The sequence below is a fragment of the Streptomyces sp. NPDC040589 genome (assembly GCF_055594445.1).
Genome location: NZ_JBVIWP010000014.1, coordinates 114,550 through 171,110, shown reverse-complemented (window position 1 = coordinate 171,110; position 56,561 = coordinate 114,550). Strand labels below are relative to the sequence as shown.

The window sequence follows — 56,561 nt, the reverse complement described above, 5'->3', positions numbered from 1 at the left end:
CGAGCGTCGTGACGCCTCATCAGAAGCGAGGCAGAGCGTTCATCGCCCGCACCCCTCTGTTCGAAGCAGCAGGTGAGGCATGTGGCGCGAGCCTGCGACGCACTCCACGCGATGGACTGAGGGAAACAGGTCGGGCACACCTCAAAAGATGTCGACCTGGGCGCGAGTATGAAAACCGTCCGGGCCCAACTCGCCCGGTTCTACGAGCTCTTCGACCTCGGCGACGGTGATCCGGCCGGCCATCGCGGCGAGAGGATTGAAGTTGGCTGCCGACTTGCGGAAGATCAGGTTCCCGTGGCGGTCGCCGCGCCAGGCCCGTACGAGGGCGAAGTCGGTGGTGATGCCGTGCTCCAGGACGTACGCGCGGCCCGCGAAGTCGTGGGTCTCCTTGGGCGGGGAGGCCACCGCGACCGTGCCGTCGGGCCGGTAGCGCCAGGGCAGCCCTCCCCTGGCCACCTGGGTGCCCACCCCTGCCGGGGTGTAGAACGCGGGGATGCCCGCTCCTCCGGCGCGCAACCGTTCGGCCAGCGTGCCCTGCGGCACCAGCTCGCCCGACAGGTACTGACGGGCGAACTCCTTGTTCTCGCCGACGTAACTGCCCGTGACACGGGCGATCCGGCCGTCGGCCAGCAGCACTCCCAGTCCGCGCCCGTCCACACCGCAGTTGTTAGACACGACCTCCAGGCCGGTGGTGCCCTGGGCGTGGAGTGCCTGGATGAGCACCCCGGGAATGCCGCTGAGGCCGAAGCCGCCGACGGCCAGCGACGCGCCGTCGGGGATGTCGGCGACCGCCTCGGCGGCGCACGCGCGGACCTTGTCCATGAGAGGGAGGGCCTTTCTGTCGTGGCTGTCCTGCGTGGTCGCCGGTTCAGGCGTCCGCGCGCAGCGCGTCAGAGATCGACTTGGCGCCGCCGTGCGCGGTGAGGCCGCCGTCGACCGGGATCTCGGCCCCCGTGATGAAGGACGCCTCGTCGGAGAGAAGGAAGACGACGAGGGGGGTGATCTCGTCGACGGTTCCGGTGCGGCCGAGCGGTGTCTCGCGGACGTTCGCCTCTCGGAACGCGGGCGCCGCGGAGGCGGTCATGTCCGTTTCGATGAAGCCGGGATGGACGATGTTCACGCGGATGCCGACGGGCCCCAGTTCCATGGCGGCGGTCCGCGACAGGCCGCGCAGCGCCCACTTGCTGGCTGTGTAGGCGACCGGGTAGTGGCCGGTGAGCGCGGCGGACGAGCCGACGTTCACGATCGAGGAGCCGGGTGGCATCAGCGGGGCAAGGTGCTGGATGCCCTGCAGCGGGCCGGTGACGTTGACCGCGTGGACCCGGGCCATGTCCTCGGGGCGCACGTCGTCGATCCGGGCCCGCCAGGTGACGCCCGCGTTGTTGACCAGGCCGTGCACCTGCCCGTACGCCTCACGCAGGTCGGCGGCGAGTTCCGCCCAGTCCTTCTCGCTCGTGACGTCGAGACGGCGGCAGCCGGGTGACTCCGTGACGTCGGTGGCGATCACCCGGGCGCCCTCGCGGGTCAGCGCCTCGGCCTCCGCGGCGCCCTGGCCACCGGCCGCGCCCGTGACCACGACGACCCTGCCGATGAGCCTGCCCCTGCCTTCGGCCGGGAGGTGCCCCCAGGGATGGAGATCGGTCACGGCCGTTCCCTCGTGCGGCGTCGGGCGACGGGAACGGTCATGGGGTCCGGGCCGGCCACCACGGTGTTGGAGACGGAGCCGATGCCCTCGACGGTGAGGGTGACCGTGTCGCCGGGCTTCAGGGGAGGCGGGGACTGCTCACTCCGTACACCCCACAGCTCGGCGAGGCAGCCGCCGTTGCCGCAGGTCCCGGAACCGAGGACGTCGCCGGGGCGGACGACGGTGCCGCGTGAGGCGTAGGCGACCATCTCCTCGAAGGTCCAGCTCATGTTGGACAGCAGGTCCTTGCCCACGACCTCGCCGTTGATCTCGGCTGTGAGCACCAGGCGCAGGAAGCCGTCCGCGTCGCGGTACTTCCCCAGCTCATCGGCGGTGACCAGGTAAGGGCCCAGCGTGGTGGCGGTGTCCTTGCCCTTGCAGGGGCCGAGGCCGACCTTCATCTCGGCGGACTGCAGGTCGCGGGCCGACCAGTCGTTGAAGACGGTGTAGCCGACGATGTGGTCGCGGGCCTGCTCGGGGGTGAGGTCGCGGCCCTCCTTTCCGATCACGGCGGCGACCTCCAGCTCGAAGTCGAGCACGCTCGACCCCGGCGGCATGGGGATGTCGTCGTGCGGCCCGTACATCGCGTAGGGGTTGCCGAAGTAGAACGTTGGGGCCGCGTACCACCGCTCGGGTACCCCGGCAGCCCCGTCCACGGACCGCCGTACGCCCTCGACGTGTTCCTCGAAGGTGACGAAGTCCCGCACGGTGGGCGGCTGGAGCGGCGCCAGCAGTCGTACGTCGGAGATGCGGGGGCCCGCCGGAACGTCGAGGGTCGCGGAGCCCGCGTCGAGCAGTGCGGGCAGGCCGCCGCCCTCGGCGAGCAGGCCGGTCAGTGAGCTGACGCCGGGCAGGGGGTGGAGCGTGCCGTCCTCTGAGACGACGGCCACGTGGCGTCGGTTGCGGTACTCGTACGCGGCGAAACGCATGGCGGTTTCCTGTCGGCTGTCGGCATGAGGGGTGGCACGAAGGCCGGGGGCGCGGCATGGGAGTCAGGGCAGTTGACAGGGCAACCGCACCCCCGGGGACTGAAGGTTCCGCCGATCAGACTGGCGGAGCGACGAAGACGCCGCGGTCGACGTCGTTGAAGGACTCCTTGGTAACCAGTTCGTTCATGGGGTTGGCGGTGCCCCACTGGTCGGTGACCTCGGGCTTCGAGAAGTCGTAGACGTGCGGGTGCCAGGTGTCCTCGTCCAGCAGCTCCAACTCCGTCGTGTACTCCACCGTGTTGCCGTGCGGGTCGAGGAAGTAGGTGAAGGTGTTGTCGCCCGCCATGTGCCGGCCCGGCCCCCAGATCTTGCGGGCACCGGAACGGATGACACGGCCGGAGCCGCGCATGTACTCGTCGATTCCGCGCATCTCGAAGGAGATGTGGTGCAGCGAGGTGTGCGGGCCCTTGGCGATGGCCATGGAGTGGTGCTGGTCGCTGATCCGCATGAAGTGCATGACGTCGCCGATGTGCGGATGGCCGAGCGTGTCGGAGAGGCGGAAGCCGAGGTGCTCCTCGTACCACGCCTTGGTCTTGTCCAGATCCGGCGAGTTGAGGACGACGTGCGACAGCTTGACCGGGATCGACTCCTTCTCCTCGATCTTGCGGTGCTGCCGCATCTCGACGTCGGCGGAGACCTCGATGGTGCGGCCGTCGACGTCGAAGAAGCGGAAGCCGTAACCGCCGCCGGGTGTTTCCACCTTGCCCGGCTGGGTGACCAGCTCAACACCCTCGGCGAGGAGTTGTTCGGCGAGCGTGTCCACGTCGGCCGGGCTCGCGGCACCGTAGGAGACGAGGTCGAGGCGCTTCTCCTCGGCCTTGCGCAGCCGGACGACGTACTGCTCGGGGCTGCCCTCGGCGGCGAGGAAGGAGATGCCGGAGTCCTCGGCGACCTTGGTCAGGCCCCAGACGCCGGCGTAGAAGTCGAGTTGCTTGTCGTAGTCCGGCACGGCGAGGTCGACGTGGCGGAGGTGGGTGAGCAGGCGGTTACCCATGGGGGGTTCTCCTCAGACGAGGTGGAGCAGAGCGGCGGCGTTTCCGCCACGGACGGACTGGAAGTCGGTGTCGGGCAGGTCCGCGGCGCGCAGCGCGCCGAGCGGGTCGTCGGTGCCCATGTCGAAGGGGAAGTCAGAGCCGAGCAGGACCCGTTCCTGGCCGACCGCTCGCAGCAGCTCCCGCAGCACCTGAGGGTCGTGAACGAGGGAGTCGAAGTACAGCTGCTTCAGATAGCTGCTCGGCTCCCGCTCACAGCCCCGGGCGTCGGGACGGGCCCGCCAGGCGTGGTCGGAGCGGCCGATGTGGGTGGGCAGGTAGCCGCCGCCGTGCGCCGCGATCAGCTTCAGGCCCGGATGACGGTCCAGGACGCCGGAGAAGATCAGGTGGGAGAGGGCGACCGCGTTCTCGGTGGGCTGGCCGACGGTGTTGGACAGGTACCACTGGTCCAGACGATGGTCGAGGGTGCAGCCGAACGGGTGCAGGAAGAGGAGCGCGCCCGTCTCCTCCGCACGGGACCAGAGCGGTTCATACGCCGGATCCGACAGCTCGCGGCCGGGCGCGTGCGAGGAGATCTCCACACCCCTCAGTCCCTGATCCAGAGCGTGGTCGAGCAGGCCGACCGCGAGGTCGGGATGCTGGAGCGGCACCAGGCCCAGGCCGTGCAGCCGGTCGGGAGCCTTCGCACAGTGTGCTGCGGTGCCCTCGTTGGCCAGTCGGCAGACCCTCTCGGCCAGTTGGGGCTCGGCCCAGTAGTGGTAGTGGGACGGCGAGGGGCTGACCAGCTGGATGTCCACGCCCTGCGCGTCCATGGCCGCCAGGCGCACCGCGGCGTCCGTCAGCTTCGGCACGCGCGCGCCGACCATCGGACCGTTCACGGACAGGGCCGCCGGGCCGTTGCGGCGGGCGTCGAGGGCGCGGGCCTCGACGAGACCGGGATGACCGGCGACGGTCTCCTCGACCTCCGGGAGCAGGAGGTGGGCGTGGACGTCGATGGTCGGCGCGGAGGATGCGGTGGTGGTCACGGGCGCTCCTTGAGGAGGTTCATGGTGCGGCCGACCAGCCCGGCCATGTCGGCGTCGCGCACACCGTCCAGCTGCCACTGGCCGATCTGCATGGACGCCGCGACGACGGTGCGCACCCGGGGAATGCGGCGGTCGTGGTAGGTCTGGAACAGCTCGTCGTCCCAGTCCCGTCCACTGGTGAGCAGCTCGGCGAGGACGAGGGCGTCCTCCAGGGACATCGCCGCGCCCTGGGCCAGCGTGGGCGGGCAGCAGTGGGCGGCGTCGCCGATCAGCACGACCCGGCCCTGGTGCCAGGAGCCCTCGACCAGCAGGCGGTCGAACCAGGTGTAGTTGACCTTCTTCGGGTCGGTGATGTGCTTGGTGATCTCCGGCCAGACCCCGCCGTAGCTCTGCGCCAGGCGGCGCATCTCGTCGGCGTAGGTGGCCGGGTCGATGGAGGCGCGGTCGCGGCACCCTTCGACGACGTACGCGTAGATGGTGTTCTCGCTGGTGGGGCAGTATCCGGCGATGTAGGCGGGGCCGCCGTAGGCGAGGTCGGTGCGCGTCACGCTCTCGGGCCGCGGGGCGGCGATGCGCCAGATGGCCATGCCGGTCGGCTCGGGTTTGTCCGTGATGCCGATCGCGGCGCGGGTGGCGGAGTTGAGTCCGTCGGCGCCGATCACCAGGTCGTAGCGGCTCTCGCTGCCGTCGCTGAAGCGCACCGACACGCCGTCGGCGTCCTCCTCCAGCGTTTCGGCGGTGGTGCCGAGGCGAACGTCGGCGCCGGAGGCGCGGACCGTGTCGATGAGGATCTGCTGGAGCTGGGGGCGCTGCATGCCGAGGGTGGCGGGCAGGTCCTCCCCGCCGGTCTGGATGTCCTCGGCGACGAACAGGACGGTGCCGTCGGGGGCGGTCACGCCCAGCGAGCCGAAGGCGTATCCGGAGGCTTTCACCTGTTCCCACACGCCCAGTTCGCGCAGGACCCGCAGGGCGTTGCCCTGGAGGGTGATGCCGGAGCCGGTGGTGGCGTTCCAGTCCGGCTTGGCCTCGATCAGGTCGACGGCGATGCCGGCGCGGCGCAGCAGGATGGTGACGGCGTTGCCTGAGGCGCCCCCGCCGATGACCAGGACGGTGGGTGTGCCCCCGGCTGGAGGCTGGGGGAGAGTGCGGCTGTCAGCCATGTCGGGGATTCCTCCCGGGGTTGGGCCGCGCGACTTCGGGCGGCGGGGGCTGCGGCTCGCCCGCTGGGAGCACGGGCCAGAGGTGGGGACGGGGGTGCGGGCCGGATGCGCCGCTGCTGTCCGGGAACGGCGCATCCGGCAGTAGTGCGGGTTACTTGACGGCGATCGGGTTGACCGGGGAGCCGACGGCTCCGGTGATGGGGAGGGGAGCGGCGGTGAGCCAGAATTCGTACACGCCGTCGTCGGCGCAGTCGGCGGCGAGTGCGTCGAGGTCCCACATCTCGCCGATCAGCAGGCCCATGTTGGGGATGACGACCTGGTGCAGCGGCTGGAAGGCGTTGTCGAACTCGTTGGGCCGTACCTCGAAACCCCAGGTGTCGGTGGCGATGGCGGCGATCTCGCTGCCGTGCAGCCAGCCGGCGGTGGTGAACGACAGGCCGGGCGCGGGACCGCCCGCGTAGTCGCCCCAGCCGTCCCGCCGGGCGCGAGCGAGATGTCCGGTGCGGACGAGGACGATGTCGCCGCGGCCGACGGTCACCCCGTGGGCCTCGGCCGTCCGCTCGAGGTGCTCCTCGGTGATGGCGAACCCGTCGGGCAGCTCGCCGTCCGTGCCGACGACCAGGCCCACGTCGAGCAGCGCACCGCGGCCGGCGACGTACGGTGCCATGTGCTCGATGCCGGTGACGAGGTCCCCGTCGGAGGTGACGACCTTCTCGGCGGCCCGTCCGTTCCACGCCTTGCCGTGGTCGAAGATGTGCCCGAGGCCGTCCCACTGGGTGGAGCACTGCAGCGGCATCGCGATCACGTCGTCGGCGCCGCCGATGCCGTGCGGGAAGCCCTGGTTGCCCAGGGCGGCGTCGGTGCCCGTGTCGAGCATGGTGTGCACGGGGTTGGTCCGCCGGCGCCAGCCCTTCTGCGGGCCGTTCATGTCGAACCGCTGCGACAGCGAGAAGCTGACGCCGCGGCGCACGAGCGCCGCGCCCCCGCGCCGCTTGGCCTCGTCGAGGAAGTTCAGCGTGCCGAGCACGTCGTCCTCACCCCAACGCCCCCAGTTGGAGTACGCCTTGGCTGCCTCGGCGATCGCGCCCTCCGGGTCGCGGCGGTCCAGGCTCATGCCGTTCCCTCCGCGACACAGCGGGTGCGCTGCACGCCCAGACCGGTGATGGAACCCTCCATGACGTCGCCGTCCCGCAGCAGGCGTCCCCAGTGGATGCCGTTGCCGGCCGGGCTGCCGGTCAACACCAGGTCACCGGGCAGAAGTCGAGCCGTCTGTGAGGCGTACGACACCAGGCGTGCGACCCCGAAGAGCATGTCCTTGGTGGACTCGTCCTGCATGGTCTCGCCGTTCAGCTTGAGCGTGACCCGCAGGTCACCGGTGTCCGCGATCGATTCGGCAGGTACGAGCCATGGGCCGAGCGGCGTGAAACCGGGAGCGTTCTTGCAGCGCAGCCAGTCGGTGCCGATGGCTTTCATGTCCCGGCGGAACACGGTGGCGCGGTCGGTGAGGTCGTTGGCGATGGTGTAGCCGGCGACGTACTCCAGGGCCTCCTCGACCGTCACCCGGTAGGCGGGCTTGGCGATGACGGCCGCCAACTCCAGCTCCCAGTCCGGCTTCTCGGCCCAGGCGGGCAGGACCACGTCGTCGTAGGGGCCCGTGATCGCGCTGGTCAGGCCGATGAACACATAGGGCAGGTCCTCGGCGGCCCGGCGGTCCATGACCGCGGCGATCTCCGCGCGCGCCTCCTCGACCGTGCGCGGGTCGTCCGGGGAGCGGTGGGCGACCTCCAGGTCGATCACGTGCTGCCGGTAGTTGGCGCCGGACTGGAAGATCTGCCGCGGCTCGATGGGGGCGTGCACCCGCAGACCCTCCAGCGGCCGCCCGCCGAGGGCGTCGTCGTCCGCCAGGGCGCGCAGGAGGGGGAGGGTCTCCTCCCACCGCTCCACCACGGCGCGCAGACCCGATGGCGCCCAGTCCAGGGCACTGCGCAGATCGAGTACCCGGTCTTCGGCCAGGAGGCCGGGAAAGGGCTCCCCGTCCTGAGCGGAGAAGGTGCCGAGCGCGAACGAGCCGGCAGGTTGCGCGAGCATTGCCATCAGATTTTCCTCCTGCTGGGTTGCGGTCTACTCTGGCCCCGATCGGCTGATCACGGAAATTGATCCTGTGGATATGCAGAATCCATGACATGGATGGCTCTCGCTGCTAGGTGGTTGCCCGGTGAACCTGTCCCGACTCGACCTCAATCTGGTCCTCGCCCTTCGCGCGCTGCTGGAGGAGCGCAATGTCACCCGGGCCGGCGAGCGCATCGGCCTCAGCCAGCCGGCGATGAGCGCTGCGTTGTCCCGGCTGCGCCGCCATTTCGACGACGAATTGCTCGCCCGGACGGGCAACGCCTACGAGCTGACACCGCTCGGCGCCGCCCTGCGCGACCGCAGCGCCACCGCGTGCGACCTGCTGGAGCGCGTCTTCGCCAGCCAGGCCGACTTCGACCCGGCGGCGGAGAGCCGAGAGTTCACCCTCCTCGCCTCCGACTACGGGGCGGCCGTGTTCGGTGCCGCACTCGCCCGCACCCTGCACGAGGAGGCGCCCGGCATCCGGCTCACCTTCCAGCACCCGGCACCGTCCGTCGTGGAGAACACCGCCGCGGTGCTGAGCACCGTCGACGGACTGCTGATGCCGCACGGCGTCATCGACGGCTTGCCCGCCGTCGACCTCCACCAGGACCGCTGGCTGTTCCTGGTCGCCGACGATCATCCCGACATCGGTGACGAACTCACCCTGGACCAGCTGGGGCGTCTGCCCTGGGCCGTCTACCAGCGTCCCTACGACGCCCCGGCCGCCCGCCAGCTCAGCATGATAGGGATCAGTCCCCAGGTGGAGGTGTCCGTGCAGACCTTCCAGTTGCTGCCCCTCATGGTCGAGGGCACCCGCCGGATCGCGATGATCCAGGAGCGCCTGGCCCGCAAGGCGGTCCGCTCCGCCGCGGTGCGCGTCCTGCCCTGCCCCTTCGAGGCGGTACCGGTGCGGGAGGCGATGTGGTGGCACCCGGTGCACGCTCAGGACGCGGGCCACATCTGGCTGCGGCAGAAGGCCGCGGAGGTGGGCGCGACGCTGGCGGGCAACGGCTTCAGCAAGGGCAAGAACCCGGGGAAGGCCGTGCCCGTCGACCAGAGCGCGGGGCTGCCGCCGGACCGGCTCTGACCGGACCCGGCGGCAGCCCGTGATCGACGCGCTCCCGGCGGTCGTCCTGCGCACCCTCAGGCCAACTGCTCCGGCAACGGCCGGGGATCGACGGCGCCCACCCGGCGGCGGGCCGCCCACAGCCCCGCCGCGACGAGGGCGGCGGCCAGCCCCAGCACGCCCACGGCACCGGCGAGACTGCCGACCGCGGCCTCCCCGGCGAGCAGCACCAGCGGGCAGACGAACTCACCGCCGAAGAAGGCCGCCGTCCACAGCCCCGTGCCGCGGCCGCGGTCCTCGAACGCCAGACGGGACATGGCACTGGTGAGAAGCGCGGGCAGCAGCATGCCGGTGCCCACGCAGTTGACGACCGCCCCGATGACCAGCAGCGGGGCGTTGCCCGCGAGGAACATCACCCCGAAGCCGACCGCGCAGACCGCGAGAACGACGGGCAGCATCGGGTCGGGAGAACGCTTGAGCCGGGCGAAGGTGACCGCTCCGCCCACGGTGGCGGCACTGGCGATCGCGGTGGCCAGTCCGATCACGCCGGGGTTCTCCACCCCGAGGTCGTCAAGCAGGTACGACATCTCCACCGGGACGGTGTAGAAGACCATCGCCCCGAAGAAGGTGAGGGCACAGATGCCCGCCAGCTGCCGCCAGGGGAACGAGCGGCGGGCCTCCGTCTCGGCCGGAGTCTCGACGTCGGCCGCGCGGGCCGCCGGGTTGGGCAGGGCGGTTGCCATCAGCGGGGCGAGCACCAGGCTCACGGCGTAGACCCAGAAGGGCACGCGCCAGCCCGCCGATCCGGCGGCGCCGCCCAGCACGAAGAAGACGGTGGCCGACGCGGAGGCGCACATGGTCTGCAGGGCGAGGTACTTCACCCGCTGATGACCGGAGTAGTAGTCACCGATCAGTGTCGTGCAGCACGTCATGATCGCGGCCTCGGCGACTCCGACCAGCGCGCGGCTGGCGATGATGCCGCCCAGCGAGTCCAGCCACAGCGGTGCCGTACCGAACAGCGCGTACAGGACGGTCGCCACGACCAGCAGTCGCTTGCGGCCCACCCGATCCACGATCACACCGGCGAACGGGGCCAGCAGCGCCAGCGCCAGCGCCGGGACGGTCAGCGCGAGCGGCACCAGCGCCTTGGCCCCCGGGACCGACGCGAAGTGGTCCTGCATCTTCGGCAGCACGGGGGCGATCAGTACCGCCCCCAGGATCGGCAGACAGCTGCCCGCCATCAGAAGGGTCACCCGCAGGAGGTGGGCCGGGCCCGACACGGCGACGGCTGACGGAGCGGTGGCATCGATAGCGGCGGGAGGCGGCGGGGGCACGGAACCGGGCATGGCGACTCCAGGGGACGGCGTAAGGGAGCGGGCATGCCTCACGGGCACCGACGGCGCCGGCATGCTGGGGAACTCGCCCGCCGGCAGCATCCGGACAGCGGCGTGCGGTAGCGACGACTATGGGGGCGCCAAGGCGCCGGTGCCATCCCCAGCGCAATCCGAATCCCGTATCCGGGTTATCCACGCGGTGGATGGGATGGGCAACCGTCACGCAACCGGAAGACGTGCACGGCCGTCCTCATGCCGTCCGGTATGCGTGACGCACACTTCGGCCGGCGCCGAAGCCTGTTCAGACCAGCGCCGGACGTCCCGAACACGGTCGCCCTCACCTGGGACCACCGGGATGTCGTCCCCCTGGCCCAGACCGAGCGCATCCTCACGGCCGACGACCGCCAGGAGGAGATCGACCGCCGGTTCTTCGCCATCGCCACCGACCTCGTCGGCACGCCGACCGAGCTCATCGACGAGACGGGCGACATCGCCTGGCGCACCCGGAGCACGCCCTGGGCCCGTGGCAGCAGCGCCTACACCCCACTCCGCTTCCCCGGCCAGTACTACGACCCCGAGACCGGGCTCCACTACAACTACTTCCGCCACTACGACCCCGAGACCGGCCGCTACACCTCCCCGGACCCCCTCGGCCTCGCTCCCGCCCCGAACCCCGTCGCGTACGTGGACAACCCGCACAGCGGGTGCGACCCGCTGGGCCTCATGCCCAAGTACACGAAGGAGGAGAAGGCCCAGAGTGGACGAGGTCCTCGCGAGGGCGCAGAACGGCGAGCTCAAGAAACACGCCGACTACCACGGGAACACGACGCACGGCTTCACCGACGAACGAGTCCTGGAGATCCTGAAGAATCCCGATGCCGTGTACCAGTCACAGGGCCAGTCAGGGAACTTCCTCTTCCGCAAGGACAATGACATCGCCGTGGTCTACGGGCCCGGCGCCAAGCAGGGCCAGGCCATCACGGCGTACGGAGAGTCGGGTATCAAGGGTGAATCCGGCGCGAAGGCGCTCGGCGGCAGTCCGTCGGACCCCGGCAAGCCGGTCGCCCACGAGGATGTCGTGGAGGGCAGGATTCCCGGCAAGTTCGGCAACCTGGTCCCAGGAGTGCAGATCAGATGAGGCAGGAATGACCACGAAACTGTCGTTCGACGGCGACTGGCGCGCAACAGTGACGGACGATCCGCAGCACATCACTCCCCGCTTCACCGGCGACTCCGTGGATCTCGCGCGGTACGCGGACGCGAGCGAGCGTGAGCGCTTCGTCTCGGACACCTTCGGCAGCCAGCACTGGCTGTGGGACACGCCGGACGTCTTCCGGTTCGCCCAGGACAGCCGGAAGCTGGTCGGGGCCGAACTCCAGCTGCCGTACGTGTACGCCGCCGCCGAGACCTCCACCCGCCTTCCCGTCATGCCCGTCGTACGCCGGGGCGGGCTCCGCGCGGACGAGGTCCGGGACTTCCGGCATGAGATGTGCACGGTGCTGTGCCGCGCTCCCGGGGACACCACGCTGATCTGCCTGCGTGACCTCGACGTCCTCGACGAGCCGCTGGAAGCCGGCATCGGCATCGCCCCCGACGTGGCACTCCTCGTCCAGCACGGCACCGTCGCCGGCTGGAGCCTCACGGACCCCGCACGCTATCTGACCACCAGCTTCGCCGCCCCCGACCCGGCTCCCCCCGTCCCGGCCACCCGCCGCCTGCTCACCGAATGCCTGGACCTGGTCACCACGCCGGTGGTCGACGACCTGGTCGACGGTGAACCGGCCGCCCTGGCCCACCTACAGGCCGCCGACAAGGCCCTGCGCGAGCAGCGCGAGGACCGGCACCGGGCCGACACCCTGCTCGAGCTGATCGCCACCTACGTGGAGGACTACGGGAACTGGTGAACGAGGACGAAGACCAAGGACCGGCGGCGCGACGCCGTCCGGATCCGCTGGGCATGCGCACGTGAACCTACTCCTGAAGACCTGAGCGCCCAGGTGACGGACACTCCGCTGCCCGTCACCCCACGCCTCGCTCTCCATCACCGTCGAGTTCAGGGTGCCGAGCGGCGGCGGGGTCGGCCGCATGCGCAGCGGCACCCACAACACCCCGGACGGCGACCGCACCGCGGACTGCGACCGGTGGACCTCGCCACGGCCCTACGCCCCAGAGACCGGCCTCCACTACAACCTCTTCCGTCACTACGCCTCGGAGACCGGCCGGTACACGTCTCTGGACCCTCTGGGGATCTCGCCGGCGCCGAACCCGGTCGCCTACGTGACCAACCCGCACACCGTTTGCGACCCCTTCGGCCTGTCGCCGTACCCGAACGGCGACGGCCCGGCCATCGGCGAGTACACCTCCAATGGCGAGGGGCAGGATCTCAAACGCTCCGCCATGGTGGGCGACGACCAGTGGCACTCGGACACCGGCCACGACTACGACCGAGCCCACACCGGCCCGGACGGAACCACGAACGGTCTGCGGACCACCAACTTGAAGCCCAACCAGATCGAACAGACAATCGTCTCCGACGTGTACGCGTACATGAGGGACGGCGGGGTCGTTCCCCGCGCCAGGACCCCCGAGTTCAGCGGCCCGACGGCACCTCGCGATGGGCTGCACCCCGCACAAACGCCTGCTCGACGGCGACACCTCCGAGGACGCCGAACTGATCGAGACGGCCCTGGACGCGGTGGACGCCGCCAACCTGGTCGATCGCCCCTTCGACCGACTCTCCGGCGGCGAACGCCAGCGTGTCCTCATCGCCCGCGTCCTCGCCCAGCGGCCCTCCCTCCTCGTCCTGGACGAGGAGACCAACCACCTCGACATCCGTCACCAGTTGGACGTCCTGAACACGCTGCGCCGCCTGCCGACCACGGTGCTCGTCGCCCTGCACGACCTGAACCTCGCCGCCTACCACTGCGACCGCCTCTACGTGCTCGACCACGGCCGGCTCGCCGCCAGCGGCCCGCCCGTGGAGATCCTCACGTCCAGGCTGCTGGCCGAGGTCTACGGCGTGACAAGCGAGGTGACCATTGATCCCCGCACGGGCGCGCCGCAGGTGACCTTCCTCCCCGGAGAGCCGCACCCGGCCGAAGCGGCAGAGCACCACCTCGCACCTCTTCGTCCTGCGACTGAACGCACAGAGGCGGGGCCGAGCGGGGCGACTGACCGTCCCCCTTTGACACATCATCAGGTGCAGCGTCAGCCGAGCGTCAAGACAATGCACCACGAGCTGCTCCTGGCGTGCCCGATCCAGGAGAGCCAACTGCCGGACGTGACGAAACCGCAGGTCACCGATGCCGCGAGCTGGAAGTGCCAGCTCCATGTGATGTATTCCGGGAAACAGGTCGAGCCCACCTGGCAGTGCCTGAGCAACTCAGAAGAACCGCAGGTCAGAGCCCTTTCTTAGCGGGCTCCAGAATCGCCACACACTCCACATGCGAGGTCATCGGAAACAGATCAAACGCCCGAAGCGTCCGCACCCGATACCCCCCATCCCGGAAATACCCCAAGTCCCGCGCCAACGCCGCCGGATCGCACGCCACATACGCAATCCGCCGAGCCCCCAGCGACGACAGATGCTCCACGGTCTTCCGCCCCGCCCCCGCCCGCGGCGGATCCAGGACGATCAGGTCGACGTCCGTGATGCCCGTGCGCGGCAACACGCTCTCGACCTTGCCCTGCTCGATGCGGACGCGGTCGAAGTCCGCGAGGTTGTGACGGGCATCCTCCACCGCCCGCTTGCCGGACTCGATCCCGAGGACCGCCCCGCTCTCTCCGACCCGGTCGGCGAGGGCGCCCGCGAAGAGGCCGACGCCGCAGTAGAGGTCGAGGGCCATGTCGCCCTTGCGTGGGAGCAGGCCCTGCATGACCGCCGTCACCAGGGTGTCGGCCGACTTCGGGTGGACCTGCCAGAAGCCGCCGTTGCCGACCCGGTGGGTCCGGCCGTCGGCGCGTTCGCGGACGAAGGGGCGGCCGTGGACGCGGTGGACGCCGCCGGTGCGTTCGTCCACCCGCAGGACGGACACGGGGCGGTCCAGTTCGACCAGCGGCAGGCGCGCGCCCGGCTTCGGCGTCAGGACCACCTGACGGTCCTGGGAACCCGTCGCCGCGATCGCCTCGACGGAGTCCATGCCGGTCCAGTCGCGCTTCTCGATGCCCAGCTCGCTGACCTCCTCGGCGGCGATCATGCAGTGGTCGATCGGCTCGACCTCGTGGGAACGGTGCCGGCGCAGGCCGGCCCGGCCGTCGGCGGTGACGGCGTACTGGACGCGGGTGCGCCAGGCGGGGACCTGGCCCGCGGGCAGCTTGTCGCCCTCGGCGGGCAGCACCGTGCCGTCCCAGCCGGCTTCCTCAGGCGTGAGCCCGGCGAGCCGCTGGAGCTGTTCGGCGATGACGTCGGCCTTCAGGCGCCGCTGCGCGCCCGGCTTGGCGTGCTGCCAGTCGCAGCCGCCGCAGCGGCCGGGGCCGGCGAACGGGCAGGGCACGTCGATCCGGTCCTTGGAGGCGTCCAGGACGTCCACCGCGTCCGCGCGCAGGAACCGGGCGCCCTCCTCGCCGTCCGTCACCCGCGCCACGACCCGCTCACCGGGCAGCGCGTGCCGGACGAACAGCACCTGGCCCTCGGACGTACGGGCGATGCAGTGGCCGCCGTGGGCGACGGGGCCGACCTCGACCTCGTACTCCTCCCCCACCAGCGACTTCCTCGGTTCTGCCTGCATGGCGGGGTGACTCCAAAAACGTGAGGGGAACGATCAAAGGGTGCGGCCGAACGGAAACGGCCGGACAACAGCCCACCAGTCTACGTGGCTGTCGCCCGGCCGATTCACGCCCGTTCGCACAGGCCTCAGGCCCGTCGAGGCCCTGGTCTCAGCCCTTCGGCTCCGAGGACTCCTTCGACCGCACCTGTGCGGGCCCCCGCCGCACCGAACCCGGCGCGTTCCACTCCTGCTGCCTGCGGGCCCGCTTCTTGGCCGCTTCGGAGGACTGGAGCTGGTACGGCACCGAGGTCACCATGATCCCCGGCGTGAACAGCAGCCGGCCCTTCAGCCGCAGTGCGCTCTGGTTGTGCAGCAGATGCTCGTACCAGTGGCCGACGACGTACTCGGGGATGATCACGGACACCGCGTCCCGCGGCGATTCCTTGCGCAGTCCCTTGACGTACTCGATGATCGGCCGCGTGATCTCGCGGTAGGGCGAGTCCAGGACCTTCAGCGGTACGTCGATGCCGCGCCGCTCCCACTCGGCCCGCAGCGCCTTGGTCTCCTCCGGGTCGACGTTGACGCTCAGCGCCTCCAAGCTGTCCGAGCGCATCAGCTTGGCGTAGGCCAGGGCGCGCAGCGTCGGGCGGTGGATCTTGGAGATCAGGACGACGGAGTGGATGCGGGAGGGCCGCACGCTGTCGTCGCTCGGGCCCTCGGGGGCGGCGATCTCCTCGGCGACACGGTCGTAGTGCTTCCGGATGGCCGTCATCGTCGCGTAGAAGATCACCATGCCGAGCAGGGCGACCCACGCGCCGTGCGTGAACTTGGTGACGAGGACGACGACCAGCACGAGGCCGGTGAAGAAGGCGCCGAAGGCGTTGATCGCGCGGGAGCGGATCATGTGGCGGCGCTTGGCCTGGTCCCGCTCGGTGGCCAGGTGGCGGTTCCAGTGGCGGACCATGCCGGTCTGGCTGAGCGTGAAGGACACGAACACACCGACGATGTACAGCTGGATCAGGCGTGTGGAGTCGGCGCCGTAGATCCCCACCAGGAGTCCGGCGGCGCCCGCGAGGAGCACGATGCCGTTGGAGAAGGCCAGGCGGTCTCCGCGGGTGTGCAATTGACGGGGCAGGTAGCGGTCCTGGGCGAGGATCGAGCCGAGCAGCGGGAAGCCGTTGTAGGCGGTGTTCGCGGCGAGGAACAGCACCAGCGCGGTGGCCGCGGCCAGGATGATGAAGAGGAAGCTGCCCTTGCCGAAGACGGCCTCGGCGACCTGGGAGATCACCGGGTTCTGGACGTAGTCCGCGCCGAGCGGGACGCCGTTGTGGATAAGGTCCTTGGCCGGGTTCTCGGCCATGCGGACGTCGGTCGCGGCGGCCAGCGCGATGATGCCGCAGAACATGGTGACGGCCAGCAGGCCCATCGCCGCGAGGGTGGTCGCGGCGTTCTTGGACTTGGGCTTGCGGAAGGCCGGGACGCCGTTGGAGATCGCCTCGACGCCGGTGAGGGCGGCGCAGCCGGAGGAGAAGGCGCGCAGCAGCAGGAAGACCAGGGCGAAGCCCGCCAGGCCCTGGTGCTCGGGTTTGATGACGTAGTCCGCCGTCGGGGCCCGCATGGTGTCGTCCAGGACCAGTCCGCGGAAGGCGCCCCAGGCGATCATGGTGAAGACGCCCGCGACGAAGATGTACGTCGGAATCGCGAACAGCGAGCCCGACTCCTTCACCCCGCGCAGGTTCATCAGCGTCAGCAGCACGATCACGCCTATCGCGCAGAGCACCTTGTGCTCGACCACGAACGGGATCGCCGAGCCCAGGTTCTCGATGCCGGAGGAGATCGACACCGCGACGGTGAGGACGTAGTCGACGAGCAGCGCGCTGGCGACCGTGAGGCCCGCCTTGGGGCCGAGGTTGGTGTTGGCCACCTCGTAGTCGCCGCCGCCGCTGGGGTAGGCGTGCACGTTCTGCCGGTACGAGGCCACCACGGTGAACATCAGTACGACGACCGCGACGGCGATCCACGGACTGAAGTGGTACGCCGTCACGCCCGCGATGGACAGGACCAGCAGCACCTCCCCGGGCGCATACGCCACGGAGGACAGCGGGTCGGAGGCGAAGACGGGGAGTGCGATGCGCTTCGGCAGGAGCGTTTCCCCGAGCCGGTCACTGCGCAGTGCGCGCCCGATCAGGATCCGCTTGGGCACGTCGGTCAGTTTGGACACAACAGAGGATCGTAAGCGTTCGATTGCGGGCTCGCCCACCCGCCACCCCTCATTGGCCTCCCCTCTGCTCTCCGAGTGAATTCAGAGGCCACTGCGGCTGCGGATTCCGCAGGTCAGCCGATTCCCATGCCTATATGACTAAGCTCCGTCCGTTTCCCGGCCGTTGTCGACCCCGGAGGTCCCATGCACCCGCCCGCAGAACTGATCGGCGCCGCGGCCACCGCCATCGCCCTCGGAATCCTGACTCTCGCGAGCGTGCGCAGCATCAACCGCCGCTGATCAGGTCGGTGACACGGGCGCACAGTTCCGTCCGCCCGATGCTGTCGGCCAGGGTCGACGGCACCGTGCAGGCGTACGCCCCCGCCACCGTGCCGTACAGGGCGCAGCGCCGGGGCGGCTCGGCGTTCAGCCAGGCGTAGAGGAACGCGGCGGCGAAGGCGTCGCCCGCGCCGTTGGAGTCGACCACCGGCGCCGGGGGCGCGGCGGCGGGTACGTGCGTCAGCTCACCGTCGGCCAGCAGGTAGGCCCCGTCGGCCCCGTCGGTGGCGACGACCACTCGGGCCCGGCCCCGTTCGGTGATCCGCCGCATGGTGCGCTCCGGGTCGGCCAGTGCCGCGCTGGACAGGAAGACCAGGTCGGCCTGTCGGGCGAAGTCCTCGTGGTAGGGGTTGGACCCGTCCCAGTCGTGCAGGTCGGTCGAGATCGTCACGCCGGCCTCGCGCAGGGCGGGCAGCGCGTGGCCGCACGGCTGGGTGATGACGACGTGGGCGTGCCGGCTGACGGCGGCCAGCTCGCGCACCGTGGCCTCGGGCAGCCGGTCCGTGTCGGCCGCGCGCGTGGCGTCGTAGAGGGAGAGCCGTCTGCCGTCCGGGCCGACGAGGTTGACCGCGCGCTTGGTGCCGAGCGGCTGGGGGACGGCGGTGAGCGCGATCCCGCGGTCGCGGTGCAGGGCGCGGACGAGGTCACCCTCGGGGTCGTCGCCCAGCATGTCGAGGTGGTGGGTGCGCAGGCCCAGGGCGTTCGTCCCCAGGGCGACGAAGTCTCCGCTCTGGCCCGCGCGCGTCACGATCCCGGGCCGGATCATGTGGCTGTCGGCGAGCGGCACGGGCAGTTCGGGCACGTGCACGATCGTGTCCACGCCCGCGCCACCCAGGACCAGCACGTCGATCTCGGTACTCATGGTGTCTTCCTCCCCGTCGATGCCGGCTCCGGCCCGGGCAGGGCCGTCGGCAACCCCCTCGACTTTGCCGATACGTTGGAGTCGGGCAGTCGAACGCGGCACCGCCCCCGCTGGGCATCATGGCCTGATTCCACCGGCATGATGTTGCCCGGCGGCCCGCACGCAGGCCGCGGCGTGATGCCCGGCGAGCCGAAAGAGAGACATGATCACGACATTCATGAAGGTCAGAGGGCCTGCAGGAAGCGCGGTGTGACGCGATGCATATTGTCATCATGGGTTGCGGGCGGGTGGGCTCCGCCCTGGCCCAGAACCTGGAGCAACAGGGCCACACGGTCGCCGTGGTCGACCAGGACCCCACCGCCTTCCGCCGTCTGGGGTCCTCCTTCGGCGGCCGCCGGGTCACCGGGGTCGGTTTCGACCAGGACACCCTGCGGGAGGCCGGCATCGAGGAGGCCGGCGCCTTCGCCGCCGTCTCCAGCGGTGACAACTCCAACATCATCGCCGCCCGCGTGGCCCGCGAGATGTTCGGCATCGAGAACGTCGCCGCCCGCATCTACGACCCCCGCCGCGCCGAGGTCTACCAGCGCCTGGGCATCCCCACCGTCGCGACCGTCCGCTGGACGGCCGACCAGATGCTGCGCCGGCTGCTCCCGTCCGGCGCCGAGCCGCTGTGGCGCGACCCCACGGGCGGCGTCCAGCTCGCCGAGGTGCACGCCTCCACCGCCTGGGTCGGCCACAAGATCAGCCGGATCCAGGAGGAGACCGGCGTGCGCGTGGCGTTTCTGACCCGGCTCGGCGAGGCGGTCCTGCCCACCTCGCAGACGGTGCTGCAGGAGGGCGACCTGGTGCACGTGATGATGCGCACCGACGAGGTCGACACGGTCGAGGCGGCGTTCGCCAAGGGTCCCGAAGAGGAGGGCGGTCACTGATGAGGGTCGCCATTGCCGGAGCCGGCGCGGTCGGCCGCTCGATCGCGGGCGAGCTGCTGGAGAACGGCCACGAGGTCCTGCTCATCGACAAGGCGCCGACGGCCATCTCGGTCGAACGCGTCCCGCAGGCCGAATGGCTGCTCGCCGACGCCTGCGAGATCACCTCCCTGGACGAGGCGGCGCTCCAGCGCTGCAACGTCGTCATCGCCGCGACCGGCGACGACAAGGTGAACCTGGTCGTCTCGCTCCTCGCCAAGACGGAGTACGGCGTTCCGCGGGTGGTCGCGCGGGTGAACAACCCGAAGAACGAGTGGCTCTTCAACGAGTCGTGGGGCGTGGACGTCGCCGTCTCCACCCCGCGTCTGATGTCCGCCCTGGTCGAGGAGGCGGTGAGCGTGGGCGATCTGGTCCGCCTGCTCCGCTTCAGCCACGGCGACGCCAACCTGGTCGAGCTGACCCTGCCGGAGGAGTCGGCCCTGGCCGGGACGCAGGTCGGCGACGTCGAGTGGCCCGAGGACACGTCCCTGGTCACGATCATCCGCGGCACCCGCGTCCTGACCCCCTCCCGGGAGGACTCCCTGGAGGCGGGCGACGAACTCCTCTTCGTGGCCGCGCAGGCCCGCGAGGAGCAGCTGGAGGACCTGCTGTCGGTGCGGCGGGACAGCGCGAAGAGCTGAGGCGGTGCCCTGCGGGGCAAGCAGGAGGGGGCGCCCTGGACTTCCAGGACGCCCCCTCCCTCAGTTCTCGAGGTCAGCTCTCGGAGTTCACTGCTCGGAGGACCGGGCGGCGGCCTCCCGCTCCCTCTCCTCGGCGGCCTTCTCCTCGGCCTCCATCTCCGCGAACACGTCGATCGGCGCGGGCGCCTTCGCCAGGAACACCCAGGTCAGCCACACGGCGAGCAGGAACGGCGGGATCTTCAGGGCGATCAGGACCCAGCCCAGCTGCGTGGTGTCGGCCCACCAGTACAGCGGGAAGAGGATCGCGCACTTGGCGAGCAGGATCGCACCCCACGCGTAACTGGCCTTGGCGTAGGCCTTCTTACGGCCGGGGTTCCGCGTGCGCCAGGAGAGGTTCTCCTTGAAGACCGGGCCGAGGATCAGCCCGATCAGCGGGACACCGCACAGCGTGGTGACGATGTACGCGAGTCCGAGGCCCAGCGTGTAGAGCATGCCGGGCAGGTAGAAGTCCTTGGCGTTGCCGGTCATCATCGCGAAGACGACACCGAAGGCGACGCCGAAGACACCGCTGAAGGCGTGCTTGACGGTGTCCTTCTTCACCAGCCGGACCACGACCAGCACCAGCGACACGGCCAGTGCCGCGATCGCCGACAGATGCAGGTCCTTGTTGATCGTGTAGATGGTGACGAAGAGCAGGCCGGGCAGCACCGTCTCGACCATGCCCCGGACGCCGCCGAACGCTTCGAACAGGGCGGCCTCGGTCACCGCCCGGGCGTCGTCCGCAGATGTCTCTTCGGTCGGCTTGTCGAGCGACGTCACCGGCTACTCCCGTCCGAGGGGTCTCAGTTCGTACTTGGGGTTGAACAGCACCCGGCGGCCCCGGCTCATCGAGATCCGGCCCGATGCGATCAGCTTGCGCCCTGGCTCTATGCCCACGATGGAGCGCCTGCCGAGCCACACCACGTCCAGCGCGGCGGAGCCGTCGAACAGCTCGGCCTCCAGGGCCGGGACTCCCGCGCGCGGCCGCAGGGTGACCGTGCGCAAGGTACCAGTAACCGTCACTACCTGCCGGTCCTGACAGTCTCCGATCCGGATACAGCCGGTCGTCTCGGTGTCCTCCCGCAGCTCCTCGGACTCCAGGTCCTCTTGCGACGAGGAGAGCCGGTCGAGCATGCGCCGGAACCGGCCCGCCGGCTTCTGCGAACGAGGAACAGCACTCATGACTAGAGCGTACCGGGGCGCGCTGACAGGCACGCAGCCCTGTGCCTCAGGCGCTACTTCTCGAACCGGTAGCCCATCCCCGGTTCCGTGATGAAGTGCTTCGGATGCGAGGGGTCGGCCTCCAGCTTCCGCCGCAGCTGTGCCATGTACACGCGCAGGTAGTTCGTCTCCGTCCCGTACGACGGCCCCCACACCTCCTGGAGCAGCTGCTTCTGCCCGACCAGGCGGCCGCTGTGGCGCACCAGGACCTCCAGCAGATGCCACTCCGTGGGCGTCAGGCGTACGTCCTTCCCGGCGCGGTTGACCTTCTTCGCGGCCAGGTCGACGGTGAACTCGTCGGTCTCCACGATCATGTCGTCCTCACCTCCTCCGGCCGGCTCGGCCCGGCGTACGGCGGCCCGCAGCCGGGCCAGCAGTTCGTCCATGCCGAACGGCTTGGTGACGTAGTCATCGGCACCCGCGTCCAGCGCCTCGACCTTCTCGTCGGAGGAGTGCCGGGCGGACAGCACCAGGATCGGCACCCGCGTCCAGCCGCGCAGGCCCCTGATCACCTCGACGCCGTCCATGTCGGGCAGCCCGAGGTCGAGGACGACCACGTCGGGGTGGCGGGCGGCGGCGAGCTGGAGGGCGGTGGTGCCGTCGTGGGCCGCGTCGACCTCGTACTTGCGTGCCTTGAGGTTGATCACGAGAGCGCGCACGATCTGGGGCTCGTCGTCGACCACCAGGACGCGGGTCATGAGGCCTGCCTTTCGGGTTCTGCCGCGTGGAGCGGCTCCGGGCGTGTTCCCGCCGCGCGGAGGGTGAGGACCATGGTGAGCCCGCCACCGGGCGTGTCCTCGGCGTTCAGGGTGCCGCTCATGGCCTCGGCGAAGCCGCGTGCCACCGCGAGCCCCAGACCCACGCCGGCGCCGCGCGGGGCGTCGCCGTAGCGCTGGAAGGGTTCGAATATGCGGTCCTTGGCCTCGTCGGGGACGCCCGGCCCCCGGTCGACCACCCGCACCTCCACCCGGTCTGCGAGCGCGCTGGCGGCGACCAGCACGGGCGAGCCGGACGGACTGTACTTGACGGCGTTCTCGACCAGGTTGGCCATCGCCCGCTCCAGCAGCCCCGGGTCCACGGCGACCATCGGCAGAGTCTCCGGCACGTCCAGGTCGGCGCTGCCCTCGGGCACCCCGCCGAGCGCCATCGGCACCACCTCGTCGAGGTCGATCTCGCGGATCAGCGGGGTGACCGTGCCGGTCTGGAGGCGGGACATGTCGAGCAGGTTGCCGACGAGGTGGTCGAGGCGGTCCGCGCCCTCCTCGATGCCCTCCAGCAGTTCCGCCCGGTCCTCCTCGGACCACTCGACGTCCTCGGAGCGCAGGGAGGTCACGGCCGCCTTGATCCCGGCGAGCGGGGTGCGCAGATCGTGGCTGACGGCGGCCAGCAGAGCCGTACGGATGCGGTTGCCCTCGGCGAGCGCGCGGGCCCGGTCGGCCTCCTCCCGGAGCCGGCGGCGGTCCAGTACGACGGCGGCCTGGGCGGCGAAGGCGGCCAGCACCCGGCGGTCCTCGGCGGGCAGGACGCGGCCGGTCAGCGCGAGCGCCATATGGTCCCCGACCGGCATGTCCACGTCCGCCTGCTCGGGCCGCTCCACGGGATGTCCCTGCCCGACGCGGCCCGCGCAGGTCCACGGCTCGACGTCGCTCGCCCGTTCCAGCAGGGCCGCCGACTCCATGCCGAAGGTCTCCCGGACTCGTTCGAGCAGGTCCTCCAGGCCGGTCTCACCGCGCAGCACGTTGCCCGCGAGGAAGGACAGGATCTCGGACTCGGCCCGCAGCCTGGCCGCCTGGTGGGTGCGGCGGGCCGCGAGGTCGACCACGGAGGCCACCGCCACACCGACGGCCACGAAGATCACGATGGCGACGATGTTCTTCGGGTCGGCGATGGTCCACCGGTGCAGCGGCGGTGTGTAGAAGTAGTTCAGCAACAGCGATCCCACCGCCGCCGAGGCCAGCGCGGGAAGCAGCCCGCCGAGCAGGGCCGCCGCGACCGTCAGCGCCAGGAACAGCAGCATGTCGTTGGCGAGGCCGAGGTCGACGGTGTTGAGCAGCGCCGCCAGGGCCGGCGGGCCCGCGACGCCGACGATCCAGCCCCACACCCGCCGGGAGCGCCCGAGGCGCGCGTCCCGGGCCACCGGCAGTCCGCGGCCCTTGGCGACCTCGTCGTGGGTGACGATGTGCACGTCGAGGTCGGGCCCGGACTCCCGGGCGACCGTCGCGCCGACGCCGGGCCCGAAGACGTACTGCCAGGTCTTGCGGCGCGAGGAGCCCAGCACGATCTGGGTGGCGTTCACGCCGCGGGCGAAGTCGAGCAGGGCGGCCGGTATGTCGTCGCCCACGACGTGGTGGAAGGTGCCGCCGAGGTCCTCGGCCAGGGTCCGCTGCATCGCCAGTTCCTTGGGCGAGGCCGAGGTCAGCCCGTCACTGCGGGCTATGTAGACGGCGAGTACCTCGCCGCCGGCGCCCTTCTCGGCCAGACGTGACGCCCGGCGGATCAGCGTCCGCCCCTCCGGGCCTCCGGTCAGGCCGACGACGATCCGCTCGCGCGAGCCCCAGATCCTCGACACCCGGTGCTCGCTGCGGTACTGGGTGAGGTAGGCGTCGACCCGGTCCGCCACCCACAGCAGCGCCAGCTCCCGCAGGGCGGTCAGGTTGCCCGGCCGGAAGTAGTTGGAGAGGGCCGCGTCGACCTTGTCCGGCTTGTAGATGTTGCCGTGCGCCATCCGCCGCCGCAGCGCCTCGGGCGACATGTCGACCAGCTCGATCTGGTCGGCCCGCCGTACCACCTCGTCGGGCACGGTCTCCTGCTGCCGCACCCCGGTGATCGACTCCACGACGTCGCCGAGGGATTCCAGGTGCTGGATGTTGACGGTCGAGATCACGTCGATCCCGGCCGCGAGCAGCTCCTCCACGTCCTGCCAGCGCTTGGCGTTGCGGGAGCCGGGGACGTTCGTGTGGGCCAGTTCGTCCACCAGGGCGACCTGGGGGCGGCGGGCCAGGACGGCGTCGAGGTCCGTCTCGGGAAAGAGTCCGCCGCGGTACTCCAGCTGCCTGCGCGGCACCTGCTCCAGGCCGTGCAGCATCACCTCGGTGCGGGGCCGGTCGTAGTGCTCGACGAAGGCCACCACGCAGTCGGTGCCCCGCTCGACACGGCGATGCGCCTCGGAGAGCATCGCGTACGTCTTGCCGACGCCCGGTGCCGCACCGAGGTAGATCCGAAACTTGCCGCGTGCCATGGCCTCATTGTCTTCCGGTCCGCTGTTTGCGCAGCGTCGACCTTACGGCCAGCAAATACGGCATACGGGTGCCGGGCGCGGCCGCGGACCGTCTTTGACGGAACTCTGACGCGCCCGGCGGGTCAGGGCCTCACGCGGGATTGTCGCCGTGGCTGAGGGTCTCCCAGGCGACGAAGAGGTTGTTGCTGCCGGCCGGGCGGCCCCGCAGGGTCAGCGTCTCGGTGTTGGTCATGGGGTGTCCGAGGCGGTTGGCCAGGGCGTTGTGCCCGACCTCGGGGACCGGCCCGAGCCCGAGCTTGAGCGAGCCGCCGCACAGCCAGCCCGGGGCGGCGGCGCCGAGCTGGTACTTGGCGTGGAAGCCGAGCCCGTGCCGCAGCCGCTCGCCCACGTCGGTGCCGTAGAGGTCCTGGCCCTGGATCCGGCTGGTCTCGGCGATGTGCGAGATGGCCGAGAGGCCGTAGCCGGTGTGGGTGAAGTCCCGGCAGGTCTCCTGGCTGAGCCCGTCGACGAAGGTCGACTGCCCCTGCCAGTACCGGACGATCTTCTCCCGGGTGTTCAGGTTCTGGCTCGGCACGGTCTTCGGCAGCCCACCGTCGGAGGCCAGGTAGACGTAGGCGGCCGTACGCGTGCGGAACTTCGCCATGGCCTTGTCGTACGACGCCTTGTCCTCCAGGAAGACGGAGATGCCGACGGCGGCCTCCATCATCGACAGCTCCCAGTTCCCGTTGGAGTTGGAGCCGTTGATCACTTCCGGGAGGTAGACGTTCCGCAGCATGGTGGCGAAGCGGCCGGAGTTCGCCCAGGTCCCGGTGTACGTGTACTTGATGATCTCGGCGGCCTTGGGCCAGGAGGAGCCGGCCCAGCCGGTCTGCAGGGGCGCGTTGCTGTTGGTGTGGTCCCTGATCACGGCCGACCAGGCGTCCATCAACTCGATGGCCTTGCGCGCGTGCCGTTCGTCGCGGGTGACGTACCAGGCGAGGGCCTGGGTGTAGGCGGCGATCGCGTCCTCGCGTTCGTCGGTGCAGCCGTGGTTGGGGTCGGAGTACGAACCGCACTCGACGACGGCCCGGGGCTCGGGCGTGCGGTTCAGGTCGGCGTACTTGCTCGCCATCATCCGGTCGAAGGCGCCCTTCCAGGGCTGGGCGCCGGAGTTGACCTTGGAGCGGGTGAAGTCCAGCTGCCCCTTGGAGACGGTGACTCCGGGGTGGACGAAGCTGCTGGGAGCGGCGTCGGCGGGCCAGGCGAGGACACCGGCGACGAGGGCCGCCGCGGCCGCTGACAGTGCGGTTCTGCGCATAGGTGGGGGCCTTCCGTTCTCGTATGTGAACGTAAAGCGCCTTTATGAACAGACGCGTTGGACGGAGACCGTAGGTACAGACCAATGACCCGTCAAGGCTTCACGCATGAGCAGGCATGAGAAAGGGCCGCACCCCTGGGGGGGTACGGCCCTGCTGTCTCCACGCGCCTCAGCGGACCTCGGTGATCTCCGGCCCGCGCTGGAGCTGGCCCATTCCGCCGGCGAAGCGGGAGCCCTCCTCCTGCTGGACGCCCTCGGGGACCATCTGGGCGTCGTTCGGCAGCTTCAGGACGATCGGGTCGCGAGGCGCCATCGGGCCCTCGCCGCGGACCACGACCGTGTCCCGGAAGATCTGCTCGAGCAGCCCGGCCGCCTGCGGCTGCACCGCGCCCTGGCCCGAGATGACCCCGCGCAGGAACCACCGGGGCCCGTCCACGCCGATGAACCGCACGACCTGGAAGCCGCCGGTGCCGTCCGGCAGCTGCACCGGCACCTGGGCCCGCAGCTCCCAGCCCAGCGGACCTTCGACCTCGTCGACGATGCCGCCCTGCTGGGTGATGCCCGAGCCGATCTCCTCGCGCACCTCGCCCCAGATGCCCTCACGCTTGGGCGCGGCGAAGCCCTGCAGCTGGACGGCGCTGTCGCGCAGCACCACCGTCGCCGCCACGATCGCGTCACCCGCGACCTCGACCCTGAGCTCCATGCCCTCGACGCCCGGCACGAACAACCCGCCCAGGTCGACCCGGCCCTCGGCCGGATCGTGGACCTCGGAGCTGTCCCAGGGCCCGTCGGGCCGCGGCGCCGGCTCGAGCCTCAGGCGCTCGCTCTCGTCCGCCTCACTGTCGACACCGTCGACGACCTGCTCGGTCTCGCCGGCCGCGTCCTCGGCGGCATCCCTATTCTTGCGACGTCCGAACACGTCACTGTCCTTCCCGGTCGGATACGACCGAAGCGTATCGATTCCCACCCGTCCGACCGCCCAGGGCGGCCTGACCGCTTGTGCCGCTCGTCCCGTCCACCGCCGCATGGCCTCCGGTGGACCCGAAGCTCCCCTCGGCCCGCGCCGAGTCGGGAAGTTTTGCCACCTCTTGGAAGCGAACCTTCTCGACCTGCTGGACTACCAGTTGGGCAATCCGGTCGAAGCGCTCGAACCGCACGGCCTCGCGCGGGTCGAGATTTACCACGATCACCTTGATCTCCCCACGGTACCCGGCATCAACCGTCCCCGGGGCATTCACCAGGGCGACGCCGCAGCGGGCGGCCAGACCGGATCGCGGGTGCACGAAGGCCGCGTACCCCTCCGGCAGCGCCACAGACACTCCCGTGGGCAGCACGGCCCGCTCGCCCGGCTCCAGTTGGCACGCCTCGGTGGTGCGCAGATCGGCTCCCGCGTCACCGGGCTGCGCATACGACGGAAGGGGTACGTCCGGGTCGACGCGCCGGATCAGCACGTCCAGGGGCTGACGGCTCACGGGGCTCGTGGGAGTCATGGGGCTTTCCGTGCTCGCGGGGTCGGTGGGGCTCATGGGGCCGGCTGGGCTCACGGGGCTTTCCGGGCTCACGGGTTCACCTCGAAGGCACGGGCGCGCCGGACCTGGTCCGGGTCGTTCATGGCCGCCTGGATCTCCTCCTGGCGGCCGTGGTCGACGAAGTGGTCGACCTTCACCTCGACGAAGAGCGCGTCGGCGCGCACGGCGACGGGCCCATCGGGGCCTCCCACGCGTCCGGTCGCGGTCGAGTAGATCTTCCGCCCGGCCACCGCCGTCACCTCCGCCTGAAGGTGCAGCGTGGTGCCGACGGGCACGGGCCCCACGAAGTCGGTCTCCAGCCGCCCGGTCACGGCGATCGTCCGCAGCAGCCAGTTCAGCGAGCCGAGAGCCTCGTCCAGGGCGGTGGCGAGCACCCCGCCGTGCGCGAGGCCGGGGGCTCCCTGGTGGGCGGGCCGCACGGTGAACTCGGCGGTGAGTGACACGCCCTCGCCGGCCCGCGCCTCCAGGTGCAGCCCGTGCGGCTGGTCGCCGCCACAGCCGAAACACTGGCCGTAGTGCGCGCCGAGAAGCTCACCGGGCGCCGGAGCGTCCGGATGTCGCACCGGTCGCACGGCGTCGGCCGGAGGCTGAAGAGCTGCGGAAGTACGACTCACAGCCGGAGACCTTACCCGCGCGTCGGCCCGTTCCGGACACCGTGTCAAGCTTGGCTCCATGCAGCTCTCCGCCGCCCCGTACGAAGAACGCCTCACCGCCCCCCGGACGTGGTGGCTGATCTCGTTCCTCGTCGGCGTCTCGATGGCCCTGATCCTGCTTCCGTTCGGCACGCTGCCCATGCTCGGCGGCCTGGCCGGAGGCACCGCGGTCGCGGCCGTCGCCGCGAGTTCGTACGGCTCGGTACGCATCCGTGTGGTGGGCGATTCACTGATCGCGGGCGAGGCGAAGATCCCGCTGGCGGCGCTGGGCGAGGCGGAGATCCTGGACGCGGAGGAGGCGCGCGCCTGGCGCACGTACAAGGCCGACCCGCGCGCCTTCCTGCTGCTGCGGGCCTACATCCCCACGGCCCTGCGCGTGGAGGTCACGGACCCGGAGGACCCGACTCCGTACCTGTATCTGTCCACCCGCGAGCCGGAGCGTCTGGCGGAGGCGCTGAGGGCCACGAAGCAGGCGAAGCCGGAGTAGTACATCCGAGCGAGGCTTCACCCGACGGCGGACGGGCGGGCTTCAGCGCCCGTCGTCGTGCTTGTCGTCCTTGTCGTCGCGTTCCGCGTCCGCGCGGCGGCCCAGAGGGTCGCTGGTGATCTCGCCCATCTCCAGGGCGTCCGCCGGACGTTCCAGGGCGGGAAGCGCCTCGAGGGCCTCCCAGGGCACCTGGAGCTTGCGCAGGTCCGCACGGATCCGGGCGGCGAGCTTTCTCGTCTCGCTGCGGTTCATGGCCGCCCCCACGGCCGCGCCCACCAGGAACGGGATCAGGTTCGGCATGCTGCGGACCATCCGCTTCATGATCCGCTGCCGCAGCTCCCGCTTCATGCGGCTGTTCAGCGCCACGCTCAGCGTCGACGGCTTGGTCGCGTCGATCCCGCGCTCTCCGGACCATGAGTCGAGATAGGCGGTGCTGCGCTGCTTGAGGTTGCCAGGCGGCCGTACGCCGTAGACCTCGTGGAGTTCGGCGATCAGCTTCAGCTCGATCGCGGCGACGCCGGTGACCTCGGCGGCCAGTTCCGTCGGCAACGCGGGCGGCACGGGAAGCATCGCGGCCGCACCGATGCCCGCTCCGACCGTGGCCGTCGCGCTCGCCGCGCCCGCGACGAGTTTGTCCGCGAGCTCTTCGGGCCCGAGGCCCGGGAACTGCCTGCGGAGCGTCGCCAGGTCCCGTACGGGGATCCGCGGCGACAATTCGATGATCCGGTCGGCGAGGTACGCGAGCCCCGCCCGGGCCCGGACACCGCCCTTGCGGGCGCTCTCCCTGGCCCTCCCCCGGATCGTCCCCGCCCGCCGTCGGGCGACGGGCACGGGGACATCCACGGACGCCGGGAGGTCACCCCGGTCCGAGGCCGGTTCGAGCGAGGCCGCCCCCGTACCGGTTGGGCCTCGCTCGTCGTCACGCACGCCGTGCTGCGGGCCGTCCATCGGCCCTTCGTCCGCCTTCCGCTTGGAGAAGCGGCGCTTCCAGGGAGGGGTCGAGCCAGTCACGGCCGACCCGCCCTCAGTCGCAGTCGCGGCAGATCGGCTGACCGTTCTTCTCCCGGGCCAGCTGGCTGCGGTGGTGCACCAGGAAGCAGCTCATGCAGGTGAACTCGTCCTGCTGCTTCGGGAGCACCCGGACGGCCAGCTCCTCGTTCGAGAGATCGGCTCCGGGCAGCTCGAGGCCTTCGGCGGCCTCGAATTCGTCGACGTCCACTGCGGAAGCCGACTTGTCGTTCCGGCGAGCCTTCAGCTCTTCGAGGCTGTCCGAGTCAACGTCGTCATCGGTCTTGCGTGGAGTGTCGTAATCGGTTGCCATGGTCGCTCTCCCCCTCTGGGTGTCTGCGGTGTCTCCAGCGCACGTAACGCGTGAGAGGCCGGACTTGTGCCCGACCTGAGGCGGAGATTTTGCCTCACATCAAGGTCTGTTACTCAATCGACACCCAACCGGACTCCTGACGAGTGATCGGCTTGGATGGCGATGGGGACCGTACACGGTCCGAATGCCGCACCTCAAAGGCGTCTCACCCTGTACTTCCCGTGATCAAGACCCCCGAAAACCGGGATTTTCCCGGCTTTCCGACAGGACTCATGATCACGGAGAGTAGATGGCCGGAAAGGCGCCCCTGTGATCGATCACACACGGGGTGCCCGAGGTGAGGCCTCAGAAATTCCGCGCAAAGCGAACATCCCCGTGCACCGCCGAGTTGATCGGCGACATGATCTCAGATGGGCAGCGTGACTCGCATCACGAGCCCACCTCCCTCACGTGGCTGGGCGTAGATATGCCCGCCGTGCGCCCGGGCCACGGACCGGACGATGGACAGACCGAGTCCGACGCCCTTGTCGCTGCCCGTGCGCTCCGTGCGCAGCCGCCGGAACGGCTCGAAGAGATTGTCGATCTCGTACGCCGGCACGACCGGGCCCGTGTTCGAGACGACCAGGAGCGCCTGGCCGTGCTGGACCTCGGTGGTGACCTCGACCCAGCCGTCCTCGGCGACGTTGTAGCGCACGGCGTTCTGCACCAGGTTGAGCGCGATCCGCTCCAGCAGCACGCCATTGCCCTGGACGACCGCCGGCTTCTGTTCGCCACGGATCCGCACGCCCTTGTCCTCGGCCTCGCCGTGCACCTGGTCGATGGCCTGCGAGGCGACCTCGGCGAGGTCCACCGGGCCCCGCTCCACGATCTGGTTGTCGCTGCGGGCGAGCAGCAGCAGACCCTCGACGAGCCGCTCGCTGCGCTCGTTGGTGGCCAGCAGCGTCTTACCGAGCTGCTGGAGCTCCATCGGTGCGCCCGGATCGGACAGATGCACCTCCAGGAGCGTGCGGTTGATCGCCAGCGGCGTCCTCAGCTCGTGCGAGGCGTTGCCGACGAAGCGCTGCTGGGCGGTGAAGGCGCGCTGCAGCCGCTCCAGCATGTCGTCGAAGGTGTCCGCCAGCTCCTTCAGCTCGTCGTCCGGGCCGTCCAGCTCGATCCGGCGGGACAGGTCGGAGCCCGCCACCGCGCGGGCGGTGCGGGTGATCCGGCCCAGCGGCGACAGGACCCGGCCGGCCATGGCGTAGCCGAAGGCGAAGGCGATGACCGCCAGGCCCAGCAGGGCCAGGAGCGAGCGGCTGAGCAGGTTGTCCAGGGCGGCCTGACGCTGATCGTTGACGCACTGGTTCATGGCGTGGTTGAACTCGCTGGGCGAGGCCTGGCTGGGCAGGTTGCAGATGTCGCTGGTGACCTTGCCCTCGACGATCTTGAAGGGCAGTTCACTGCCCACGTTCAGCGCCTGCGCGGCCAGCAGGTAGATGATCGACAGCAGCAGGATGCCGGCGATCAGGAACATGCCGCCGTAGAGCAGCGTGAGCCGTATGCGGATGGTCGGGCGCAGCCACGGGAAGGGCGGCGCGGGCCTTCTGGGGTCCCAGGTGGGCTTCGGGGGCGCCTGCGGAGGCGCGGGAGTCGCTGCCACGGGGTATCAGATCCGGTAGCCGGAGCCGGGGACCGTGACGATGACGGGCGGCTCGCCGAGCTTGCGGCGCAGGGTCATGACGGTCACACGCACGACGTTCGTGAACGGGTCGGTGTTCTCGTCCCAGGCCTTCTCCAGCAGCTGCTCCGCCGAGACGACGGCGCCCTCGCTGCGCATCAGCACCTCCAGGACGGCGAACTCCTTGGGTGCGAGCTGGACCTCCTTGCCGTCGCGGAAGACCTCGCGGCGGTTGGGGTCGAGCTTGATGCCGGAGCGCTCCAGGACGGGCGGAAGGGGCATGCTGGTGCGCCGGCCGAGGGCCCGCACGCGAGCGATGAGCTCGCTGAACGCGAAGGGCTTGGGCAGATAGTCGTCGGCGCCGATCTCCAGGCCCTCCACACGGTCGCTGACGTCGCCGGAGGCCGTGAGCATCAGCACGCGCGTGGGCATGCCCAGCTCGACGATCTTGCGGCAGACGTCGTCGCCGTGCACGAGCGGGAGGTCGCGGTCGAGGACGACCACGTCGTAGTCGTTGACGCCGATGCGCTCGAGGGCGGCCGCCCCGTCGTACACGACGTCGACGGCCATGGCCTCCCGGCGCAGTCCGGTGGCCACCGCATCGGCGAGCAGTTGCTCGTCCTCGACGACGAGTACGCGCACGTCCCTGGTCCTTCCTCATGTCCACCCGCACAGCGCTTCACAGGCGCATGCGGGCAGGGGGCTTCGACGGTCTGTTGGTGTGTTGCCCTCCATCCTGCCCTTTTCGGCCATAAGTCGGAGGTAAGGCGGGTGAGGGAGAGGTCGGGCCCGGGTGTGAGTGCGGGTGCGGGTGCGGGGAATAGGAGATTTTCTCCTCCGGTTAGGTTTCCACGGAAGGGAGCTTGGGGAGGACGGCTTTACATCCCACGATCACACTCTGCTGGCACCGCACCACCATGCGGTGCGCACCAATCCGCTTTTCCGCAGAGCGGGCGTGGGTGTCCGGCACCGCCGCCGCCCAGCACAGCGGCGCTGGGCATCCACCGGCGACGTGATCGTCCCTTCCGAACGGCACACCCCCGTGCCATCGACCCACGACCCAGGACGAGGGGGCGCAGCATGGACGCATTCACCGCAGGACTTCTGCAGCGCATAAGGGCGACCGAGTCCGATCTCGACCGGGCTCGCGACGAGGGCGACGACTTCCTCGTCGAGGTGGAGCAGGGCGAGCTCGACGACCTGCGCCGCCTCGCCGCCGAGCACGGTGTGGAGGTCGGCGCAGCGAGCGTCTGATCAGGCCGTACGAAGCGGGCCCCGGCGAATCCAGCGCCGGGGCCCGCTTCGTCGTCGTACGGGCCCGTTCACCCGGTGTTCAGCACGGCGTCGGCCGTCGTACGCCGGTCCGGGCCGACCTCAGTCGTGCCAGGCGCCGAAGTCCTCCAGGAGGCGCTGGAGGGGTTCGAAGACACCCGGGGTCCCCGCGACCGCCAGATCACCGGACGGGCGCTCTCCGGGGCGTCCACCGGTCAGGGCGCCCGCCTCCCGGGCGATCAGGTCGCCCGCCGCCAGGTCCCAGGCGTGCAGACCGCGCTCGTAGTAGCCGTCCAGGCGTCCCGCGGCCAGGTCGCACAGGTCGACCGCGGCCGAGCCGCCGCGCCGGATGTCGCGCAGCAGCGGGATCAGGCGCCGGGCGACCTCGGCCTGGTGAGTGCGGACCTCGGCGACGTAGTTGAAGCCCGTCGAGACCAGCGCCTGGTCCAGGGGCGGCGCGGGGCGGCAGGCCAGCCGGCGCTCGCCGTCCCAGGCGCCCGTGGCCCAGGCACCGCCGCCGAGCACGGCGTGGAACGTCTCGCCGCGCATCGGGGCCGTGACGACTCCGACGACGGTCTCGCCGTCCTGCTCGGCGGCGATGGAGACGGCCCAGGTGGGGAGCCCGTACAGGTAGTTGACCGTGCCGTCGAGCGGGTCGATCACCCAGCGGATGCCGCTCGTGCCGTCACTGGAAGCGCCCTCCTCGCCGAGGATGCCGTCGTCCGGGCGGCGCTCCGCGATCAGGCCGGTGATCAGCTTCTCGGCCGCGATGTCCATCTCCGTGACGACGTCGATGGGGCTGGACTTGGTCGCGGCGACCGCCAGGTCGGCCGGGCGCCCGTCCCTCAGCAGCGCGCCCGCGCGGCGGGCGGCCTCCTGGGCGAGTTCGAGCAGGTCCGTGTGCAGGGGGTCGGTCACGGGACTCCTCACGCGTAGGTGCTGTCGGCGCCCGCCGCGGCGGGCCGGGGGGCGCGGGCCGGGCAGCAGCCGACCGGGCAGAGGTCGTGGCTCGCCCCGAGGGCGCCCAGGGCACACGGGGTGACCTCCTGCCCGCGCTCGACGGCGGCCCGCTCCACGACGAGCTCGCGGATCGCGGCGGCGAACCTCGGGTCGGCGCCGACGGTGGCCGAGCGGCGCATCGGCAGCCCCAGCTCCTCGGCCCTGGCCTTGGCCTCCGTGTCGAGGTCGTAGAGGACCTCCATGTGGTCGGAGACGAACCCGATGGGCGCGATCACGACGGCGGGGACACCGGCCGCGTGCCGCTCCTCCAGGTGGTCACAGATGTCGGGCTCCAGCCACGGGATGTGCGGGGCTCCGGAGCGGGACTGGTAGACGAGCTGCCAGGGGTGGTCGACGCCGGTGCGCTCGCGGACGGCGTCGGCGATCTGCTGCGCCACGTCCAAGTGCTGCTTCACGTACGCGCCGCCGTCGCCGTGCTCCTCGACAGGGCCGGAGGTGTCGGCGGAGGCCGTCGGGATCGAGTGGGTCGAGAAGGCGAGGTGCGCCCCGTCGCGGACGCCCTCGGGAAGCTCGGCGAGGGACTGCAGCACCCCGTCGATCATGGGCTCCAGGAAGCCCGGGTGGTTGAAGTAGTGCCGCAGCTTGTCGACCCGGGGCAGCTCCAGGGCCTCGCTCTCCAGGGCCGCGAGCGCGTCGGCGAGGTTCTCGCGGTACTGGCGGCAGCCCGAGTACGAGGCGTAGGCGCTGGTGGCGAGGACCAGAATGCGGCGGCGGCCGTCGCGGACCATCTCGCGCAGCGTGTCCGTCAGGTACGGCGCCCAGTTGCGGTTGCCCCAGTAGACCGGCAGGTCGAGGCCGTGGTCGGCGAAGTCCTTGCGCAGGGCGTCCAGCAGGGCGCGGTTCTGGTCGTTGATGGGGCTGACCCCGCCGAACAGGAAGTAGTGCTGCCCGACTTCCTTGAGGCGTTCCTTGGGGATGCCACGCCCGCGCGTCACGTTCTCCAGGAACGGGACCACGTCGTCCGGGCCTTCCGGGCCGCCGAAGGAGAGCAGCAGCAGGGCGTCGTAGGGGGTGACATCGCGCGCGTCTGGCATGGGTCGATCCTGCCACCCTGCACTGACACCCGGGAAACGGCGGGGTGACACCTGCGCGGCAGCCGGGTCGGGGCCGGTCCGGGCTGGGCCGAACGGGTGCCACGGGGCCTTCCGGGGCGTAAGGTGTGTCGACTGCGTTCGCAGCTTACTGAGCCCTTCGGAGACCCGTTGCCCAGCCCCTACCGCGCCCTGTTCGCAGCCCCAGGCTCCAAGGGTTTCTCCGCTGCGGGCTTCCTCGGCCGGATGCCGCTGTCGATGATGGGCATCGGCGTGGTCGCGATGGTCTCCCAGCTCACCGGGCGGTACGGCCTGGCCGGTGCCCTGTCGGCGACCATCGCGCTGGCCGCGGCGATGGCGGGACCGCAGGTCTCGCGACTGGTCGACCAGTACGGACAGCGGCGGGTGCTGCGCCCGGCGACGCTGCTGTCGCTGACCGCCGCGGCCGTGCTGCTGTTCGCCGCGCACTACGGGTGGCCGGACTGGGTGCTGTTCGTGGCGTGTGCGGGCATCGGCTGCGTGCCGAGCGTCGGCGCGATGATCCGGGCCCGCTGGGCGGCGCTGTACCGGGGCACGCCGCAGCTGCACACCGCGTACTCCTTCGAGTCCGTGGTGGACGAGGTGTGCTTCGTCTTCGGGCCGATCATCTCCATCGGCCTGTCCACGGCCTGGTTCCCGGAGGCCGGTCCGCTGCTCGCCGCCTGCTTCCTGGCGGCCGGCGTCTTCTGGCTGACCGCGCAGCGCGCCACCGAGCCCGAGCCGCACCCGCGCGAGCGGCACGGCGGCGGCGGTGGTTCGGCGATCCGCGCGCGGGGCCTTCAGGTCCTGGTGGCCACCTTCGTGGCGACCGGGGCGATCTTCGGCGCCGTCGACGTGGTCACCGTGGCCTTCGCCGACGAGGAGGGGCACAAGGCCGCGGCAAGCATCGTCCTCGCGCTGTACGCGGCGGGGTCCTGCGTGGCGGGCATGATCTTCGGGCTCCTGCACTTCGCCGGGCCGCCGGAACGTCGGTGGTTGCTGAGCGTGTGCGCCATGGCCGTGAGTATGATCCCCCTCCTACTGGTCGGAAACTTGCCGTTTCTGGCCGTGGCGCTGTTCGTTGCGGGACTGTCCATCGCTCCGACGATGATCACGACGATGTCCCTCATCGAAGAGCACGTACCACGTGCGCAGCTCACCGAGGGGATGACCTGGGTGAGCACCGGGCTCGCGGTGGGGGTCGCACTCGGCTCCTCCGCGGCCGGCTGGGTGATCGACGCGGCCGGGGCGCGTGCCGGGTACGGGGTTCCGGCGGTGGCCGGGGCCGTCGCGGTCGCGGTGGGTTTCCTGGGATTCCGCCGGCTCAAGCGGCCGGCTCCGGGTCGGGGAGGCTCCGTTGAGCAGCACAGCGAACGGAAAGAACGGCACGTGGCGTAACTGGGGCGGCAACGTCTCCGCGCGTCCCGCGCGGCAGGTCACCCCGGCCTCCGTCGACGAGCTTGCCGCCGCCGTGCGGCAGGCCGCCGAGGACGGCCTCAGGGTGAAGGCCGTCGGCACCGGGCACTCCTTCACGTCCATAGCCGCGACGGACGGTGTATTGATCCGCCCTCAACTGTTGACCGGCATACGCGGCATTGATCGCGACGCCATGACGGTCACGGTGGAGGCCGGCACCCCGCTCAAGAGGCTCAACATGGCCCTCGCTCGTGAGGGTCTGTCGCTCACGAACATGGGCGACATCATGGAGCAGACCGTCTCCGGCGCCACCAGCACCGGCACGCACGGCACGGGCCGCGACTCCGGCTCGATCGCCGCCCAGATCCGGGGCCTGGAGCTGGTCACGGCGGATGGCTCGGTGCTCAGCTGCTCCGAGAAAGAAAACCCGGAGGTGTTCGCCGCGGCCCGTCTCGGCCTCGGCGCGCTGGGCATCGTCACCGCGATCACATTCGCCGTCGAGCCCGTCTTCCTGCTCACGGCCCGCGAGGAACCGATGCCGTTCGACCAGGTCCTCGCCGACTTCGAGGAACTCTGGACCGAGAACGAGCACTTCGAGTTCTACTGGTTCCCGCATACCAACAGCACCAACACCAAGCGCAACAACCGCAGCGCGGGCCCGGAGAAGCCCGTGCCGCAGCTCCAGGGCTGGTTCGAGGACGAGTTCCTCTCCAACGGCGTCTTCCAGGTGGCCAACTGGGTCGGCCGCGCGGTGCCCGCCACGATCCCCGCGATCGCGCAGATCTCCAGCAAGGCCCTGTCCGCGCGGAGCTACACCGACATCCCTTACAAGGTCTTCACGTCTCCGCGCCGGGTGCGCTTCGTGGAGATGGAGTACGGCGTTCCGCGCGCGGCCGTCGGCGACGCGCTGCGCGAGCTGAAGGCCATGGTCGACCGCTCAGGGCTGAGGGTCAGCTTCCCCGTCGAGGTGCGCACCGCTCCCGCCGACGACATCACGCTGTCCACCGCCTCCGGCCGTGACACCGCGTACATCGCCGTCCACATGTTCCAGGGCACGCCCTACCAGCGGTACTTCACCGCGGCCGAGCGCATCTTCACCGCCCACGAGGGCCGTCCGCACTGGGGCAAGGTCCACACCAGGGACGCCGAGTACTTCTCCCGGGTGTATCCGCGCTTCGGCGAGTTCACGGAGCTGCGGGATCGTCTCGACCCTGATCGGCGGTTCCAGAACGACTACTTGCGGCGGGTTCTGGGGGCGTAGGCGACGCGCTGGGGGTTGCGCTCTCGGGGTCCTCACTCCCCTCGTCGCTCGGCGTGGGCGTCGGACCGGTCGCCGTACCGGTGTCGTCGCCGGGAGCGGGCGAGGTGTCCTCACCTCGCGGTGCGCCGGTGCCGGCGCCCTCGCCCGTGCCTGACGGGCTGGCCGTTGTGGTGTCGCCGCCGGAATCGGAGCCCCCGGAGTCGTCGGCGGTCCCGGAGTCCTCCGAATCTCGGCCGCCCGAACGCCCGGAGTCCGACGCGGCATTGCCGCCACCGGAGAAGGCGTCGCCGACGGTCGTGCTGCGTCCGCCGCTGAGGCTGTGGCCCGAGGCGAGCTCGTAGGTGGTGATTCCGGCCATCGTGACGCCGAAGACCACGGCCGCCGCGAGCACCGGCCGCTTCCATCCCCTGACCCGGGCGCGGTAGACGGTGCCCTCGGTGAACTCGCCGGGCACCGGAGGCGCTTGCTCCGCGGGCCCGGCCGCCACCCTGGCAGGCACGGTCGTGACGCTGCGGATCTGCTCGCCGGTCTGCTTGAAGAAGTGCTGGAAGAGGGAGCCGCCGCAGGTGGCGACGACACTGACGACGCCGGCGCCGAGGATCGTGCCGTAGACCCCGAAGTAGGACGCCAGTTTGGCGGCGAGGACCGCCGCGAGGGCGCCGCCCGCGACCTGGGGCATGTTCAGGTCGATCCGCTTGCGCCCCTCCGTCTCCGGGTCGCTCGTTCCACCGACACCATCGGGCCTTTCACGCATCCCCGGATCTTGCCTGCCTTTCCCGTACACCGTCGTTCAACTGCACAAGAAGGGGACGGCTGACCGAAACCGATAGTTCCGTTTCTGGTGATTACGTGAACTTCCCCACGTTCAAGATCACGAATTGGGGGCAAGGGGCGACCGAGTCCCCCCTCTTGCCAGAAGTTGGGCGGCGCGCCAATCCACGCACGTGGCCCAAATGGAGTACTGTGGCGAGCCCTGGGTCCGGTCTCCCACCAGGGTGTACGGGGCCTTTAAGGACCGCCGGGAGGGGGCTAGTTGCACAGGGTGACAGAGTTCGTCACTTAGCGTTGCGAATAGGTAACCGTGCCATAACGGCGATCCAGGGCCCGTGCCCGACACGCCGGGCAACTCGGCAAGGTTGTGGCAGGCTGCACCCGGGCAGGCCACACTCGACTAGCGGAAGCAGCGACGCACGTGACGTCGGCAGGCACCACCCGGGAGGTCCCCATGCCCGAACTGCGTGTCGTGGCCGTCTCGAATGACGGCACACGGCTGGTGCTGAAGGCTGCGGACAGCACGGAGTACACGCTTCCGATCGACGAACGGCTCCGCGCCGCCGTGCGCGGCGACCGTCCCCGCCTCGGCCAGATCGAGATCGAGGTGGAGAGCCACCTCCGCCCCCGCGACATCCAGGCGCGTATACGAGCCGGCGCGACCGCGGAAGAGGTCGCGCAAATGGCAGGCATCCCCGTCGACCGGGTGCGCCGCTTCGAGGGCCCGGTGCTCGCAGAGCGTGCCTTCATGGCCGAGCGGGCCCGCAAGACCCCGGTCCGCCGACCCGGCGAGAACTCCGGTCCGCCGCTGGGCGAGGCCGTGCAGGAGCGACTGCTCGTGCGCGGCGTGGACAAGGACACCGTCCAGTGGGACTCGTGGCGTCGCGACGACGGCACGTGGGAGGTCCTGCTGGTCTACCGCGTCGCCAGTGAGCCGCACTCTGCGAGCTGGACCTACGACCCGCCCCGGCGACTCGTCCAGGCCGTCGACGACGAGGCGCGCATGCTCATCGGCGAGTCCGACGACCTGGCAGCGCCCGAACCCAGCTTCCCGTTCGTCCCGCGGATCGCCCGGCTGCCGCGCGACCGGCCGCTGGACCGGCCCGCCGACCGTGAGCGGCCCGCCCTGCCCGCGCAGGCATCCGAACCGCTCGAGGAGAGCACGGCTGCCACGGGCGAGCGGGACTCGCTGACCAGCCTGCTGGAGGCGGTGCCGAGCTTCCGTGGCGACCTGGTGGTGCCGGAGCGCCCGGCGCCGGAGCCCGATGAGGAGGAGCCCCTCGTCGTCGAGCCCGAGGAGGAGGAGCCCCCGGCCCCCGCCGCCTCGGCCGGTTCCGCCTACGCGGACGTCCTCATGCCGCGCTCCGTGGGCGCCCACCGCGACCGGCTCATCGGTTCCACCGACCGCCAGGCCGAGGCCGACGGCGTCCGTCCGGGTCGCAGAGCCGCCGTCCCGAGCTGGGACGAGATCGTGTTCGGGACGCGGCGCAAGAAGCAGGAGTAACCGGGACACGCGGCGTTGACGCCGACCGTACGGCCCTGAGGGCCGCGCCTTCCGGGCGCGGCCCTCTGCGCACGCCGGCCTACTGGGGATCCGGCCCCACCGCGACCGGCCGGTCCGGGTCCGAGGACCACTCCGACCACGACCCCACGTACAGCTCCGCCGGAATGCCCGCGACCGCCAGGGCCAGGACCTCATGGGCCGCTGACACCCCCGACCCGCAGTACACGCCGACCCGTGAACCTTCGGACACCCCGAGCCCCTTGAAGCGCTCCTGAAGCTCCCGCGCTGAGCGGTAACGCCCGTCCGCCCCCACGTTCTCGGTGGTGGGCGCCGACACCGCGCCCGGAATGTGCCCGGCCACCGGATCGATCGGCTCCACCTCGCCCCGGTACCGCTCCCCCGCCCGCGCGTCCAGCAGCACCCCGGACCGCGCCAACTCCGCGGCGGCGTCGGCGTCGAGTCGCCCCACCGCCCCTGGCTCGGGCACGAAGTCGCCCTCCGCCGGTGCGGGCACGGACTTCTCCAACGCCCCCTCCCAGGTCGGCAACCCGCCGTCGAGAACCCGCACGTCCGGGTGACCCGTCCAGCGCAGCATCCACCACGCCCGGGCGGCCGCCCAGCCCTGGCCGCCGTCGTAGACGACCACCGGCGTTCCGGACGACACGCCCGCCCGGCGCATCGCGGCGCCGAAGTGCGCGAGGTCGGGCAGTGGATGCCGGCCGCCCTCGCCCGGCGCGGAGGCCAACTCCCGGTCCAGGTCGACGAAGACGGCCCCGGGCAGGTGCCCGGTCTCATAGTCGGCCCGGCCGTCGTACGGCGGCTCACCCGCTGCCCTGGCCGCGGTGAGCTGCCAGCGGACATCGAGCAGGACCGGCGGGTTGGCGCCCGCCAGATCGTTGGCGAGGTCGGATGCGGAGATGATGGCGTTCATGGCCCCATCCTCGCGCACGGGGGTGGCCGAGCCGTCCGTGTCCGGCTACTCTGCTCGGCCGGACCGGGACGATCACGTGGCGTACGGGAACGAGCACATGCTGTACAGCTGAACGACACCTGCCGATAAGCGCGCCGCAAGGGACAGCGCCCCGCACATCGGGCATTCTCCCGGACACGGGTCGCCCCACAGGGCGGGCCCCACGAGGGCTGCGGAGAGCACGGCCACCGCGAGGCCGAGAAGAGAGTGACAATGACCGACGCACGGGGGTCCGCCGGCCCGAACGGCGAAACGCCCGCTCGGCACGCGCCCGGCACGCCCTGCTGGGTGAGCCTGATGGTGCACGGGCTGGCCGCGACCGAGGAGTTCTACGGGGCGCTGTTCGGCTGGGAGTTCCGGCCCGGTCCCCAGCAACTCGGCCCGTATGTGCGTGCGCTGCTGGACGGGCGCGAGGTCGCGGGCCTCGGCCAGCTGCCGCCCGACCGCCAGCTGCCCATCGCCTGGACGCCCTACTTCGCCTCCCGGAACGCGGACTTGACGGCCGAGACGGCGCGCAGCTGCGGCGGCACGATCGGCGTCGGGCCGCTCGACGCCTCCGACGCCGGCCGGCTCGCGATCGGCTCCGACCCTTCAGGCGCGGTCTTCGGCATCTGGCAGGCCGCCGAGCACCTCGGCACGGCCGTCTCCGGCGTCCCCGGGACGCCCGCCTGGAACGAGCTGCTGACCTTCGAGTCGGCGAGGGTCGCCAAGTTCTACCAGACGGTGTTCGGCTACGAGGAGGAGCCGGTGGTCTCCGCCGACTTCGACTACGTGACCCTGCTCCGCGGCGGCGAGCCCGTCGCCGGCATCCACGGCCTGGGGCAGGCCCTGCCGCGCGACCGGGGCCCGCACTGGGTGACGTACTTCCAGGTCGCCGACGTCGACGACACGCTGGACCATCTCGTCCACCTGGGCGGGCACGTCCTCAGGCCGGCCCACGACACCGCACACGGCCGGGTGGCGACCGTGGCGGATCCGGAGGGGGCGCGGTTCGACGTGCTGCAGCGCTGACGTACCGCTGGGGCGGTCAGGCGGACGACATCGGCAGCACGTCCGGTGACAGGGCCGCCGCACGGGCCGACGCCGCGGTCATCCGGCGACGGTGGTGGCGGCGGCACAGGACCTCGTAGCCGACCTCGTCGGCGGAGTGGGTGACATCGCCGACGACCACCTGGGCGCCTTCGACGACCATGGCGCCGCCTATGGTGCGGGCGTTGTGCGTGGCACGGGCGCCGCACCAGCACAGGGCCTCGACCTGGAGCACCTCGACCCGGTCGGCCAGTTCGACCAGCCGCTGGGAGCCGGGGAACAGCTTGGAGCGGAAGTCCGTCGTGATGCCGAAGGCGTAGACGTCGAGGCCCAGGTCGTCGACCACGCGCGCGAGTTGGTCGATCTGCTCCGGCCCGAGGAACTGCGCCTCGTCGGCGATCACGTAGTCCGCGCGGCCGCCCTGCGAGAGGTGGTCGACGAGATAGGCGTAGAGGTCCTGCCCGTCCTCGACCTCCACCGCGTCCGTGACCAGGCCCAGGCGCGAGGACAACTTGCCCTCGCCGGCGCGGTCGTCACGCGAGAAGATCATGCCCGCCAGGCCACGCGCCGAGCGGTTGTGCTCGATCTGGAGAGCCAGCGTCGACTTCCCGCAGTCCATCGTTCCGGAGAAGAACACCAGCTCGGGCATGGGAAGGTGAGCACCTTTCGGTGAAGCGGGGATGTGGCGGGACGTCAGGAGCGTACTTCGAGCAGGGGTACCAGCTGCTCGGCAGGGGTCATCGAACCGTGGTTGCCGACCATCGCCGACTCGTTCGGCTCCCGCTGGGAGGCGATGATCAGGACATCGTCCCGGGCGGCGGCGACCACGTCGCCGATACGGCCGTACACCCGCTCGTCGATCTTCGGGCCGAACCAGCCCGCCGCGATGGCCTCGTCGCGGGAGGCGACCCAGAACTGCTCCCCGAGCACCTCGCGCCAGCAGGTCAGGACGTCGTTGGCGGCACCGGGTACCGCGTAGACGTGACGGGCGCGGCCCTCGCCGCCGAGCAGGGCGACTCCGGCGCTCAGCTCCCAGTCCTCGTCGAAGTCGATGCGGTGCTCCTCGTCGAAGGGCACGTCGATCATGCCGTGGTCGGCGGTGACGTAGAGGGCGCTGCGGGAGGGCAGTTGCTCGGCGAGGCGCTGGACCAGGCGGTCGGCGTACATGAGCTGGCCGCGCCAGGCGTCGGAGTCGACGCCGAAGCGGTGGCCGGCGCCGTCGACCTCGGCGAAGTACGTGTACACCAGGGAGCGGTCGCCCGCGGCCAGTTGTTCGGCCGCCAGGTCGACGCGGTCCTCGCCGGACAGCCGCCCGAGGAACCTTCCGCCGCTGAGCGCGACCTTGGTCAGCGGGGTGTTCTCGAAGGTCGGGGACGACACCTGCGCGGCGTGCACGCCCGCCTCGTGCGCCAGCTGGAACACCGTCGGGTACGGCTGCCAGGGGCCGGGCGGGGCCCACGGCTGCCAGCGCAGCTGGTTCATCAGCTCGCCGGTGTCCGGGTTGCGCACGGTGTAGCCGGGCAGGCCGTGCGCGCCGGGCGGCAGGCCGGTGCCGACGGAGGCGAGGGAGGTCGCGGTGGTCGCCGGGTAGCCGGCGGTGAGCGGGCGTCCGGTGCCGCCGCGCGAGGTGGCGAGCAGGGACGTCATGAACGGGGCGTCCTCGGGGTGCGCCCTCAGCTGCTCCCAGCCGAGGCCGTCGATCAGGAACACGCAGTTCCGGTCGACGGGGGTCAGCTCGGAGATCGCGGCGCTCATCCCCGGCACGCCGAGGCCGGCGGCCAGGGTGGGCAGCAGGTCGGCGAGGGAGCCGCTGCCGTACTCGGGGACCGGTGCGGAGGCTACGGCGAGCGGTTCGGGGTGGTGGTCCCAGGCCGTGTCGGGCTGTGCCATCAGCGGGTGGTGTCCGCGGTCGCCTCGGAGAGGGCCTGCGCGAAGGCGAGTGCCTGGCGCACGGTCTCCGGTCCGTCCCCGGCCTCGCTGACGCGCAGGCTGAGGTCGTCCGCCGTCGAATTGCCGGTGTAGCCGTGGTCCGCCTCGCAGTTGGGGTCGCCGCAGGCGGCCGGCTCCAGGTCGATGCGGGAGACGGCGCCCCAGCCGATGGTGAGGACGACCTCGCGGGGCAGGGTGCCCGGCTTGTACGACTCCGGATTGGCGACGACCCGGCTGACCACGATCGACGAGATGCGGCCGATCTTCACGGACTCCGTCGACGTCGTGGCGTACGGCGTCGGGGAGGTGCTGTCGGCGGCCTGCTCGTCGGTGTGGCTGACGATGAAGCGGTTGTCGGTGAGGACGAGCACCGTCACATGCCGCCGCACCTCGTTCTGGTCGAACGTGGTCTCCTGATGGACCAGGTACGACCGCATGGGCTCGCCGCCCACGGCGGCCTCCACCGCCTCGGCCACGAGGGCCGGGTAGTAGCCGCTGCGCTCGATCGCCGCCCGCAGCCCCTGGGTCGTCGTACTGGTCTTGGCCATGACGCCCATCCTACGGGGGCCCACTGACTGCGAGGCACAGCTCGCCCCCTGTCAGTACGCGGGGAGGGTCCGCGGGCCGAGGTCGTCGCGGGCGGGCGGGGTCGCCAGGCGGACGGAGGCGCCCAGGACGCTCAGGCCGTGCGAGGCGACGACGACCGGCTCCAGAGTGACCGCGACGACCTCGGGGTGGTCGTCCACCAGCCGGGACACGCGCAGCAGCAACTCCTCCAGGGCTCGGGTGTCGGCCGGTGCGGAGCCGCGCCAGCCGAACAGCAGGGGTGCCGTGCGGATCGACCGCACCAGCGAGCCCGCCTCCCGGTCGGTGACCGGGATCAGCCGGTGTGCCGTGTCGCCGAGCAGCTGCGAGGCGGCGCCGGCGAGCCCGAAGGAGAGCACGGCTCCGGCCGCGGGGTCGATGACGGCCCGTACGACGACGTCGACGCCGCGCGGCGCCATCCGCTGCACCACGGGACGCAGCTCGTCCGGTGCGCCGAACAGTTCCGTCAACTCGGTGTACGAGCGGCGCAGTTGGTCCTCGTCCGCGAGGTCGAGGCGGACGCCGCCCAGGTCGGCGCGGTGGCGCAGATGCGGAGCGGTGGCCTTGAGGGCCACGGGGTAGCCGAGGGTGCGGGCGGCCTCGGCGGCGGCGTCGGGAGTCGGGGCGGGCAGGGCGCGGTGGACGTGGACGCCGTAGTGGCCGAGCAGGTCGCAGGTCTCTTCCGTGCCGAGCGTGAGTCCCTGCCCGCGCGCGAGCAGCCCGTCGATCAGCGCGGCGGCGCCCCTCTCGTCGATGTCCTCGTACTCGGGCACCTTGCCGGGGTCGGCGGCGTCGCGTCGCCACTGTGCGTAGGCGACGGCCTGGGCGAGGGCGCGGACGGCGCGCTCGGCGGCGGGGTAGGCGGGGATGAGGTGGGCGCCGTCGGGGGGCTCGACAGCTTGGGGTCGTTCCTCGGCGGCCGGCGCGGCGGTTTGCGGAGGAATGCCCGACTCCGCTTGCGGTGCCGTGCTCGCCGCCGCCGACAGGGCCTCCGCCAGGCCGCCGAGCTCCACGTGCACGACCAGGACGGGCTTGGCCGGGGTGGCCGCCGCTGCCGAGCGCAGGGCCTCGGCGAGGGCCGCGTCCGCGACCGAGACCTCCCCCACCGCCGGTATGGCCGTGACGACGACCGCGTCGCACCGGTCGTCGGCCAGTGCGCGCGAGAGGGCCGCGTGGAAATCCGCCGCGGAGGCGGCCGTGGTCAGGTCCTGCGGGGGATGCGGCCGCAGGCCCTCGGCGAGGCACGCGTCGTACGTGAGCAGGCCGAGCGACTCGGAGTTGCCGAGGATCGCCACCCGGGGCCCGGCCGGCAGGGGCTGGCGGGCGAGGAGCAGGCCCGCGTCCACCAGGTCGGTGATGGTGTCGACGCGGATGACGCCGGCCTGTCGCAGCAGGGCCGAGACGGTCTCGTGCGGCAGCCGGGTCGCCCGGACGGCATGCCCCTGGGGAGCGGCTCCGTGCCGCGCGCCCTGGACCACGACCAGCGGTTTCGCCGCGGCCGTCCGGCGGGCGAGGCGGGTGAACTTGCGGGGGTTGCCGATGGACTCCAGGTACATGAGGACGACATCGGTGTCAGGGTCCTCGTACCAGTACTGGAGTACGTCGTTTCCGGAGACGTCGGCCCGGTTGCCGGAGGAGACGAAGGTGGAGACACCGGTCACACCTGTGACGCCGCCGCCGCGGCGGTGCAGCCGGGACAGCAGGGCGATGCCGATGGCGCCGGACTGGGCGAACAGGCCGATCCGGCCCGGGCGGGGCGTCTCGGGGGCGAGGGAGGCGTTGAGCCGTACCCGCGGGGAGGTGTTGATGATGCCGAAGGCGTTCGGCCCGATGATCCGCATGCCGTACGTGCGCGCGTGCCGCACGAGTGCGCGCTGGCTCTCGCGCCCCTCCAGGCCGCTCTCGGCGTACCCGGCGGAGACCACGACGAGCCCCTGCACACCGTGCTCGCCGCATTCGGTGACGACCTCGGGGACGTACTCGGCCGGTACGGCGACGACCGCGAGGTCGACCGGCCCGTCGATGTCGCGCACCGAGCGGTGGGCGGGCACCCCGTCGAGCTCCTTCTGCTCCTCGGGGAGGGCCTTGTTCACGGCGTACAGGCGGCCGGTGAACCCGGCGTCGCGGATGTTGCCGAGGACGCTGCGGCCCACGCCGCCCGGTGTGCGCCCGGCGCCGATGACGGCGACCGAGCCGGGCGCGAGCAGCCGCTGCACGGACCGGGCCTCGGCGCGGTGTTCGCGCGCGTACTGCACGGCGAGGGAGCGGTCGGTGGGTTCGAGGTCGAACTCCAGACGGACCACGCCGTCCTCGAAGCTTCGCTTCTGGGTGTACCCGGCGTCCGTGAACACCTTGATCATCTTGTTGTTGGCGGGCAGGACCTCGGCGGCGAAGCGGCGGATGCCGCGCTCCCGGGCGACGGCGCCGATGTGCTCCAGCAGGGCGGAGGCGACGCCGCGGCCCTGGTGGGCGTCCTGGACCAGGAAGGCGACCTCGGCCTCGTCGGCCGGTGCCGACGCGGGCGTTCCGTCCGCGCCGATCCGGTCGTAGCGTACGGTGGCGATGAACTCGCCGCCGACCGTGGCCGCGAGTCCCACCCGGTCCACAAAGTCGTGGTGCGTGAAGCGGTGGACGTCCTTGGCGGACAGGCGAGGGTACGGCGCGAAGAAGCGGTAGTACTTCGACTCGTCGGAGACCTGCTCGTAGAAGCTGACCAGACGATCGGCGTCATCAACGGTGATGGGCCGGATGCGCGCGGTACCACCGTCGCGCAGCACCACGTCGGCTTCCCAGTGGGCGGGATACTCGTGCCGGTCCGGCGAGGTCTGCATGGGCCCCAGAGTACGGCTAGCGTCCGACAGCGGACGCGAGGCAGTCTGTGGAGGGCGTCAGTCGGATCGAGGCCGCGATCCGACGGCACCCCGGGGCGGCCACCAGGACCGCTCCGGCACAACTTCACGCTATGGGAAACTGGTCTAGACAACCCTGAACACCGAAGGGCAGCAACACATGGCTGAGCGCCGCGTCAACGTCGGCTGGGCCGAGGGCCTCCACGCCCGCCCCGCTTCCATCTTCGTCCGAGCCGCCACGGCCGCAGGCGTCCCGGTGACGATCGCCAAGGCAGACGGCAACCCCGTCAACGCGGCCTCCATGCTGGCCGTCCTCGGCCTGGGCGCCCAGGGCGGCGAGGAGATCGTCCTCGCCTCCGACGCCGAGGGCGCCGACGTCGCCCTGGACCGGCTGGCCAAGCTGGTCTCCGAGGGGCTCGAGGAGCTCCCCGAGACCGTCTGAGTATTTCCCCGCGCCTGACCCGGCGCACCCTGAAGAGCTCGTCCGAATTCATCGGGCGAGCTCTTCGTCTTTCCGGTGAATTTCTTGTCGGCGGGCAGCAGAAATAATCCCCCGCGAATTACCCACTCTTTGTATACGGCTCCTGTGTTAATGCCGCAGGCTTGCCGTGTTTACGGCATGTTGCGAGTTCCTCACACGCTCGGCGCGCTCCCCGGCGGAGCCGAAACGCAGCCGGTGCGCGGCCGTCGCGCGCTCGGTGTGCAGCGCCGTGACCGCCCGCGCGCGCTCGCTGTCCCCGCGCGCCACCGCGTCCACGATCGCGCCGTGCTCGGCCCAGGACTCCACGGGTCCGGCCGGCGCCTCCACGGCGTACATCCAGGCGATCTTGTGCCGGAGCTGGGTGAGCATCGAGGTCAGCGCGGGGCTGCCGGAGGCCTGGGCGAGCGTCTCGTGGAACCAGCCACCCAGAGAGCGCAGGTCGTCGCTGTTGCCCCGGCGGGCGCGCTCCTGGCCGAGCCTGACCAGGCCGCGCAGCACCTTCAGATGGGCCTCGGTGCGGCGCTGGGCGGCGCGAGCGGCACCCAGCGGCTCCAGCAGCATGCGCATCTCCAGCAGGTCGGCGGCCTCCTGCTCGGTGGGTTCGGCGACGCACGCGCCCGCGTGCCGCCGGGTGACCACGAAGCCCTCGGCCTCCAGGGTGCGCAGGGCCTCCCGGACGGGGACGCGCGAGACGCCGTAGCGGCGCGCGAGGAGTTCCTCGGTGAGCCGGCTGCCGCGCTCGTAGACACCCGCGACGATGTCGTCCCGGATGGCCGTGCACACCGAGTGCGCGGGAATACGCATGACCGACCTCCCCTTAATCCCCGTGAAACGTCGACTGGCGACGTGTGTTCCGTGACTCTATTGCAATGAGCCGGAATTTCCGACGGCAGGCAGGAAATCAGGGATATTTTTTGGACAGTCGGCCGTGGCGAACGCCGAAAGCCCCGGCTCGGGGAGCCGGGGCTTTCGGGAAGAACAGTCGCCGTCAGATGTTCAGACGTTCACGCCGTGCGAGCGGAGGTAGGCGACGGGGTCGATGTCGGAGCCGTACTCGGGGCCGGTGCGGGCCTCGAAGTGCAGATGCGGGCCGGTGACGTTGCCGGTCGCGCCGGACAGGCCGATCTGCTGGCCCGGAGTGACCTTCTGGCCCACCGAGACGCTGCTGGACGACAGGTGGCCGTACTGGGTGTACGTCCCGTCGTTCATCTTGATCACGACCTGGTTGCCGTAGGAACCACCCCAGCCGGCCTCGACGACCTCACCCATGCCGACCGAATGGACGGCCGTGCCGCTGGAGGCGTGGAAGTCGACCCCGGTGTGGCTGCCGGAGGACCAGACGGCGCCGCCGGACTTGTAGCCGGTGGAGACGTACGAGCCGGAGATCGGGGACACGAAGGTGTTGAGGCGCTTGCGCTCGGCCTCGCGGGCGGCCCGCTCCTTGGCCTCGCGGGCCTCCTCGGCCCGCTCCTTGGCCTCCTTGGCCGCCTCGGCGGCGCGCTCGCGGGCGGCCTCCTCGGCCTTCTTCTTGGCGGCGGCCTCTTCGGCCGCCTGCTTCTGGGCGACGGCCTGGGCGTCGATCTTCTGGGCCACGGTGTCGCCCATGGTGACGACCGGGGTGAGGCCCGTCTGCTCGACAGCGGGCTCCGCGGCGAAGGCCGGGGCGGCCACGGTGCCGACGACACCGGTGGTGGCGAGGGCCGCGACACCCGCGGCGCGGGCCGTGCGGCGCTGGATCCGGCTGGGACGACGGTGCTTCCCGGTGGCGCGCGTGAACGCCATGTGGTGGCTGGTCCTTTCCTTCCCTCTCGCCTACCGGGTTAGCTGACGGGTTCGGAGCAGGAAGGTCTCCTACGGACCCCCTCGCGACTCGCGCGGGCGTCCGATTCACCCCAGGGACTACGGTGGGTCCCCGGCTCCCCTGGCTCGCGCCGTACGGGGACTCGGCGATGACTGTCCGGTGCCGCGGGTGCGGCGCACTGCCTGACGAACAGCCCGGACGACGCTAAGCGGCGCCACTTTCAATTCCCAAACGGATCCCGGCTTTTGTAGCGCATCCCACAGGGCAGACAGGCAACTCCCGCACCAATTCGGACATAAAGGAGCCCTGGTGCCTTAGAAGACAACCAGGGCCCCTACGCGCGCGTGGCGCTCGCCTCCCGCTACTCGGCGGCGACTACGGCGACTTCGCCGATGCCGAGGGCCTCCACGGGGCCCCTGATCTGCGCCGCGTCGCCGACGAGGACGGTCACCAGACGGTCCACCGGGAAGGCGCTGACGGCCGCCGCGGTGGCCTCCACGGTGCCGGTCGCGGCGAGCTGCCGGTACAGCGCGGCCTGGTAGTCGTCGGGCAGGTGCTGCTCGACCTGGTCGGCCAGCGTGCTCGCGACGGCCGCCGCCGTCTCGTACTTCAGCGGCGCCACGCCGACCAGGTTCTGCACGGCGACGTCCCGCTCGGCGTCGGTCAGCCCCTCGGCGGCGAGAGTGCGCAGCACCGTCCAGAGGTCCTCAAGGGCGGGGCCGGTGTTGGGAGTGTCCACGGAGCCGCTGATGGCGAGCATCGCGGCACCGGTCCCGTCCGGGGCGGACCTGAGGACCTGGGCGAACGCCCGCACGCCGTAGGTGTAGCCCTTCTCCTCGCGCAGGACGCGGTCCAGGCGGGAGGTGAGGGTGCCGCCGAGGCAGTACGTGCCGAGCACCTGGGCGGGCCAGACGCGGTCGTGCCGGTCCGAGCCGATCCGGCCGATCAGCAGCTGCGTCTGGACGGCGCCCGGGCGGTCCACGATGACGACCCGGCCCGTGTCGTCGGCGGTCACCGGCGGCACCGGCCGCGGCTCGGCCGAGGAGCCGGTCCAGGCGCCCAGCGTGTCGCCGAGCAGCGCGTCGAGGTCGATGCCGGTGAGGTCGCCGACGACCACGGCGGTGGCCGTCGCCGGGCGGACGTGCTTCTCGTAGTAGCCGCGTACGGCCGCGGAGTCGATCGCGGCGACCGTCTCCTCGGTGCCCTGCCGGGGCCTCGACATGCGCGAGCCCGCCGGGAACAGCTCCTTGGAGAGCTCCTTGGCGGCACGGCGGGCGGGGTTGGCCAGCTCGTGCGGGATCTCGTCCAGACGGTTGTTGACCAGCCGCTCGACCTCGCTGTCCGCGAACGCGGGCGCCCTGAGGGCGTCGGCGATCAGGCCGAGGCCCTTGGCGAGCCGGGAAGCGGGGACCTCCAGGCTCAGCCGGACGCCCGGATGGTCGGCGTGCGCGTCGAGCGTGGCGCCGGCGCGCTCCAGCTCGGCGGCGAACTCCTCGGCGGAGTGCTTGTCGGTGCCCTCGGAGAAGGCCCGCGCCATGATCGTGGCCACACCGTCGAGGCCGGCCGGCTCGGCGTCCAGGGGGGCGTCCAGCAGCACCTCCACGGCGACGACCTGCTGGCCGGGGCGGTGGCAGCGCAGCACCGTCAGGCCGTTGTCGAGCGTGCCGCGCTCGGGGGCCGGGAAGGCCCAGGGCTTGGCCTCGCCCGCCTGGGGCCGGGGGTGGAAGTCCATCGTGGCGAGCTCGGTCACTTGGCCGCCTCCTCATTCTCGTTCGTGGCCGCGGTGTCCTCGATGGTGTCGGCGTCCTCGCCGGCCTCGTCGGCGACGGGCTCGTAGACGAGCACCGCGCGGTTGTCGGGCCGCAGGCGGGCCTTGGCGACCTCCTGGACCTCCTCCGCCGTGACCTCCAGCACGCGCTGCACGGCGGTCAGGGCGAGCTGCGGGTCGCCGAACAGCACGGCGTACCGGCACAGTTCGTCGGCTCGGCCGGAGACCGTGCCGAGCCGGTCCAGCCACTCGCGCTCCAACTGGGCCTGGGCGCGCTCCATCTCCTCGGCCGTGGGGCCCTCCTCGGCGAACCGGGCGAGCTCCTCGTCGATGGCGGTCTCGATGACCGGCACCTCCACGTCACCGGACGTCTTCACGTCCAGCCACCCGAGGGAGGGCGCCCCGGCGAGCCGCAGCAGGCCGAAGCCGGCGGCCACGGCCGTACGGTCCCGCCGTACGAGGCGGTTGTAGAGCCGGGAGGACTCGCCGCCGCCGAGGACGGTGAGGGCCAGGTCGGCCGCGTCGCACGCGCGCGTGCCGTCGTGCGGCAGCCGGTAGGCGGCCATCAGGGCGCGCGCCGGGACCTCCTCCTCGACGACCTCGCGCAGCTGCTCGCCGATCGTCTCCGGCAGCGTGCCGTCCCGCGGCGCGGGCTTGCCGTCGTGTCCCGCGACGGAGCCGAAGTACTTCTCGATCCAGGCCAGGGTCTGCTCCGGGTCGATGTCGCCGACCACGGAGAGCACGGCGTTGTTCGGCGCGTAGTAGGTGCGGAAGAACGCCCGCGCGTCCTCCAGGGTCGCCGCGTCCAGGTCGGCCATCGAGCCGATCGGGGTGTGGTGGTAGGGGTGGCCCTCCGGGTAGGCGAGGGCGGTCAGCTTCTCGAAGGCGGTGCCGTAGGGGACGTTGTCGTAGCGCTGGCGGCGCTCGTTCTTGACGACGTCCCGCTGGTTCTCCATCGACTCGTCGTCGAGCGCGGACAGCAGCGAGCCCATGCGGTCGGCCTCCAGCCAGAGGGCGAGCTCCAGCTGGTGGGCGGGCATGGTCTCGAAATAGTTGGTGCGCTCGAAGCTGGTGGTGCCGTTCAGCGAGCCGCCCGCGCCCTGGACGAACTCGAAGTGGCCGTTGCCCTTCACCTGGGCGGAACCCTGGAACATCAGATGCTCGAAAAGGTGAGCCAGGCCGGTACGCCCCTTGACTTCGTGGCGCGAGCCGACGTCGTACCAGAGGCACACCGCCGCGACCGGGGTCAAGTGGTCCTCGGAGAGCACCACGCGCAGGCCGTTGGCCAGGCGGTGCTCGGTCGCTGTCAGGCCCCCGGAGCCTGCCTGGGCTGTGGCCGTGTGACCCATGGGCATGTACGTCCCTTCGATCGCGGTGCGGTCGTTCCGACCGCGGATTCCTGCCGGTCCTGCCACTGTATGCAAGCGCGCGAAGCGCTGGTGAAGTTCCCGGCGGCGTACGCGGAGAGCGAGAAACGGTGACCCGCCGTGCCGGTCCGGACGGCGCGGCAGACGTCAGAGACCGGGTCCTGGTCCCGGTTGTCAGTGCGGCGGTCCACAATGGTCGGCGTCAGATCCGGATCGCAGAGGCAAGGAGCCGGCAGCGATGGCCCGCCGCAGCACGAAGACCCCGCCGCCCGACGACTCGTACGAGGAGAGGATCCTCGACATCGACGTCGTCGACGAGATGCAGGGCTCCTTCCTCGAGTACGCCTACTCGGTCATCTACTCCCGCGCCCTGCCGGACGCACGCGACGGCCTCAAGCCGGTGCACCGCCGCATCGTCTACCAGATGAGCGAGATGGGCCTGCGCCCCGAGCGCGGGTACGTCAAGTGCGCCCGCGTCGTCGGCGAGGTGATGGGCAAGCTGCACCCGCACGGCGACGCGTCGATCTACGACGCCCTCGTGCGCATGGCCCAGCCCTTCTCGATGCGCGTCCCCCTGGTCGACGGCCACGGCAACTTCGGCTCGCTGGGCAACGACGACCCGCCGGCCGCCATGCGGTACACCGAGTGCCGGATGGCCGAGGCGACGAGCCTGATGACGGACTCCATCGACGAGGACACCGTCGACTTCAACCCCAACTACGACGGCCAGGAACAGGAGCCGGTGGCCCTGCCCGCCGCCTTCCCGAACCTCCTGGTCAACGGCGCCTCGGGCATCGCGGTCGGTATGGCCACGAACATGCCGCCGCACAATCTGCGCGAGGTCATCGCGGCCGCCCGCCACCTGATCCGGTACCCGAACGCGGATCTCGACGCCCTGATGAAGCACGTCCCGGGCCCCGACCTGCCCACCGGCGGCCGCATCGTCGGCCTGCCCGGCATCCGGGACGCGTACGAGACGGGCCGCGGCACGTTCAAGATGCGGGCGACCGTCACCGTGGAGACCGTGACGGCCCGCCGCAAGGGCCTCGTCGTCACCCAGCTGCCCTTCACGGTCGGCCCGGAGAAGGTGATCGCCAAGATCAAGGACCTGGTCGGCTCGAAGAAGCTCCAGGGCATCGCCGACGTCAAGGACCTCACCGACCGGCAGCACGGCCTGCGCCTGGTCATCGAGATCAAGAACGGCTTCGTGCCGGAGGCGGTCCTGGAACAGCTGTACAAGCTGACGCCGATGGAGGAGTCCTTCGGCATCAACAACGTGGCCCTGGTCGACGGCCAGCCGCTCACGCTGGGCCTCAAGGAGCTCCTGGAGGTCTACCTCGACCACCGCTTCACCGTCGTACGACGGCGTTCGGAGTTCCGCCGCGGCAAGAAGCGCGACCGGCTGCACCTGGTCGAGGGCCTGCTGACCGCCCTGCTGGACATCGACGAGGTCATCCGCCTCATCCGCTCCAGCGAGAACTCCGCGCAGGCGAAGCAGCGCCTGATGGAGCAGTTCTCGCTGAGCGAGGTGCAGACGCAGTACATCCTCGACACGCCGCTGCGCCGTCTGACCAAGTTCGACCGCATCGAGCTGGAGGCGGAGAAGGACCGGCTCACCGCGGAGATCGAGGAACTGACCCGGATCCTCGACTCGGACGCCGAGCTGCGCAAGCTGGTCTCCTCCGAACTGGCCACCGTCGCCAAGAAGTTCGGCACCGACCGGCGTACGGACCTGCTGGAGGCGGGCGGCACCCCGGTCGCGACCGTGCCGCTCCAGGTGGCCGACGACCCGTGCCGGGTGCTGCTGTCCTCGACGGGCCTGCTGGCCCGTACGGCGAACGGCGAGCCGTTCGCGGAGGACGCAGGCGCCGAGCGCGTGAAGCACGACGTGATCGTCTCGGCGGTGCCGGCCACCGCCCGTGGCGAGGTGGGCGCGGTCACCTCGACGGGACGGCTGCTGCGGCTCAACGTGATCGACCTGCCCCAGCTCCCGGAGTCGCTGTCGACGCCGAACCTCGCGGGGGGCGCCCCGCTGGCGGAGTTCGTCTCCCTGGAGGACGACGAGACGGTGGTCTGCCTGACGACCCTCGACGAGTCGTCGCCGGGCCTGGCGATCGGCACGGCACAGGGCGTCGTCAAGCGCGTGGTGCCGGACTATCCGTCCCACAAGGAAGAGCTCGAGGTGATCACCCTCAAGGAGGGCGACCGGATCGTCGGCGCGGTGGAACTGCGGACCGGCGACGAGGATCTGATCTTCATCTCCGACGACGCCCAGCTGCTGCGCTACCCGGCCGCGCAGGTCCGCGCCCAGGGCCGCGCGGCGGGCGGCATGGCGGGCATCAAGCTCACGGAGGGCGCGAAGGTCATCTCCTTCACGGCGGTGGATCCGGCAGCGGACGCCGTCGTCTTCACGGTCGCGGGCTCGCGCGGCACGCTGGACGACTCCGTCCAGACGACGGCCAAGCTGACCCCGTTCGACCAGTACCCGCGCAAGGGCCGCGCCACGGGTGGCGTCCGCTGCCAGCGGTTCCTGAAGGGCGAGGACTGCCTGTCCCTGGCCTGGGCGGGCCCGGTCCCGGCGCTCGCCGCGCAGAAGAACGGCACTCCGGTCGACCTCCCGGAGATCGACCCGCGGCGGGACGGCTCGGGCGTGTCCCTGGCCAAGACCGTGTGGGTGGTGGCGGGGCCGGTCTAGGCAGACTCCGGGGGTCCGGAGAGGCCCTGGCCAGGCTCCCCGAGATCCTCCTCGGTGCCCGGTACGTACCGCAGGACGCCCCACATGCCGTGCTCGTCGGCGTGTGGGGCCTCGCTCCGGCACGCGTCGAGCTGCTTGTCGAGGGCGGCGATGTCGATCCCGGAGCCGATGAGGACCAGCTGGGAGAGGGATTCGTCGCCGGCCGGCCAGGGCTCCGGGTAGAAGCGCAGGAACCGTCCGACGGCGTGGACGGCGTAGCGGTTCCGGACGTCGTGGGGCCCGAAGTCGACGTACCCCTTGATCCGGTACAGCCCCTCGGGCCGGCTGTCGAGGAACTGCATCAGCCGGCGTGGGTCGAGGGGCTCCCGGGAGACGAACGACAGGCTGTCGTACGCGCTGTGCAGATGCCCTGCATGGCCGTCCGCGCCGGTCTCGTGCAGGTCGTCGAAGGACAGCTGCCCGACGCGTTCCTCGCTCGGCCGGCAGTCGAAGAGGAACTCGGGGTCGATCCGGCCGTAGGTGGCCGGGACGACGGCCGCGCGGTCGACGAGGGACCGGACCAGCCCGAGGACCCGCTCGCCGTCCGCCGCCCGGTCGAGCTTGTTGACCACCACGAGGTCGGCCAGCGCGAGATGCCGGTCGATCTCGGGATGCCTGGTCCGGGTGTCGTCGAACTCGGCGGCGTCGACGACCTCGACGAGCCCGCCGTACACGATCCCCGGATCCTCGCTCGCGAGCACCATCCGCACGAGTTCCTGCGGCTCGGCGAGACCGCTGGCCTCGATGACGATGACGTCGATGCCGAGGGACGGCTCCGTGAGCCGCTCGAGGTAGAGATCCAGTTCACCGGCGTCGACGGCGCAGCACAGGCATCCGTTGCCGAGCGAGACGGTCGAATCGCCGAGCGCGCCCGCTACGGCCATCGCGTCGATCTCGATGGCCCCGAAATCATTGACGACCGCGCCGATCCGACTGCCTCCACTGCGGTGGAGGAGATGGTTGAGCAGCGTGGTCTTTCCGGATCCGAGGAATCCGGCCAGGATCACGACCGGGATCTGCCGCGGACTCGGGCTCGGCTGGCTCACCGTGCGACCTCTCTCACGCCGACGCGTGCACCGGCTCGCGTTCTCGGCACAGGGACGAAGAATGAATGCCGAACCAGGATACGAGCCGTAAGAATCGCGCCGAAGTGAACGATTGTTAGCAGCACTTGCGGGGCAGACGTTCGGCAAGGCGCCGGATCGTGCGACCCTCGCTTCCCTCCGTGCGCCGCCTCT

At 71.0% G+C, this 56,561-nt stretch carries 50 protein-coding genes, 3 pseudogenes and 1 riboswitch; of the genes and pseudogenes, 16 read left to right on the top strand and 37 right to left on the bottom strand.

Annotated features, from left to right (window positions below; all coding sequences use genetic code 11):
• Positions 1-141: 141 nt before the first annotated feature.
• From ACZ58V_RS38960 to ACZ58V_RS38925, 8 genes are all read right to left on the bottom strand, one after another.
• Positions 142-822 carry a CoA transferase subunit A gene (locus ACZ58V_RS38960; RefSeq protein ID WP_471295982.1) on the bottom strand — a complete coding sequence of 227 codons (681 nt, stop codon included), beginning with the start codon at positions 820-822 and terminating at the stop codon, positions 142-144.
• A gap of 46 nt (positions 823-868) precedes the next feature.
• Positions 869-1,645 (bottom strand): SDR family NAD(P)-dependent oxidoreductase, encoded by a 777-nt coding sequence (locus ACZ58V_RS38955; protein WP_468192281.1) that lies wholly within the window; start codon positions 1,643-1,645, stop codon positions 869-871.
• Positions 1,642-2,613 (bottom strand): fumarylacetoacetate hydrolase family protein, encoded by a 972-nt coding sequence (locus tag ACZ58V_RS38950; protein WP_392657318.1) that lies wholly within the window; start codon positions 2,611-2,613, stop codon positions 1,642-1,644. Before ACZ58V_RS38950 ends, ACZ58V_RS38955 begins: the two co-directional genes overlap by 4 nt.
• A gap of 115 nt (positions 2,614-2,728) precedes the next feature.
• On the bottom strand, positions 2,729-3,667 hold the full coding sequence (locus ACZ58V_RS38945; protein WP_471295979.1) for a VOC family protein: 939 nt from the start codon (positions 3,665-3,667) through the stop codon (positions 2,729-2,731).
• Between the two features lie 12 nt (positions 3,668-3,679).
• On the bottom strand, positions 3,680-4,690 hold the full coding sequence (locus tag ACZ58V_RS38940; protein WP_392657316.1) for an amidohydrolase family protein: 1,011 nt from the start codon (positions 4,688-4,690) through the stop codon (positions 3,680-3,682).
• Entirely contained in the window at positions 4,687-5,850 is a 1,164-nt protein-coding gene (locus ACZ58V_RS38935; RefSeq protein ID WP_468192286.1) for an FAD-dependent oxidoreductase, read from the bottom strand. Before ACZ58V_RS38935 ends, ACZ58V_RS38940 begins: the two co-directional genes overlap by 4 nt.
• Before the next feature lie 151 nt (positions 5,851-6,001).
• Entirely contained in the window at positions 6,002-6,964 is a 963-nt protein-coding gene (locus tag ACZ58V_RS38930; protein WP_471295977.1) for a cyclase family protein, read from the bottom strand.
• Entirely contained in the window at positions 6,961-7,944 is a 984-nt protein-coding gene (locus ACZ58V_RS38925) for a fumarylacetoacetate hydrolase family protein (protein WP_468192289.1), read from the bottom strand. Before ACZ58V_RS38925 ends, ACZ58V_RS38930 begins: the two co-directional genes overlap by 4 nt.
• Positions 7,945-8,065: 121 nt before the next feature.
• On the opposite strand from ACZ58V_RS38925, the gene ACZ58V_RS38920 reads away from it, so the two are divergent.
• Complete coding sequence (locus tag ACZ58V_RS38920) at positions 8,066-9,049, top strand: LysR family transcriptional regulator (RefSeq protein ID WP_468192291.1); 984 nt, start codon at positions 8,066-8,068, stop codon at positions 9,047-9,049.
• Between the two features lie 56 nt (positions 9,050-9,105).
• Here ACZ58V_RS38920 and ACZ58V_RS38915 read toward each other — a convergent pair whose 3' ends face one another.
• Complete coding sequence (locus ACZ58V_RS38915) at positions 9,106-10,374, bottom strand: MFS transporter (protein ID WP_468192292.1); 1,269 nt, start codon at positions 10,372-10,374, stop codon at positions 9,106-9,108.
• Positions 10,375-10,680: 306 nt separating this feature from the next.
• Between ACZ58V_RS38915 and ACZ58V_RS38910 the strand changes: the two are divergent.
• From ACZ58V_RS38910 to ACZ58V_RS38890, 5 genes and pseudogenes are all read left to right on the top strand, one after another.
• Positions 10,681-11,091: pseudogene (locus ACZ58V_RS38910) on the top strand (RHS repeat-associated core domain-containing protein); the annotation flags it as partial.
• Between the two features lie 28 nt (positions 11,092-11,119).
• Positions 11,120-11,500: a hypothetical protein gene (locus tag ACZ58V_RS38905; RefSeq protein ID WP_468192465.1), complete on the top strand. Its 381-nt coding sequence runs from the start codon at positions 11,120-11,122 to the stop codon at positions 11,498-11,500.
• Positions 11,501-11,507: 7 nt separating this feature from the next.
• Complete coding sequence (locus tag ACZ58V_RS38900; RefSeq protein ID WP_471295973.1) at positions 11,508-12,266, top strand: hypothetical protein; 759 nt, start codon at positions 11,508-11,510, stop codon at positions 12,264-12,266.
• Positions 12,267-12,522: 256 nt separating this feature from the next.
• Positions 12,523-12,699: pseudogene (locus tag ACZ58V_RS38895) on the top strand (RHS repeat-associated core domain-containing protein); the annotation flags it as partial.
• 262 nt (positions 12,700-12,961) lie between these two features.
• Positions 12,962-13,450: pseudogene (locus tag ACZ58V_RS38890) on the top strand (ABC transporter ATP-binding protein); the annotation flags it as partial.
• A gap of 310 nt (positions 13,451-13,760) precedes the next feature.
• Here ACZ58V_RS38890 and ACZ58V_RS38885 read toward each other — a convergent pair.
• From ACZ58V_RS38885 to ACZ58V_RS38875, 3 genes are all read right to left on the bottom strand, one after another.
• Positions 13,761-15,089 carry a class I SAM-dependent RNA methyltransferase gene (locus tag ACZ58V_RS38885; protein WP_468192296.1) on the bottom strand — a complete coding sequence of 443 codons (1,329 nt, stop codon included), beginning with the start codon at positions 15,087-15,089 and terminating at the stop codon, positions 13,761-13,763.
• Positions 15,090-15,237: 148 nt separating this feature from the next.
• Positions 15,238-17,289: an APC family permease gene (locus tag ACZ58V_RS38880; RefSeq protein ID WP_189721782.1), complete on the bottom strand. Its 2,052-nt coding sequence runs from the start codon at positions 17,287-17,289 to the stop codon at positions 15,238-15,240.
• 265 nt (positions 17,290-17,554) lie between these two features.
• Entirely contained in the window at positions 17,555-18,469 is a 915-nt protein-coding gene (locus tag ACZ58V_RS38875) for a PfkB family carbohydrate kinase (protein ID WP_471295969.1), read from the bottom strand.
• A 257-nt stretch (positions 18,470-18,726) separates the two neighbouring features.
• On the opposite strand from ACZ58V_RS38875, the gene ACZ58V_RS38870 reads away from it, so the two are divergent.
• Together ACZ58V_RS38870 and ACZ58V_RS38865 are read left to right on the top strand one after the other, a co-directional pair.
• The gene (locus tag ACZ58V_RS38870; protein ID WP_114255765.1) at positions 18,727-19,398 is read left to right on the top strand and encodes a potassium channel family protein; all 672 of its coding nucleotides are present in this window, start codon (positions 18,727-18,729) and stop codon (positions 19,396-19,398) included.
• A complete protein-coding gene (locus ACZ58V_RS38865; protein WP_189721784.1) occupies positions 19,398-20,075 on the top strand; it encodes a potassium channel family protein in 678 nt (225 codons plus the stop codon). Before ACZ58V_RS38870 ends, ACZ58V_RS38865 begins: the two co-directional genes overlap by 1 nt.
• An 87-nt stretch (positions 20,076-20,162) precedes the next feature.
• Here ACZ58V_RS38865 and ACZ58V_RS38860 read toward each other — a convergent pair whose 3' ends face one another.
• From ACZ58V_RS38860 to ACZ58V_RS38825, 8 genes are all read right to left on the bottom strand, one after another.
• Complete coding sequence (locus ACZ58V_RS38860) at positions 20,163-20,894, bottom strand: DUF3159 domain-containing protein (protein ID WP_468192300.1); 732 nt, start codon at positions 20,892-20,894, stop codon at positions 20,163-20,165.
• A 3-nt stretch (positions 20,895-20,897) separates the two neighbouring features.
• Positions 20,898-21,296 carry an OB-fold nucleic acid binding domain-containing protein gene (locus tag ACZ58V_RS38855; RefSeq protein ID WP_432967461.1) on the bottom strand — a complete coding sequence of 133 codons (399 nt, stop codon included), beginning with the start codon at positions 21,294-21,296 and terminating at the stop codon, positions 20,898-20,900.
• Positions 21,297-21,349: 53 nt separating this feature from the next.
• The gene (locus tag ACZ58V_RS38850; protein WP_468192302.1) at positions 21,350-22,033 is read right to left on the bottom strand and encodes a response regulator; all 684 of its coding nucleotides are present in this window, start codon (positions 22,031-22,033) and stop codon (positions 21,350-21,352) included.
• Positions 22,030-24,573, bottom strand: a complete 2,544-nt coding sequence (locus ACZ58V_RS38845; RefSeq protein WP_471295966.1) for a sensor histidine kinase — start codon at positions 24,571-24,573, stop codon at positions 22,030-22,032. Before ACZ58V_RS38845 ends, ACZ58V_RS38850 begins: the two co-directional genes overlap by 4 nt.
• Before the next feature lie 130 nt (positions 24,574-24,703).
• Positions 24,704-25,870, bottom strand: coding sequence for an alginate lyase family protein (locus ACZ58V_RS38840; RefSeq protein WP_468192305.1), 1,167 nt, complete (start codon positions 25,868-25,870; stop codon positions 24,704-24,706).
• A 169-nt stretch (positions 25,871-26,039) separates the two neighbouring features.
• A complete protein-coding gene (locus ACZ58V_RS38835) occupies positions 26,040-26,789 on the bottom strand; it encodes a DUF3710 domain-containing protein (RefSeq protein WP_468192306.1) in 750 nt (249 codons plus the stop codon).
• A 1-nt stretch (position 26,790) separates the two neighbouring features.
• Positions 26,791-27,342, bottom strand: a complete 552-nt coding sequence (gene dut, locus ACZ58V_RS38830) for a dUTP diphosphatase (RefSeq protein ID WP_471295962.1) — start codon at positions 27,340-27,342, stop codon at positions 26,791-26,793.
• Between the two features lie 86 nt (positions 27,343-27,428).
• On the bottom strand, positions 27,429-28,013 hold the full coding sequence (locus ACZ58V_RS38825) for a PaaI family thioesterase (RefSeq protein ID WP_215118087.1): 585 nt from the start codon (positions 28,011-28,013) through the stop codon (positions 27,429-27,431).
• Positions 28,014-28,071: 58 nt separating this feature from the next.
• On the opposite strand from ACZ58V_RS38825, the gene ACZ58V_RS38820 reads away from it, so the two are divergent.
• Positions 28,072-28,539, top strand: coding sequence for a DUF3093 domain-containing protein (locus tag ACZ58V_RS38820; RefSeq protein WP_471295961.1), 468 nt, complete (start codon positions 28,072-28,074; stop codon positions 28,537-28,539).
• 42 nt (positions 28,540-28,581) lie between these two features.
• Here the strand turns inward: ACZ58V_RS38820 and ACZ58V_RS38815 are convergent, their stop codons facing one another.
• The 4 genes from ACZ58V_RS38815 to ACZ58V_RS38800 all read right to left on the bottom strand — a co-directional run bounded on the left by ACZ58V_RS38815 (position 28,582) and on the right by ACZ58V_RS38800 (position 32,159).
• Entirely contained in the window at positions 28,582-29,550 is a 969-nt protein-coding gene (locus ACZ58V_RS38815; RefSeq protein WP_471295959.1) for a hypothetical protein, read from the bottom strand.
• Between the two features lie 13 nt (positions 29,551-29,563).
• Positions 29,564-29,860 carry a DUF4193 domain-containing protein gene (locus ACZ58V_RS38810; protein ID WP_003993510.1) on the bottom strand — a complete coding sequence of 99 codons (297 nt, stop codon included), beginning with the start codon at positions 29,858-29,860 and terminating at the stop codon, positions 29,564-29,566.
• 406 nt (positions 29,861-30,266) lie between these two features.
• Positions 30,267-31,499, bottom strand: a complete 1,233-nt coding sequence (locus ACZ58V_RS38805) for a sensor histidine kinase (protein WP_468192312.1) — start codon at positions 31,497-31,499, stop codon at positions 30,267-30,269.
• A gap of 6 nt (positions 31,500-31,505) precedes the next feature.
• Positions 31,506-32,159 (bottom strand): response regulator transcription factor, encoded by a 654-nt coding sequence (locus ACZ58V_RS38800; protein WP_468192313.1) that lies wholly within the window; start codon positions 32,157-32,159, stop codon positions 31,506-31,508.
• A gap of 438 nt (positions 32,160-32,597) precedes the next feature.
• On the opposite strand from ACZ58V_RS38800, the gene ACZ58V_RS38795 reads away from it, so the two are divergent.
• Positions 32,598-32,771: a hypothetical protein gene (locus tag ACZ58V_RS38795; RefSeq protein WP_189721794.1), complete on the top strand. Its 174-nt coding sequence runs from the start codon at positions 32,598-32,600 to the stop codon at positions 32,769-32,771.
• A gap of 120 nt (positions 32,772-32,891) precedes the next feature.
• Here the strand turns inward: ACZ58V_RS38795 and ACZ58V_RS38790 are convergent, their stop codons facing one another.
• Both ACZ58V_RS38790 and ACZ58V_RS38785 read right to left on the bottom strand, forming a co-directional pair.
• Positions 32,892-33,707, bottom strand: a complete 816-nt coding sequence (locus ACZ58V_RS38790; protein ID WP_468192314.1) for an inositol monophosphatase family protein — start codon at positions 33,705-33,707, stop codon at positions 32,892-32,894.
• Positions 33,708-33,715: 8 nt separating this feature from the next.
• Positions 33,716-34,843 (bottom strand): ferrochelatase, encoded by a 1,128-nt coding sequence (locus tag ACZ58V_RS38785; protein WP_471295956.1) that lies wholly within the window; start codon positions 34,841-34,843, stop codon positions 33,716-33,718.
• A gap of 168 nt (positions 34,844-35,011) precedes the next feature.
• Between ACZ58V_RS38785 and ACZ58V_RS38780 the strand changes: the two genes are divergently transcribed.
• Together ACZ58V_RS38780 and ACZ58V_RS38775 are read left to right on the top strand one after the other, a co-directional pair.
• Positions 35,012-36,256: an MFS transporter gene (locus ACZ58V_RS38780; RefSeq protein ID WP_471295954.1), complete on the top strand. Its 1,245-nt coding sequence runs from the start codon at positions 35,012-35,014 to the stop codon at positions 36,254-36,256.
• Positions 36,216-37,535 carry a D-arabinono-1,4-lactone oxidase gene (locus tag ACZ58V_RS38775; protein WP_468192317.1) on the top strand — a complete coding sequence of 440 codons (1,320 nt, stop codon included), beginning with the start codon at positions 36,216-36,218 and terminating at the stop codon, positions 37,533-37,535. Before ACZ58V_RS38780 ends, ACZ58V_RS38775 begins: the two co-directional genes overlap by 41 nt.
• Here the strand turns inward: ACZ58V_RS38775 and ACZ58V_RS38770 are convergent.
• Positions 37,459-38,289 (bottom strand): hypothetical protein, encoded by an 831-nt coding sequence (locus ACZ58V_RS38770; RefSeq protein ID WP_471295952.1) that lies wholly within the window; start codon positions 38,287-38,289, stop codon positions 37,459-37,461. The two genes, ACZ58V_RS38775 and ACZ58V_RS38770, sit on opposite strands and share 77 nt — an antisense overlap.
• Positions 38,290-38,760: 471 nt before the next feature.
• Between ACZ58V_RS38770 and sepH the strand changes: the two genes are divergently transcribed.
• On the top strand, positions 38,761-39,810 hold the full coding sequence (gene sepH, locus ACZ58V_RS38765; RefSeq protein ID WP_468192319.1) for a septation protein SepH: 1,050 nt from the start codon (positions 38,761-38,763) through the stop codon (positions 39,808-39,810).
• A 79-nt stretch (positions 39,811-39,889) separates the two neighbouring features.
• Here the strand turns inward: sepH and ACZ58V_RS38760 are convergent, their stop codons facing one another.
• Positions 39,890-40,741, bottom strand: coding sequence for a sulfurtransferase (locus ACZ58V_RS38760; RefSeq protein WP_471295951.1), 852 nt, complete (start codon positions 40,739-40,741; stop codon positions 39,890-39,892).
• 252 nt (positions 40,742-40,993) lie between these two features.
• Here ACZ58V_RS38760 and ACZ58V_RS38755 point away from each other — a divergent pair, with 252 nt between their 5' ends.
• Positions 40,994-41,791, top strand: coding sequence for a VOC family protein (locus ACZ58V_RS38755; RefSeq protein ID WP_471295950.1), 798 nt, complete (start codon positions 40,994-40,996; stop codon positions 41,789-41,791).
• A 16-nt stretch (positions 41,792-41,807) separates the two neighbouring features.
• Here ACZ58V_RS38755 and ACZ58V_RS38750 read toward each other — a convergent pair whose 3' ends face one another.
• The 4 genes from ACZ58V_RS38750 to ACZ58V_RS38735 are packed head-to-tail and all read right to left on the bottom strand — an operon-like array spanning position 41,808 to position 47,154.
• The gene (locus ACZ58V_RS38750; RefSeq protein ID WP_471295949.1) at positions 41,808-42,458 is read right to left on the bottom strand and encodes a thymidine kinase; all 651 of its coding nucleotides are present in this window, start codon (positions 42,456-42,458) and stop codon (positions 41,808-41,810) included.
• Positions 42,459-42,502: 44 nt separating this feature from the next.
• Positions 42,503-43,699, bottom strand: a complete 1,197-nt coding sequence (locus tag ACZ58V_RS38745; protein ID WP_471295948.1) for an alkaline phosphatase family protein — start codon at positions 43,697-43,699, stop codon at positions 42,503-42,505.
• Positions 43,699-44,286, bottom strand: coding sequence for a DUF5998 family protein (locus tag ACZ58V_RS38740; RefSeq protein ID WP_184589709.1), 588 nt, complete (start codon positions 44,284-44,286; stop codon positions 43,699-43,701). The genes ACZ58V_RS38745 and ACZ58V_RS38740 overlap by 1 nt, the downstream gene beginning before the upstream one ends.
• Positions 44,287-44,337: 51 nt before the next feature.
• Positions 44,338-47,154, bottom strand: coding sequence for a bifunctional acetate--CoA ligase family protein/GNAT family N-acetyltransferase (locus ACZ58V_RS38735; protein WP_468192325.1), 2,817 nt, complete (start codon positions 47,152-47,154; stop codon positions 44,338-44,340).
• Between the two features lie 178 nt (positions 47,155-47,332).
• On the opposite strand from ACZ58V_RS38735, the gene ACZ58V_RS38730 reads away from it, so the two are divergent.
• Complete coding sequence (locus ACZ58V_RS38730) at positions 47,333-47,614, top strand: HPr family phosphocarrier protein (RefSeq protein ID WP_184565564.1); 282 nt, start codon at positions 47,333-47,335, stop codon at positions 47,612-47,614.
• A 147-nt stretch (positions 47,615-47,761) separates the two neighbouring features.
• Here the strand turns inward: ACZ58V_RS38730 and ACZ58V_RS38725 are convergent, their stop codons facing one another.
• The 4 genes from ACZ58V_RS38725 to ACZ58V_RS38710 form a co-directional block, all read right to left on the bottom strand.
• Positions 47,762-48,457 carry a GntR family transcriptional regulator gene (locus ACZ58V_RS38725; protein WP_189721807.1) on the bottom strand — a complete coding sequence of 232 codons (696 nt, stop codon included), beginning with the start codon at positions 48,455-48,457 and terminating at the stop codon, positions 47,762-47,764.
• Between the two features lie 192 nt (positions 48,458-48,649).
• Positions 48,650-49,435, bottom strand: a complete 786-nt coding sequence (locus ACZ58V_RS38720; RefSeq protein WP_468192326.1) for a M23 family metallopeptidase — start codon at positions 49,433-49,435, stop codon at positions 48,650-48,652.
• A gap of 12 nt (positions 49,436-49,447) precedes the next feature.
• Positions 49,448-49,612: riboswitch (cyclic di-AMP (ydaO/yuaA leader) on the bottom strand.
• A 203-nt stretch (positions 49,613-49,815) separates the two neighbouring features.
• Complete coding sequence (locus tag ACZ58V_RS38715) at positions 49,816-51,204, bottom strand: M16 family metallopeptidase (RefSeq protein ID WP_471295945.1); 1,389 nt, start codon at positions 51,202-51,204, stop codon at positions 49,816-49,818.
• Positions 51,201-52,577, bottom strand: a complete 1,377-nt coding sequence (locus tag ACZ58V_RS38710; RefSeq protein WP_468192328.1) for a M16 family metallopeptidase — start codon at positions 52,575-52,577, stop codon at positions 51,201-51,203. Before ACZ58V_RS38710 ends, ACZ58V_RS38715 begins: the two co-directional genes overlap by 4 nt.
• A 250-nt stretch (positions 52,578-52,827) precedes the next feature.
• On the opposite strand from ACZ58V_RS38710, the gene ACZ58V_RS38705 reads away from it, so the two are divergent.
• The gene (locus ACZ58V_RS38705; protein WP_471295943.1) at positions 52,828-55,284 is read left to right on the top strand and encodes a DNA gyrase/topoisomerase IV subunit A; all 2,457 of its coding nucleotides are present in this window, start codon (positions 52,828-52,830) and stop codon (positions 55,282-55,284) included.
• On the opposite strand, the gene ACZ58V_RS38700 is transcribed toward ACZ58V_RS38705, so the two are convergent.
• A complete protein-coding gene (locus tag ACZ58V_RS38700) occupies positions 55,281-56,369 on the bottom strand; it encodes a CobW family GTP-binding protein (protein ID WP_468192331.1) in 1,089 nt (362 codons plus the stop codon). The genes ACZ58V_RS38705 and ACZ58V_RS38700 overlap by 4 nt on opposite strands.
• Positions 56,370-56,561: the final 192 nt, after the last annotated feature.

Coding starts and splice junctions, on each gene's coding strand:
- ACZ58V_RS38755 (WP_471295950.1), top strand. CDS start 40,994: ATGACCGACGCACGGGGGTCCGCCGGCCCGAACGGCGAAACGCCCGCT.
- ACZ58V_RS38875 (WP_471295969.1), bottom strand. CDS start 18,469: ATGAGTACCGAGATCGACGTGCTGGTCCTGGGTGGCGCGGGCGTGGAC.
- ACZ58V_RS38745 (WP_471295948.1), bottom strand. CDS start 43,699: ATGGCACAGCCCGACACGGCCTGGGACCACCACCCCGAACCGCTCGCC.
- ACZ58V_RS38845 (WP_471295966.1), bottom strand. CDS start 24,573: ATGGCACGCGGCAAGTTTCGGATCTACCTCGGTGCGGCACCGGGCGTC.
- ACZ58V_RS38960 (WP_471295982.1), bottom strand. CDS start 822: ATGGACAAGGTCCGCGCGTGCGCCGCCGAGGCGGTCGCCGACATCCCC.
- ACZ58V_RS38855 (WP_432967461.1), bottom strand. CDS start 21,296: ATGAGTGCTGTTCCTCGTTCGCAGAAGCCGGCGGGCCGGTTCCGGCGC.
- ACZ58V_RS38885 (WP_468192296.1), bottom strand. CDS start 15,089: ATGCAGGCAGAACCGAGGAAGTCGCTGGTGGGGGAGGAGTACGAGGTC.
- ACZ58V_RS38705 (WP_471295943.1), top strand. CDS start 52,828: ATGGCCCGCCGCAGCACGAAGACCCCGCCGCCCGACGACTCGTACGAG.
- ACZ58V_RS38865 (WP_189721784.1), top strand. CDS start 19,398: ATGAGGGTCGCCATTGCCGGAGCCGGCGCGGTCGGCCGCTCGATCGCG.
- ACZ58V_RS38935 (WP_468192286.1), bottom strand. CDS start 5,850: ATGGCTGACAGCCGCACTCTCCCCCAGCCTCCAGCCGGGGGCACACCC.
- ACZ58V_RS38820 (WP_471295961.1), top strand. CDS start 28,072: ATGCAGCTCTCCGCCGCCCCGTACGAAGAACGCCTCACCGCCCCCCGG.
- ACZ58V_RS38760 (WP_471295951.1), bottom strand. CDS start 40,741: ATGAACGCCATCATCTCCGCATCCGACCTCGCCAACGATCTGGCGGGC.
- ACZ58V_RS38930 (WP_471295977.1), bottom strand. CDS start 6,964: ATGAGCCTGGACCGCCGCGACCCGGAGGGCGCGATCGCCGAGGCAGCC.
- ACZ58V_RS38925 (WP_468192289.1), bottom strand. CDS start 7,944: ATGGCAATGCTCGCGCAACCTGCCGGCTCGTTCGCGCTCGGCACCTTC.
- ACZ58V_RS38870 (WP_114255765.1), top strand. CDS start 18,727: ATGCATATTGTCATCATGGGTTGCGGGCGGGTGGGCTCCGCCCTGGCC.
- sepH (WP_468192319.1), top strand. CDS start 38,761: ATGCCCGAACTGCGTGTCGTGGCCGTCTCGAATGACGGCACACGGCTG.
- ACZ58V_RS38915 (WP_468192292.1), bottom strand. CDS start 10,374: ATGCCCGGTTCCGTGCCCCCGCCGCCTCCCGCCGCTATCGATGCCACC.
- ACZ58V_RS38810 (WP_003993510.1), bottom strand. CDS start 29,860: ATGGCAACCGATTACGACACTCCACGCAAGACCGATGACGACGTTGAC.
- ACZ58V_RS38945 (WP_471295979.1), bottom strand. CDS start 3,667: ATGGGTAACCGCCTGCTCACCCACCTCCGCCACGTCGACCTCGCCGTG.
- ACZ58V_RS38740 (WP_184589709.1), bottom strand. CDS start 44,286: ATGGCCAAGACCAGTACGACGACCCAGGGGCTGCGGGCGGCGATCGAG.
- ACZ58V_RS38735 (WP_468192325.1), bottom strand. CDS start 47,154: ATGCAGACCTCGCCGGACCGGCACGAGTATCCCGCCCACTGGGAAGCC.
- ACZ58V_RS38795 (WP_189721794.1), top strand. CDS start 32,598: ATGGACGCATTCACCGCAGGACTTCTGCAGCGCATAAGGGCGACCGAG.
- ACZ58V_RS38710 (WP_468192328.1), bottom strand. CDS start 52,577: ATGCCCATGGGTCACACGGCCACAGCCCAGGCAGGCTCCGGGGGCCTG.
- ACZ58V_RS38730 (WP_184565564.1), top strand. CDS start 47,333: ATGGCTGAGCGCCGCGTCAACGTCGGCTGGGCCGAGGGCCTCCACGCC.
- ACZ58V_RS38840 (WP_468192305.1), bottom strand. CDS start 25,870: ATGCGCAGAACCGCACTGTCAGCGGCCGCGGCGGCCCTCGTCGCCGGT.
- ACZ58V_RS38850 (WP_468192302.1), bottom strand. CDS start 22,033: ATGACCCGCGTCCTGGTGGTCGACGACGAGCCCCAGATCGTGCGCGCT.
- ACZ58V_RS38720 (WP_468192326.1), bottom strand. CDS start 49,435: ATGGCGTTCACGCGCGCCACCGGGAAGCACCGTCGTCCCAGCCGGATC.
- ACZ58V_RS38770 (WP_471295952.1), bottom strand. CDS start 38,289: ATGCGTGAAAGGCCCGATGGTGTCGGTGGAACGAGCGACCCGGAGACG.
- ACZ58V_RS38900 (WP_471295973.1), top strand. CDS start 11,508: ATGACCACGAAACTGTCGTTCGACGGCGACTGGCGCGCAACAGTGACG.
- ACZ58V_RS38725 (WP_189721807.1), bottom strand. CDS start 48,457: ATGCGTATTCCCGCGCACTCGGTGTGCACGGCCATCCGGGACGACATC.
- ACZ58V_RS38950 (WP_392657318.1), bottom strand. CDS start 2,613: ATGCGTTTCGCCGCGTACGAGTACCGCAACCGACGCCACGTGGCCGTC.
- ACZ58V_RS38785 (WP_471295956.1), bottom strand. CDS start 34,843: ATGCCAGACGCGCGCGATGTCACCCCCTACGACGCCCTGCTGCTGCTC.
- ACZ58V_RS38750 (WP_471295949.1), bottom strand. CDS start 42,458: ATGCCCGAGCTGGTGTTCTTCTCCGGAACGATGGACTGCGGGAAGTCG.